Here is a 54538-nt window from a genome sequence, read left to right as displayed (position 1 = left end):
TGAGCTCGCCGACCTCGCCGAGGTCCACGTCGATGCCGTGGATCTTGCCGCTGCCGGTGAAGACCAGGCCCGCGCCGGTCAGCTCACAGGAGCCGCCCATCTCCGTGAAGATCCGGCGCAGCTCGTCGCCGGGCTGCGTGGTGCGGCGCGGCCAGTCCGGGATGGTGACCGTACCGCCGGTGATCAGGGCGGCCGCCAGGAACGGCTGCGCGTTCGACAGGTCCGGCTCCACGACCACGTCACGGCCCAGCAGCGCGCTCGGCGCGACCCGCCACACGTTCGGCTCGCCACCCGCCTCGGGGGTGTCGACCTGGGCGCCCGCCGCGCGCAGCATCTCCACCGTCATCCGGATGTGCGGCATCGACGGCAGCGTGGTGCCGGTGTGCCGCACCTCGACGCCCTGGTTGAAGCGGGGGCCCGACAGCAGCAGCGCCGAGACGAACTGCGAGGAGTTGGAGGCGTCGATCTCGACGACGCCGCCCTCCAGTGCCCCGCCGCCCTGGACGGTCAGCGGCAGCGCGCCCCGGCCGTCGTCGTCGATCCGGGCGCCGAGGGTGCGCAGGGCGCTGATGACCTGGCCGAGCGGGCGCTCGTAGGAGCGCGGGTCGCCGTCGAAGCGGATGTCGCCGGCGGCCAGGGTGGCGACGGGCGGCAGGAAGCGCATGACGGTGCCCGCGTTGCCGACGTCGACGGTGGCCGGGCCGTGCAGCGCGGCCGGGATGACCCGCCAGGCCTCGCCGCCGGCGCCGTCGCCGGAGCTGGAGGAGGCGGTCTCCTCGATGCCGACGCCGAGCGCGCGCAGGGCGTCCGACATCAGCTGCGAGTCGCGCGAGCGCAGCGGGCGGCGCACCCAGCCCGGCTCGGCGGCGAGCGCGGCGAGGACGAGGGCGCGGTTGGTGACCGACTTCGACCCGGGCACGGTGACGGTGGCGTGGACGGTGCCGTCGGCGAGCGGAGCGGGCCAGAGGGCGGGGAGCGCGGGGGTCTCGGTCATGGCCCCCACTTTAGTGGCTCGCCCCGGGCCCAGATCTTGATCGCACGCTGGTCTCGGAGGTTGGACGCGGAGGCCGGACGCGGAGGCCGGACCCGGCGGTCGGACGAGGAGGCCGGCTCAGAGGCCGAGGAGCCAGCGCCCGCCGCCGATCAGCGAGCACAGCGCGACGGCGTGGAAGAGGAGCAGCCAGGCCACCGGGTGGACGTGCGTGAGCCGCCCCAGCTGGTCCGCGTCGGAATCGGGCGCCCCGCCGTGACGGCGCTTGGCCCCCAGCTCGAAGACCGGCCGGACCCCGCCCAGCAGCAGGAACCACACCACCAGGTACGCGAAGACCGCCTGGACCTCGGCCGGGGCGAGCCAGGAGACCAGGACGAACGCGGCGCCGGACAGCACCACCGTCAGGGCGCCGTACGCGTTCCGGATCATCACCAGCATCGCGAGCAGCAGCGCGGTGGCCGCCCACAGCAGCAGCGTGATCCGGTGGGCCGACAGCAGCGCGGCCCCGCCCAGCCCGAGCAGGGAGGGCGCCGTGTACCCGGCCGCGGCGGTCAGGATCATCCCGAGCCCGGTCGGCTTGCCGCGGCTGACGGTGACCCCGCTGGTGTCGGAGTGCAGCCGTATCCCGTCCAGGCGCCGCCCGGTCAGCAGCGCCAGCAGCCCGTGGCCTCCCTCGTGGGCGATGGTCACGGCGTTGCGGGACAGCCGCCACAGCGGGCGCGGTCCCACGGCGGCCAGGGCGACCACGCCCGTCACGATCACCAGCCACAGTGCCGGCGGGGTCTGTATGCCCGTGAGCCGGTCCCACAGGCCGGCGGTCGTGGTGCTGTCCGTGGAGCTGTTCATGGAGTGGCGGACTCCTTGCGGTGGTGGGCGGGTGGGATGGCAGTCTGGCAGCCATGTGCGGACGGTATGCAGCGAGTCGTCGGCCGGAGGACCTGGTGGAGGCCTTCGGCATCGAGAAGTGGGAGCCCGAGGAGACCCTGGCACCCGACTGGAACGTGGCGCCGACGAAGGAGGTCCACGTCGTCCTCGACCGTCCCGTGAAAGACGCTCCGGACCCGCGTCCGGTTCGTCAGCTGCGCACGGTGAGGTGGGGGCTCGTCCCCTCCTGGGCCCAGAACGCCGACGGCGCCGCCCGGATGATCAACGCCCGCTCCGAGACGGTGGCCGAGAAGCCCTCCTTCCGCCGCCCCTTCGCGCAGCGCCGCTGCATCGTCCCCGCCGACGGCTACTACGAGTGGGTCACCGCCCACGACGAGCGGCAGCTGGAGGTCGAGGGCAAGAAGAAGCGGGCCCGCAAGCAGCCCTACTTCGTGCTCCCCGCCGACGGCTCCGTCTTCGCCATGGCCGGGATATACGAGTTCTGGCGCGATCCGACGCTCCCCGGCGACCACCCGCAGGCCTGGTGGGCGACCTGCTCGGTGATCACCGCCGAGGCCGAGACCGGGCCGCTGGGCGTGGCCCCCGCCGAGGGGCCGGCCTCGCTCGCCGAGATCCACCCCCGGATGCCGCTGATGCTGACCCCGGACCGCTGGGACGCCTGGCTGGACCCGGCCCGGACCGACACCGACGAACTCCAGGCGCTGCTCGCGCCGCCGCCGGGCGGGCTGATGCGCGCGTACCCGGTGTCCACCGCCGTCAGCAACGTCCGCAACAACGGGCCGGAGCTGCTCCACGAGCTGGCCGCGCCGGAGGAGGCCACGCTCTTCTAGCCCGTCTCATCGGGACCGCGCCTCGCCCGGCCGGGCCCGGGGCCCGGGCAGGATGGGCGGCATGACCACGCGTACGCGCACCGAGAGCGTCGACACCCCGGCGGGCGAGGCCCGCATCACCTGGCATCCCGTACCCGCCCGTACGGCCGCCCGCCTCGTGCTGGCCGTCAGCCACGGCGCCGGCGGCGGGATCGAGGCCCGCGACCTCGTGGCCCTGGCCGCCGCCCTGCCCGCCCACGGGGTCACCGTGGCGCTCGTCGAGCAGCCGTGGCGGGTCGCCGGGAAGAAGGTGGCCGCCGCGCCCAAGGTGCTGGACGAGGGCTGGCGGGGCCTGTGGCCCGCGCTGGCGAAGCCCGGACCGCCGGTGGTGGCGGGCGGCCGCAGCGCCGGCGCCCGGGTGGCCTGCCGGACCGCCGCCGAGCTGGGGGCGGCCGCGGTGCTGGCCCTGGCGTTCCCGCTGCACCCGCCGGGCCGGCCCGAGAAGTCCCGGGCCGGGGAGCTCACCGGCGCCGGGCGGCCCACCCTGGTGGTCCAGGGCGGCCGGGACCCCTTCGGGCGGCCGGAGGAGTTCCCGCCGCCGACCGCGCACGCACCGTACGAACTGGTGGAGGTCCCGCACGCCGATCACGGTTTCGCCGTGCCGAAGAAGGCGGACCTGACCCAGGACGAGGCCCTCACGGTGATCACCGGGGCCGTCGCCGCCTGGCTCGCCGGGCTGCCCCTCTGACGGACGCGGCCGTCGCAGCGGGGCCAGGGGTCCGCGGACCGGGACGGCCCCGCGGTGATCCGCGTCACACCCCGGGCGCACACCTGACAGAGGCCGTGGAACCGGCCCCCGCCGGGGAATGCGCGGCCCGACCCTTCTGTTGTGCGGAATGTCAGAAAGCACGGGATCAGTCGGAGGAGAGGGACCGCATGACCCAGGTCATCAGCCAGCACCGTCCGCAGGCGGCAGGCCTGGACTGGACGGTCCTGCCCGCGCCCAAGCGCCGCCCGCTTCAGGCGGCGGAGGGCCGGGATGGTCGACTATTCTCCGATTCGAGCGGGTCCGCTTTCGGAGCCGTCACGCAGTCGGAGGAGGTGGGTCCTGTCGCTGGGACCGACGAAGGCCACGCGGAGGAGACGACCGCGGAGCGCAACGCGCGCTTCGAGAGGGACGCCCTCGGCTACCTCGACCAGATGTACTCGGCCGCGCTGCGCATGACGCGCAATCCGGCCGACGCCGAGGACCTGGTCCAGGAGACGTATGCGAAGGCATACGCGTCCTTCCACCAGTTCCGCGAGGGCACCAACCTCAAGGCATGGCTCTACCGCATTCTGACCAACACGTTCATCAACTCCTACCGCAAGAAGCAGCGTGAACCGCAGCGCAGCGCGGCGGAGGAGATCGAGGACTGGCAGCTGGCGCGCGCCGAGTCGCACATGTCGACGGGCCTTCGTTCCGCCGAATCGCAGGCGCTCGACCACCTGCCCGATTCGGATGTGAAGGAAGCGCTCCAGGCCATTCCGGAGGAGTTCCGCATCGCGGTCTATCTCGCCGACGTAGAGGGCTTTGCGTACAAGGAGATCGCGGACATCATGGGTACACCCATCGGTACGGTCATGTCCCGACTGCACCGTGGCCGCCGTCAACTCCGCGGAATGCTGGAGGACTATGCCCGTGAGCGCGGGCTGGTCCCCGCCGGCGCGGGAGAGTCGAACGACCTGAAAGGCTCGGGCTCATGAGCTGCGGAGAGCCGCACGAGACGGATTGCTCTGAGGTCCTGGACCACTTGTACGAGTTCCTGGACCACGAGATGCCGGACAGTGATTGCACGAAGTTCGAGACGCACTTCGGCGAATGCAATCCCTGCCTGGAGAAGTACGGCCTCGAACAGGCCGTCAAGAAGCTGGTGAAGCGCTGCTGCGGTTCGGACGACGTGCCGACCGACCTGCGCTCGAAGGTCATGGGACGGATCGAGCTGATCCGTTCCGGCCAGGCGATCCCCGATCACGACGTGACCGCGGATCCCGCCACCGGCTGATCGAACAACCACCCCTGGAAGCCGATTCGTTCACTCGAAGGTGCTAATCCGGGGGTGCCCGTACGGCGCAATACGAAAATGTGGCCCCCTGTGCGAGGGGGCCCACTTATTCTCCCCAAACGGTGTGCACGGCACAGGGGAGGAGAGCGCCATGCGGGTACTTCCGCCGGCGGCGTGTCCCCGACTCCTGTGGGCCGTCATCCTCGGCGCCGTGCTCGCGGCATGCGCCTGCACCGCTCCGGCCTTCACCGGCTCCGGCACCCCCTGGCCGGCTGTCGCGCTGCTCGCCTTCCTCTACCTCGGCTGTGAACTGGTCAGGATCTGCCCGCTGCCGGGCAACCGGATCCGGGTCCCCGAGGGCAACGGCTCGTTCTTCCCCGTGCTGCTCGCCGCCGTCTTCCTGCTGCCCCCGGCCGCCGCCGCGCTCGTCGCGCTGCCCGGCGCCTTCGCCCAGCCGGTGGTCCGGCGGCCGGCCGGGGTCCGGCGCGTGTGGCACGCGGCGCAGCAGGCCGTCGCCGCCTGGGCCGCGGGGCGGACGTTCGGGCTGCTGGGCGGCGCTCCTTCGGACGGCCGGCTGGCCGACTTCCCGTACGCGCTGCTGCCCGCGGCCGCCGCGGCCGCCGCCTTCTGCCTCGTACTGGCCGCCCTCGACGGGGGCGTGCTGGCCGCCGCCGAACGCCGGCCCGTGCGCACGGCCTGGCGCGGGCTGCTCACCCGCTCCCTCGTCCCGCACTGCGTGCACGGCCTCGCCGGGCTGATGATGGCCGTCCTGTGGCGCAGCCCGTACGGGCTCCCGGCCGCGCTGCTCGTCCTGCTGCCGATGTACATCTCCTGCTGGGTCTTCGCCCAGTACCACCGCGAACGGGCCGCCCACCAGGCCACGATCCGGGCGCTCGTCCAGGCCGTCGAGCTCAAGGACCGCTACACGCGCGGCCACGGCGAGCGCGTCGGCCAGGCCTCCGCGATGATCGCCCGCGAGCTGGGCATGGACGGGGACCGGCTCGAAGTCGTCCGCATCGCCGGGATCCTGCACGACGTCGGCAAGCTCGGCGTCCCGACCCGGCTGCTGCGCAAGGACGGCCCGCTGACCCCCGAGGAGCGGCGGGTCATCGAGCTGCATCCCGAGTACGGGCACGAGATGGTGCGCGGCATCGGGTTCCTGGGCGAGGCCCGGTCCGCGATCCTGCACCACCACGAGCGGGTCGACGGCTCCGGATACCCGTACGGGCTGACCGGTGAGCAGATCCCGGTGCCGGCCCGGGTGGTGGCGGTGGCCGACGCCTTCGACGCGATGACCTCGACCCGCTCGTACAGCCGGGCCCGGCCGGTGCCGGTGGCCCTGGCCGAGCTGGAACGGTGCGCCGGGGCCCACTTCGACCCGGTGATGGTGCACGCGCTGGTCGAGGCGATCGGCCGGGACGGCTGGCACCCGGTGGTCACGGCGGACGAGGACGACCTCCAGGTGATCCCGGCCGGTTCCGCCCCCGGCCGCGCGGCGGCGGCGCCCGACGCCGCGGCCCCGGACCCCGGCGGGTCCGCGCTGTCCGGGCTCCCGGCCCAGGGCGCCCGGACGCGCGTACGGACCGTGGACCCGCGCACCGGGCGGGAACCGGACGGCGGGGGCGGGGCGTGAGAGGGCGGGGCGCGAGGGGCACGGCGCTCGGGAGCGCGGTCGTCTGGGGGGTGCGCGGGGCCGCCGTGGTGCTCACCCTGGCCGGGCTCGGGCACACCCTGTGGAACGGCGTCGTCGAGCCCGGCACCGCCCTGGCCTTCGGCGCCCTCATCGCCTGCGGCGAGCTCGCCCGCCGCGACAGCCGGGGCGCCCGGGACCCGCGCGGCCCCCGTGGCGCCCACGACCGCCGGGACACCTGGGGCGCCCGGGATGCCTGGGCCCCTGCAGCGGCCGCAGCCGCACCGGACGCGGCCGATGGCCGCCGGCCCGCGCCGCTGGCCTTCGCCGGCGCCCTCGCGTACGCCCTGCTCGGCCCGGACGCCGCCGAGCCCACCCACCACGGGGTGCTCCAGATCGTCACCGTCGTCGCCGCCGCGGCGCTGGCCGGGCTCGTCCCGCACATCGCCCGCGGCCGTGCTCCCGGCGCCGACCACCTGGCCCGCCGGGTCCTCACCGTCGCCTTCGCCGCGGTCTGCTTCCAGCCGCTCTACAATTCCGGCCGGCTGGAGCACGGGATCGGGCAGGGCCCGTACCTCGTCCTCTTCCTGCTCCTCCTGCTCGGCCTCACCGCCCTGTGCGACGCCGTGCTCGCCGCCGCCCAGGCCCGCGCCCGCACGGGCTGGCCGTACGGGCCCCTGCTGCGCGACGAGCTGCGCGCCCAGCTCGGCATCGGCTCGGCGATCTGCGCCACCGGGGTCGTCATGGCCCTCGGCGTGGCCGTCGCCGGCCTGTGGGCCCTGCCCGTCTTCTGCGTGCCCCTGCTGCTGACCCAGCTGTCCTTCCACCGGATCACCGCGATCCGCACCACCTACCGCCAGACGATCACCTCCCTGGCCCGGGCCACCGAGATCGCCGGGTACACCCGCCCGGGGCACTCCCGCCGGGTGGCCGCCCTGAGCTGCGCCGTCGGCCGGGAGCTGGGCCTGTCGGAGCGGGAGCTCACGGTGCTGGAGTACGCCGCCCTCATGCACGACATCGGCCAGCTCTCCCTCGTCGACCCCGTCCGGGCCGGGGCCACCGCCGGGCTGCCCGCCGCCGAGGCCCGCCGGATCGCCGCGCTCGGCGGGGACGTGGCCCGCCAGACCGGGGTGCCCGCCGAGGTGGCCGTCATCGTGGAGCGGCAGGCCGACCCGTACCGGGAGCAGCCGGCCCTGGCGCGCATCGTGCGGGCGGTCAACGCGTACGACGACCTGCTCGGGGGTACCCGTCACCCGGGCGGCCCCCTCGCCGCCCTGGAGCAGCTGCGGCTGGGTACCGGGCGCGACTACCAGCCCGAGGTCGTGGAGTGTCTCGCAAGGGTTCTGGCCAGGGACGGACGTGACAGAGTTGTTCCCGTCCCACCTGGGTAACCCATGGGTAATGAGCGGCCGTCCGAGTGGGCATGGTTGGATGCCAGTAGGAGTGTCCGTGAGGGTGTCCGCAAGGCTGCACCGTTGGACCGGCAGGCGGGAATCGTGAGGATCTTCGGGAAGGTACGGCATCGGCCCTCCGCCTCGTGGCGGCAGGCCACCGACCGCGCGTTCACGCTGATCGGCGACGGGCGGTACGAGGACGCGGGTGCGCTGCTGACCAGAGCCGCGGACCTGGAGCCCTGGCTGTCCGAGTCCTGGTTCAACCTCGCCCTGCTGCACAAGTTCCGGCACGACTGGGAGCAGGCGCGGGCCGCCGGACTGCGCGCCGTGGCCCTGCTGGACCGCGAGACCGGCGCCCCGGACTGGTGGAACGTCGGGATCGCCGCGACCGCGCTGCAGGACTGGCCGCTGGCCCGCCGGGCCTGGCAGGCGTACGGGCTGAAGGTGCCCGGGGACCCGCACGGCTCGGGCACCCACCCCGCGAAGGGCAGCGGCGAACCGGTCGGCATGGAGCTCGGCAGCGCCGCCGTCCGGTTGTCCCCCGAGGGGGAGGCCGAGGTGGTCTGGGGCCGCCGGCTGGACCCGGCCCGCATGGAGGTCCTGTCGATCCCGCTGCCCTCCTCGGGGCGGCGCTGGGGCGAGGTCGTCCTGCACGACGGGGTCCCGCACGGCGAGCGGGTCACCGCGGCCGGCCCCTCGTACCCGGTCTTCGACGAGATCGAGCTCTGGGCGCCCTCGCCGGTGCCGACCTGGGTGGTGCTGCTGGAGGCGGCCACCGAGGAGGACCGTGACGCGCTGGAGCAGCTGGCCTCGGACGCGGGCTTCGCCGCCGAGGACTGGTCGTCGTCGGTGCGATTGCTGTGCCGGACCTGCTCGGAGAGCGTGATGCCGAGCGGCGAGGGCGACGGGGAGCAGCTGGACCCGCACGACCACAGCGAACCGGGGCACCCCGGACCGCTGGGCCACCGTACGAACGGCTCCGGCCCGCTGTGGGTGCCGGAGCGCGAGTGCGGGATCGCGGCGCCGGCCGGCCTGGTGCGCGGACTGCTCGACGGCTGGGTCGCGGACAGCCCGGACACCCGTGAATGGCGGGATCTCGAAGAGGTCTGCTGACCCGGCACCGTAGGCTGTACCGGCACATTGTGAACGGGTGGACTTACGGAAGGCGTACGGCGGACATGGCGCAGCAGGAGAACGAGGTCGTCGAGATCGTCAACGACGGGTACGTCGTGGACACCGAGGACTGTGAGGCGCGCGAGCTCGCCCACCGCGAGCGCGGCACCGCCCGCCCGATCACGGTGGTCGGCAACCCCGTCCTGCACCGTGAGTGCAAGGACGTCACCGAGTTCGGCGACGAACTGGCGCAGCTGATCGACGACATGTTCGCCAGCCAGAAGGCCGCCGAGGGCGTGGGCCTGGCCGCGAACCAGATCGGCGTGGACGCCAAGGTCTTCGTCTACGACTGCCCGGACGACGACGGCGCGCGCCACACCGGTGTCGTGGTCAACCCGAAGCTGGTGGAGCTGCCGGCCGGTTCCCGCGTGCTCGACGACTCCAACGAGGGCTGCCTGTCGGTGCCGACCGCGTACGCCTCGCTGGCCCGCCCGGACTACGCCGAGGTGACCGGCCAGGACGCGCAGGGCAACCCGATCAAGGTGCGCGGCACGGGCTACTTCGCGCGCTGCCTCCAGCACGAGACGGACCACCTGTACGGGTACCTGTACATCGACCGCCTCTCGAAGCGGGACCGCAAGGACGCCCTCCGCCAGATGGAAGAGGGCACCCCGCGCTACGAGACCGTCCCGAACGCGTAGTCGCAGGCAACGGGAAGGGCCCCGCACCGGAGATCCGGTGCGGGGCCCTTCCCGTTGCCGTTGGCCTTCCGGCTCAGAAGTCCTCGTCCAGGTCGACCGTGCCCTCGACGGCGACCTGGTAGGCCGACGGGCGGCGCTCGAAGAAGTTCGTCAGCTCCTGGACGCCCTGCAGCTCCATGAAGGAGAACGGGTTCTGCGAGCCGTACACCGGCGGGAAGCCGAGGCGGACCAGGCGCTGGTCCGCGACGCACTCCAGGTACTCGCGCATCGACTCGGTGTTCATGCCCGGCAGGCCGTCACCGCACAGGTCGCGGCCGAACTGGAGCTCCGCCTCCACGGCCTCCTTCAGCATGTCGGTGACCTGCTGCTGGAGGGCGTCGTCGAAGAGCTCCGGCTCCTCCTTGCGGACCGTGTCCACGACCTCGAACGCGAAGTTCATGTGCATGGTCTCGTCGCGGAACACCCAGTTGGTGCCGGTGGCGAGGCCGTGCAGCAGGCCGCGCGAGCGGAACCAGTACACGTACGCGAAGGCGCCGTAGAAGAACAGGCCCTCGATGCAGGCCGCGAAGCAGATCAGGTTCAGCAGGAAGCGACGGCGGTCGGCCTGCGTCTCCAGCCGGTCGATCTTCTCGACCGAGTCCATCCACTTGAAGCAGAACTGCGCCTTCTCGCGGATCGACGGGATCTCCTCGACGGCGTCGAAGGCGGCCGCGCGGTCGTCCGGGTCGGGCAGGTAGGTGTCGAGCAGCGTCAGGTAGAACTGGACGTGCACGGCCTCCTCGAACAGCTGGCGCGACAGGTACAGGCGCGCCTCCGGGGAGTTGATGTGCTTGTAGAGCGTCAGCACCAGGTTGTTCGAGACGATCGAGTCGCCCGTCGCGAAGAACGCGACCAGGCGGCCGATCATGTGCTGCTCGGCAGGCGTCAGCTTCGCCAGGTCGGCGACGTCCGAGTGGAGGTCGACCTCCTCGACGGTCCAGGTGTTCTTGATCGCGTCCCGGTAGCGCTCGTAGAAGTCCGGGTAGCGCATGGGGCGGAGCGTGAGCTCGAAGCCCGGGTCCAGGAGGTTCTTGTCGGTGGAGCTCATTACTGGCAGGCCTCGCAGGACTCGGGGTTCTCAAGGGAGCAGGCCAGCGCCTCGGCGTCGGCGACCGCCTGGGGCAGCGCGACGGGGGCGGCCGCCTGCGCGGCGCGGGCGATCTTCGTCGCCGGGCGTGACCGCAGGTAGTACGTGGTCTTCAGGCCCTGCTTCCAGGCGTACGCGTACATCGACGACAGCTTGCCGATGGTGGGCGTCTCCAGGAACAGGTTCAGCGACTGCGCCTGGTCGAGGAACGGCGTACGGGCCGCCGCCATGTCGATCAGACCGCGCTGCGGGATCTCCCACGCCGTGCGGTACAGCTCGCGCACCTCGGCCGGGATCCAGCCGAAGCCCTGGACGGAGCCGCTGGACTCGCGCAGTGCCTCACGGGTCTGTGCGTCCCACACGCCGAGCTTCTTCAGCTCCTCCACCAGGTAGGCGTTGACCTGGAGGAACTCACCGCTCAGGGTCTCGCGCTTGAAGAGGTTGGAGACCTGCGGCTCGATGCACTCGTACACGCCGGCGATCGAGGCGATCGTCGCCGTCGGGGCGATGGCGAGGAGCAGGGAGTTGCGCATGCCGGACTTCGCGATCCGGGCGCGCAGGGCGTCCCAGCGCTCGGGCCAGTTCAGCTCCACGTCGAAGTGGTCGGGGTGCAGGACGCCGCGGGCGGTGCGGGTCTGCTCCCAGGCCGGGAGGGGGCCGCTGCGCTCGGCGAGGTCGCAGGAGGCCTCGTACGCGGCGAGCATGATGCGCTCGGAGAGCTTGGTGGACAGGGCCTTCGCCTCGGGGGAGTCGAAGGGCATCTTCATCTTGAAGAAGACGTCCTGGAGGCCCATCGCGCCCAGGCCCACCGGCCGCCAGCGGGAGTTGGAGCGGCCCGCCTGCTCGGTCGGGTAGAAGTTGATGTCCACGACGCGGTCGAGGAAGGTGACCGCCGTGCGGACGGTCTCGTCCAGGCGCTCCCAGTCGATCTCGCGACCGTTCGCCGTGTCGATGACGAACGCGCCCATGTTGACCGAGCCGAGGTTGCAGACGGCGGTCTCGCCGTCGTTGGTGACCTCGATGATCTCGGTGCAGAGGTTGGAGGAGTGGACGACCGTGCCCGGCTCGGCGGTCTGGTTCGCCGTGCGGTTGGAGGCGTCCTTGAACGTCATCCAGCCCTGGCCGGTCTGCGCGAGGGTGCGCATCATCCGGCCGTACAGGTCGCGGGCGGGCATGGTCTTGCGGGCGAGGCCCGCCGCCTCGGCCTTGCGGTAGGCGGCGTCGAAGTCGTCGCCCCACAGGTCGACCAGCTCGGGCACGTCGGCCGGGGAGAACAGCGACCAGTCGGCGTCCGCGTTGACGCGGCGCATGAACTCGTCCGGCACCCAGTGCGCCAGGTTCAGGTTGTGCGTACGGCGCTGGTCCTCGCCGGTGTTGTCGCGGAGCTCCAGGAACTCCTCGATGTCCGCGTGCCAGGTCTCCAGGTACACGGCTGCGGCGCCCTTGCGGCGGCCGCCCTGGTTCACGGCGGCGACGGAGGCGTCGAGGGTCTTCAGGAACGGCACGATGCCGTTGGAGTGGCCGTTCGTGCCGCGGATCAGGGAACCGCGGGCGCGGATGCGCGAGTACGAGAGGCCGATGCCGCCGGCGTGCTTCGACAGGCGCGCGACCTGGTGGTAGCGGTCGTAGATCGAGTCGAGCTCGTCCAGCGGGGAGTCCAGCAGGTAGCAGGAGGACATCTGCGGGTGCCGCGTGCCGGAGTTGAAGAGCGTGGGGGAGGACGGCAGGTAGTCGAGGCGGCTCATCAGCCGGTAGAGCGAGGCCACTTCCTCGACGGCCTGGACCGTGTCGTTCTCGGCGAGGCCGCAGGCCACGCGCAGCATGAAGTGCTGCGGGGTCTCGATGACCTGGCGGGTGATCGGGTGGCGCAGCAGGTAGCGGCTGTGCAGGGTGCGCAGGCCGAAGAAGCCGAAGCGGTCGTCGGCGCCCTCGGCGAGCGTGTGCTCGACCAGCGCGTCCAGACGGCTCGCGTGCAGCGCCACGAACTCGGCGGTGCGGTCCGCGATCAGGCCCTCGCGGTGACCGACCGCGACGGAGGCGGAGAAGGAGGTGGCCCCCTGGCCGGCGGCTTCCTCGGCGACGGCCAGCGTCAGCAGCCGGGCGGCGAGCCGGGAGTACGCCGGGTCCTCGGAGATCAGACCGGCGGCGGCCTCCGTGGCCAGCCCGCGCAGCTCGGCCTCGTCGGCGGCGGCGCTGCGCCCGCGGAGCGCGGCGGCGGCGACCCGGCCCGGGTCGGTGTCGGGGAGGTCGGCCGTCAGCTCGGTGAGGGTACGCAGCAGTGCGGCCCCAGGTCCCCCGGTCTCGATTCCGGTGTCGGACGGGTCGGACTCGGCGCGCGGTGCGGAAGGCGCGATGGTCACGGGGGGAGCTCTCCCTCGCTCGGCTCCGGGACACCTGCGGTGCGGGTTCGAGCGGGCGCGCGCGGGCATGACGAGGCAGCACCGCGCGGCGTCCACCGGCCCAACCGCGAGGCCCGGACGTATCGACACCCGGTTCGGTCGAGCCGGGCGCACTGTCGGCAGGTCATCGGACTTGCGGTGACACCAATGGGTGTACTTCATACCGTTGCGGGACAGTTCCGGATTCGCACCGGATTCCCCTGCGACGACAGCGAGGATGAGCATACATGTGGGGGCCGCGTCATGCGCGACCCCCTAGATGTTGTGTCGGCGTGGCTACAGTTCGAGACCGTACGTGAGCAGAGGGAGTCCGGGTACGGGCTCCCAGTCGCGCTCGGGCGTGCGCACGAATCCGAGCCGTTCGTAGATCCGGTGGGCGCCGGTCATCTCGTCCGTGGTGGACAGCACGAGGCGCCGTACGCCCTCGATGGCCCGGGCGCGGTCGACGCAGGCCCGCACCAACGCCTCCCCGGCGCCCCGCCCGCGGCCCTCCCGGGCGACGGCCAGCATCCGGAACTCGGCCTCGCCCGCTCCGGCGATGTCGCACAGCGGGCTCCCGGGCGCGGCGAAGGCCACACCGCCGAGGAGCCGGCCCTCAACCGTCGCGGCGACGAGTATCACCCCGTCGGCCGCCCGCCCGGCCACGTCGCGCAGCCGTACGAGGTACGGATCGTCCTCGCCGAAGGTGAGCAGCCCGTCCCCGAGATAGGCCTGCGCGGTGATCTCCCCGAGCGTCCCGTACTCCGCCGCCAGCGCTTCCCTGATCACGATGTCCATGCGGTCGAGTGTGCCGGACGGGTGTCGGTGCCCGGCGCTATCGTCGGGGACAGCACCGTCGAGAAAGGCGAGCGAGGCATGACCGTGAGGGACTGGGTGCGCTGAGAACGCGCGAGGGCCCCGCCTGGTCGGCGGGGCCCTCGGGTGAGTCAGGGACTCAGCAGCAGCGGAAGCCCTCGCGGGGATCCGCCTCGCGCGAGTCCGTACGGGCGCGTTCGAAGGCGCGGCGGGTCATGACCTGCGCGTCCGGGTCGTGCGTACGGGCGTGGGCCACGTAGCGGTCGTATGCCGCCTCGCCCGAGAACTCCCGTACGAAGAACCGCGCCTTCGCCAGCGCCGCGCGGACCCCGCTCACGCCACCGGCTCCTTCACCCGGCCGCCGCCCGAGTCCAGGCCGGCGTCGGCGAGCTCCGCCCGCTCCTCGGGCGTCGCGATGAGCCCGGCCGGAGCGATGATCTTCGACTCGGTCCACGGGACCTCGGACAGCCTGACCGCCTCCGGGTTCGCGACGGCCTTGAGGCAGGTCCGCGCAGCGTCCAGCAGCACGATGACGATCAGGACCGCGAAGAGCGCCGACAGCACGCCGTCGACCGTCGCGTTCGTGACGATCGTGTGCATCTCGCCCATGTTCTTGGCGGGCGGCAGGACCTTCCCGGCGTCGATCCCGCTCTGGTACTTGTCGCGCTGCGCGAAGAAGCCGACCTTCACGTCGTCGGAGAACACCTTCTGCCAGCTCGCGGTCAGCGTGACGGCCACGTCCCAGGCCAGCGGGACCCCGGTCACCCAGGCCCACTTGAGCCGCCCGGACTTGACCAGCAGCGTGGTGCAGACGGCCAGGGCCACCGCGGCGAGCAGCTGGTTCGCGATCCCGAACAGCGGGAACAGCTGGTTGATACCGCCCAGCGGGTCCTTGATGCCGACCCACAGGAAGTAGCCCCAGCCGCCCACGACGACCGCGCTCGCCAGCCACACGCCCGGCTTCCAGCTGACGTCCTTGAAGGACTTGTGCACGTTGCCCAGGGTGTCCTGGAGCATGAACCGGCCGACCCGGGTGCCCGCGTCGAGGGTGGTCAGGATGAACAGCGCCTCGAACATGATCGCGAAGTGGTACCAGAACGCCTTCATCCCGGCGCCGCCGACCACGGACGAGAAGATCTCCGACATTCCGAGTGCGAACGTCGGCGCACCGCCCGTACGGGACAGCAGGCTGGCCTCCTCCACGTCCTTCGCGGCCTGCGCGAGGAACTCGGGCGAGATCGCGAAGCCGAAGTTCGTCACGGCCTGCGAGGCGGTCTCGACCGTGGTGCCGATGACGCCGGCGGGGGAGTTGACCGCGAAGAACAGGCCGGGCTCGATGATGCAGGCCGCGATGATCGCCATGACGGCGACGAAGGACTCGGTCAGCATCGCGCCGTAGCCGATGACCCGGACCTGGGTCTCCTTCTGGATCATCTTCGGTGTGGTGCCCGAGGAGACCAGCGCGTGGAAGCCGGACAGGGCCCCGCAGGCGATGGTGATGAAGACGAACGGGAACATCGATCCGGCGAACACCGGGCCGTCCCCGCGGGCGGCGAAATCGGTGACCGCGGGCATCTTCAGCGTCGGCATCGCCACGACCACGCCCACGGCGAGCAGCGCGATGGTGCCCACCTTCATGAAGGTGGAGAGGTAGTCGCGGGGCGCGAGGAGCATCCACACCGGCAGCACCGAGGCGATGAACCCGTACGCCACCATCCAGAGGACCAGCGTCTCCTTCTCCAGCGTGAAGGTGCTCGCCAGCGAGGAGTCGGCGACCCAGCCGCCCGCGACGATGGCGAGCAGCAGCAGCGCGACGCCGATGACGGAGATCTCGGTGACCCGGCCCGGGCGCAGCACGCGCAGGTAGAAGCCCATGAAGAGGGCGATCGGGATGGTCATGCCGATGGAGAAGACGCCCCAGGGGGAGTGTGCCAGCGCGTTGACGATGACCAGGGCGAGCACGGCCAGCAGGATGATCATGATGGCGAACACGGCGACCAGCGCGGCGGCTCCGCCGACGGGGCCGATCTCGTCCCGGGCCATCTGGCCGAGCGAGCGCCCGTCGCGGCGGGTGGAGAAGAAGAGGGTGACCATGTCCTGGACGGCGCCCGCGAAGATGACGCCGGCGACGATCCAGATGGTGCCCGGCAGATAGCCCATCTGCGCGGCGAGCACGGGGCCGACCAGCGGGCCGGCGCCGGCGACGGCGGCGAAGTGGTGGCCGAACAGCACGCGGCGGTCGGTCGGGTGGAAGTCGACACCGTTGTCAAGGCGTTCGGCGGGGGTGGCCCGCGTCTTGTCGGTCTTCAGGACCCGGTCGGCGATGAAGCGCGCGTAGAAGCGGTAGCCGATGGCGTACGAGCCCAGCGCGGCGGCGAGCAGCCAGGCGGCCGAGATCTCCTCGCCGCGGGAGAGGGCGAGGATGCCCCAGCCGAGGGCCCCGACGAGGGCGACGAGCACCCAGGCGGCGACGGACTTCGGGTTCATGCCTCCCGAGGTCCCTGGTGCGGAGGGCGAGTCCGCCGCCGTGCCCGGACTCGCCGCGTTCCGTTCTGTACCTGTTGCTTCCGGTTCCGGCATGATCCTCGTCCCCTCGTTGATCATCTGCGTAAGCGCAGGGAATCTACGGGGGCCCGCCCGGTGAACGTAAGCCCCCGTCCGTATAGCGGAACGAGAGTCAACTACGAATCAGACGGCGGGGCGCTGGAGTCGCGCCACGAACTTGTAACGATCGCCGCGGTACACCGAGCGCACCCACTCCACGGGTTCGCCGTCGGCGTCGAGCGAGTGGCGGGAGAGCATCAGCATCGGCAGGCCGACGTCGGTGCCCAGCAGGCCCGCCTCGCGCGGGGTGGCCAGGGAGGTCTCGATCGTCTCCTCGGCCTCCGCGAGCCGTACGTCGTACACCTCGGCCAGGGCCGTGTAGAGGGAGGTGTACTTGGCCAGCGACCGGCGCAGCGCCGGGAAGCGCTTGGCCGAGAGGTGGGTGGTCTCGATGGCCATCGGCTCACCGCTCGCGAGGCGCAGCCGCTCGATGCGCAGCACCCGGCCGCCCGTGGCGATCTTGAGGAGTCCGGCCAGGGTGTCGTCGGCCGTCACGTAGCCGATGTCGAGGAGTTGGGAGGTGGGCTCCAGGCCCTGGGCCCGCATGTCCTCCGTGTACGAGGACAGTTGGAGCGGCTGGGAGACCTTCGGTTTCGCGACGAAAGTGCCTTTGCCCTGGATGCGCTCCAGCCGGCCCTCGACGACGAGCTCCTGGAGAGCCTGGCGCACGGTGGTCCGGGAGGTGTCGAATTCGGCCGCGAGCGTGCGCTCCGGCGGCACCGGCGTGCCCGGGGGCAGCGTCTCGGTCATGTCGAGCAAGTGCCGCTTGAGTCGGTAGTACTTGGGCACCCGCGCCGTGCGAGTGGCCGCCCCGCCTTCCGGCTCGGTGGTCGCCCCTTCGGTGGACATCGCCGCCCGCCTTCCCGACTCCAGTTTCGCTGCCGTCACCGGCTCCTCCGATATGTGCGGTCACATCGTGACACGGGTGGGAGGACAGGCCTCCTCCCTCCCCCAGGTGTCGGTCCGGTAACGGACCGATCACCCGCTCATTAGACCCTTGACACCCCTAAAGGTCTAGGCCAAGCTCCGGTTACTGGTCTAAACCAATATGGATCAGATCCCGGCCCCACGGGCAGTACTTGGTACGTCACCGCGGCGGGCGAGGGAAGTGCAGAGCATCCCTGAGGAGGGTGGCGTGAAGCGCAAGCTCATCGCGGCGGTCGGAGTCGCGGGCATGGTGATCGGCCTCGCGGCGTGCGGTGGCAACGACGGCGACGACAAGGGCAAGACCGACGCCGGCGGCGCCAAGGAGATCACCGTCTGGGTGATGGACGGCTCCGCCCCGAAGGCTTGGATCGACGCCGTCAACGCCGAGTTCTCGGCCAAGCACCCGGGTGTCACGGTAAAGGTCGAAGAGCAGCAGTGGAAGGGCATCCAGGAGAAGGTCACCACCGCCCTCTCCGAGAACACCCCGCCGGACGTCCTCGAGCTCGGCAACACCCAGACCGCCGGCTACGCGGTCACCGGCGGCCTCGCCGACCTCACCAAGGACAAGGCCAAGCTCGGCTCCGACGCCTGGCAGAAGAGCATGCTCGCCTCGGCCGAGTACGACGGCAAGCTCTACTCCGCCCCCTGGTACGCGGCCAACCGCGTCGTCGTGTACGACAAGAAGGCCTTCGCCAAGGCCGGCGTCACCCCGCCGACCACCCGCGACGAGTGGATCGCCGGCCTCGACAAGCTGAAGGCCGCCGACCCCGCCTCGCAGCCCATCTACCTCCCCGGCCAGAGCTGGTACGTCCTCGCCGGCTTCATCTGGGACGAGGGCGGCGAACTCGCCGTCAAGGACGGCGACAAGTGGAAGGGCGGCCTCGGCACCCCCCAGGCCGCGTCCGCGATGGAGTTCTACAAGAAGCTCCAGGCGTACTCCACCGCCCCCAAGGACAAGGACGAGGCCACCCCGCAGCAGTCCACCGACGTCGTTCCCAAGGGCGGCGTCGCCTCCTGGATCGGTCTCGGCTGGGAGGCCGGCGGTGCGGAGAAGGCCCTGAAGGAAGCGGGCAAGGAAGCCGACTTCGGCTACTTCCCGATCCCGGGCAAGACCGCCGACAAGCCCGGCACCGTCTTCCTCGGCGGCTCGAACCTCGCCGTCGCCGAGCGCTCCAAGAACAAGGAGCTCGCCAAGGAGTGGCTGGCGCTGGCCGCCGGCAAGGACCAGATGACGAAGTACGCCGCCGAGACCAAGGGCGCGCTGCTCCCGAACCAGGCCGCCGCGAACTTCACCCCCGCCGCGGGTTCCTTCGCCGAGGCCATGGGCAAGGGCGGCGTCAACGGCCGCATCACCCCGGTCACCCCGGGCTGGGCGAACGTCGAGACCGAGCCCAACCCGCTCAAGGAGTTCATGACCAAGGTCCTGAAGGGTGAGGACGCCGCCAAGGCGGGTGCGGACGCGGACAAGGAAATCGCGAGCCGCATCAACAAGTAGCACGTAGCACCGGGGGTGCGGCCGGCGCCCACGCGCCCGCCGCACCCCCGGTCGCGCATTGACCGACCTGTGCGACGCCCGACCGCAGCCGAGGTAACCAAGACATGACCGTGCACTCCCAGGGAGCGGTGACCGCTCCACAGGACGCACCACCGAAGTCCGCCGGTGGCCAGCAGACGCCGCCCGCCACCAAGGGGGCCGGTCCGTCGGCTCCGCGCCGGGGCAGAAAGCCGCTTCCCGCGGGCTGGCTGCCGTACCTCCTGATCGGGCCCGCGGTCCTCAGCCTGGCCACGCTGCTGCTGTACCCGCTGGCCAAGAACGTGATCCTGTCGTTCCAGAAGGTCGACAAGATCGAGTTCATCCAGCGGAAGGCACCCTTCAACGGGGTCGAGAACTACACCCAGCTGCTGGGCGACGCGCACTTCTGGACCGTCGTCGTGCGCACCTTCGCCTTCACCGCGGCCAACGTGGCGCTGATCATGCTGATCGGCAGCCTCGTCGGGATCCTGCTGAACCGCCTCGGCACATGGATGCGCCTGGTCCTGTCGATGGCGCTGGTGATGGCCTGGGCCATGCCGATCGTCGCGTCCGTCACCGTCTTCCAGTGGCTGTTCGACGAGCAGTTCGGCGTCATGAACTGGGTCATGCGCACGCTCGGCTTCTCCGGCTACGAGCAGCACAACTGGTTCGAGTCCGGCTTCTCCACCCTGGTGATCGTCACGGTCCTGGTGGTCTGGGGCTCCGTCCCCTTCGTCGCCCTCAACATGTACGCCGGCCTGACCACCGTCAGCGGCGAGCTGTACGAGGCCGCGCGGATGGACGGCGCGAACGGCTGGCAGACGTTCTGGCAGGTCGTCTTCCCGAACCTCAAGCCGTTCTTCACCGTCACCACGTTCCTCGAAGTGATCTGGGTCTTCAAGGCCTTCACCCAGGTGTACGCGATGAACCGCGGCGGCCCCGACCGCGCCTCCGAGACCCTGCCCGTCTTCGCCTTCGTCGAGGGCCAGAGCCAGGGCCACTACGCGCTCGCGGCAGCGATCTCCGTCCTGACGATCGTGATGCTCGTGATCGTCATGTCCTTCTACTTCCGCCTGATCCTGAAGCAGGAGGAGGAGCAGTGAGCACCACCACCGCCCCGAAGCCCGCGCAGCAGCTGCGCAAGCGCCGCCCGCTGCGCCCCGCAACGGTGGCGAAGAACCTGGGCGCGCTCGTCGTGGCCGTGGTCTTCGTCTTCCCGGTCTACTGGATGTTCTCCTCGGCCCTCAAGCCGTCCGGGCAGATCCTTTCCAAGGATCCCGTCTTCGTCTTCACCCCGACGCTGGACAACTTCACCAAGGCCACCGGCGTCGAGCTGTTCTGGACGTACGTGACGAACAGCCTGCTCGTCACCGTCGGCGCCGTCGCCCTGGCCCTGGTCGTGGCCCTCGCCGCGAGCTTCGCCATCGCCCGTATGAAGTTCAAGGGCCGCAAGGGCCTCGTACTCGGCGTGATGATGGCGCAGATGGCCCCCTGGGAGGTCATGGTCATCGCGATGTACATGATCGCCCGCGACGCCGACATGCTGAACAGCCTCCCGCTGCTGACCGCGATCTACTTCGTGATGGTCCTGCCCTTCACCATCTGGACCCTGCGCGGCTTCATCGCCGCCGTCCCGGTGACGCTGGAGGAGGCCGCCCAGATCGACGGCTGCACCCGCGGCCAGGCCTTCCGCAAGGTGATCTTCCCGCTGCTCGCCCCCGGTCTGATGTCCACCTCGCTCTTCGGCTTCATCACCGCCTGGAACGAGTTCGCGATGGTCCTGATCCTCAACAAGGACAAGACCGCCCAGACCCTGCCCCTGTGGCTGACCCAGTTCCAGACCGCCTTCGGCAACGACTGGGGCGCCACCATGGCCGCGTCCTCGCTGTTCGCGGTCCCGGTCCTGGTGATCTTCGTCTTCCTCCAGCGCAAGGCCGTCGGCGGCATGACCGCCGGCGCGGTGAAGGGATAACGCCACCATGACCGTCCTTGCGCACGGCGCCGACACCCTGACCCGCGACGCCCTCGCGGTCCTCCAGCCCGGCTTCGAAGGCACCACCGCCCCCGCGTGGCTGCTCCGCCAGGTGGGCGAAGGGCTGACCGCCGTCGGCCTGTTCGGCCGCAACATCACCTCGCCCGGGCAGCTCGCCGCGCTCACGGCGCAGCTGCGCGCCGAACGCGACGACGTCCTCGTCGCCATCGACGAGGAGGGCGGCGACGTGACCCGCCTGGAGGTTCGGGGCGGTTCGTCCTTCCCCGGCAACCTGGCCCTCGGCGCCGTCGACGACACCGGCCTCACCCGGGACGTCGCCCGCGAGCTGGGCCGCCGCCTCGCCGAGTGCGGGGTCAACCTCAACTGGGCGCCGTCCGCCGACGTCAACTCCAACCCGGACAACCCGGTCATCGGCGTCCGGTCCTTCGGCGCCGACACCCACCTCGCCGCCCGGCACACCGCCGCGTACGTCGAGGGCCTCCAGGCCGCCGGCGTCGCCGCGTGCACCAAGCACTTCCCGGGGCACGGCGACACCAACGTCGACTCGCACCACGCGCTGCCGCGCATCGACGTGGACCTGGACACGCTGGTGGTCCGCGAACTGGTCCCGTTCAAGGCGGCCATCGCGGCCGGCACCAAGGCCGTGATGAGCGCCCACATCCTGGTGCCCGCCCTGGACCCGACCCGCCCGGCCACGCTCAGCCCGCAGATCCTGACCGGCCTGCTGCGCAAGGAGCTCGGCTACGAGGGCCTGATCGTCACCGACGGCATGGAGATGAACGCCATCGCCGGTACGTACGGCATCGAGCGCGGCTCGGTCCTCGCCATCGCGGCCGGAGCCGACGCGATCTGCGTCGGCGGCGGGCTCGCCGACGAGGCCACCGTGCTCCGGCTGCGCGACGCCCTGGTCGCGGCCGTACGGGAGGGCGCGCTCCCGGCGGAGCGGCTCGCCGACGCGGCCGCCCGGGTACGGGCGCTGGCCTCATGGACCCGGCAGGCCCGGGCCGCCGCCGCGCCGGGCGCGCCGCAGGAGGGGAGCGCGCCCGGCATTGGCCTGGCGGCGGCCCGCCGCGCGGTGACCGTGACGGGCGCCGCGGCGCCGGTGGCGAACCCCCCGTACGTCGCCACGCTCGCACCCGTCGCGAACATCGCGGTGGGTGACGAGACCCCGTGGGGCGTGGCCGCGGAACTGGCCGCGCTGCTCCCGGGAACCGCGTCGGGGGTGTTCCCCGAGGGGGCCACGGCCGCCGACGTGCTCGCGGCGGCGGGGGAGCGCACCATCGTGCTGGTGGTCCGCGACGCGCACCGGCACCCGTGGATGGCCGCGGCTCTGGAGGCGCTGGTCGAGGCCCGCCCGGAGACCGTCGTGGTCGAGATGGGCGTACCGCGGGCCGAGCCCCGCGGGGCGCTGTACATCGCGACGCACGGTGCCTCGCGGGTCTGCGGCAGGGCGGCGGCGGAGCTGATCGCCGGGGCCTGACCAGCCCCGGAGCTCCCGGTCCGCCCCATCCCGTGCCCCAGGACACCCCGTCCCGGGGCACGGGCACACCCGGGCCCGTACGGGCTCCGTGCGGTTCGCGGGGTCTGTGGGGGCCCCGGCAGCCGTACGGACGCGCAAGGGCCGGGCCCCCTCGGGGGAGCCCGGCCCTTCGTACGCGTGGGAAGGTGCCGCCTAAAGCCCCTGCCACGCGGGCTTGTTGGCGTACGTGTGCCGGAAGTAGTCCGCGAGCTTCAGCTTCGACGCCGCCGCCTCGTCCACGACGACCGTCGCGTGCCGGTGCAGCTGCAGCGCGGAGGCGGGGACCAGCGCCGACAGCGGGCCCTCGACGGTCTGCGCGACGGCCTCCGCCTTGCCCTCGCCGGTCGCGAGCAGCACCAGGTGGCGGGCGTCGAGGATGGTGCCGATGCCCTGGGTGATGACGTGGTGCGGGACCTGGTCTATGTCGTCGTCGAAGAACCGGGCGTTGTCGACCCGCGTCTGCTCCGTCAGCGTCTTGATCCGGGTGCGCGACGCCAGCGAGGAGCACGGCTCGTTGAAGCCGATGTGCCCGTCCGTGCCGATGCCGAGCAGCTGGAGGTCCACCCCGCCCGCCCCGGCCAGCGCGCGGTCGTACGCCTCGCACGCGGCCACGATGTCCTCGGCGGAGCCGTCCGGCCCCATGAACGAGGCCTCCGACAGGCCCAGCGGCTCCACGACCTCGCGCAGCACGACCGCGCGGTAGGACTCCGGGTGCCCGGCCGGCAGGCCGACGTACTCGTCGAGCTGGCAGATCCGCGCCTTGGAGGCGTCGACCGCACCGGCCTTGACCTTCGCGGCCAGGGCCTCGTAGATCGGCAGCGGCGTGGAGCCGGTCGCCACGCCGAGCAGGGCGTCGGGCTTGCGCCGGACCAGGGCGGCCATGGCCTCCGCGATGAGCTCGCCGCCTGCCTTGGCGTCCGGGACGATGACAACTTCCACGCGGGGCCTGCCGATCTGGAGTGTGACGGTGTGGTATAGACCAATCTAGCAGAGGCGGGCCGCCTCCGGCCGGTCCGCGCACACTCCCGTTCGCTTCCGTCCACTCCCATCGTCGGCCTCCCCGCCGCGACGTGCAGCCCGGTCGGCCCGGGTCCGGATTCCCCCGGACCCCGGCCGCGATCACGCAGACCCGCTACGGGGCGCGCCTCACAGCAGCGACAGCTGGAGGCCGCCCGTCGCGTCCAGGTGCTGGCCCGTCACCCAGCGGGCGTCCGCCGAGGCCAGGAACGCCACCACGTCGGCGACCTCCTCCGCCGTGCCCACCCGCCCGAAGACGGAGCGGGAGGCCGCGTGCGCCCGCGCCGCGGGGTCCGCCAGCCAGCCGGCGCTGAGGTCGGTGTCCGTGATGCCGGGGCCCACCGAGTTCACCGTGATCCCGCGCGGGGCCAGTTCGGCGGCGAGCGAGCGGGTCAGCGCGTTCACCGCGCCCTTGGCCGTGATCGTGGCCAGGATCGCCGGCAGGGCGATCTCCGGGGTGCCGGTCACGTTCACGATCCGGCCCCCGTCCCGGAGCCGCGCCAGCCCGTGCTTGATCACGAAGAACGGTGCCTTCGCGTTGAGCGCGTGGACCCGGTCGTAGGTCTCCTCGTCGGTGTCCGCGAGGCCGGCGAAGGCGGCGGCGCCCGCGTTGTTCACCAGGATGTCGACCGCGTCGGTGTGCAGCGGGTGGTCCGCGTACGCGGACCACAGCGCCTGCGCGTCGCCCGGCACCCCGAGTTCGGCCCCGATCGCGAACGCCCGCCCGCCCGCCGTCTCGATGGCCGCGACCGTCTCCCGCGCCGCCGCCGCGTTGCGTCCGTAGTGGACGGCGACCAGCGCCCCGTCCCGGGCCAGCCGCTGCGCCACCGCCCGACCGATCCCCCGGCTGCCGCCCGTGACCAGTGCCGTCTTCCCCTTGAGCACGCCCATGACGCGCCCCCCTTCAGGATTCGCTAATGATCGCTACAGAAAGGGACCGTACCAGATTCCGTAACGGCCGCTATAGAATCTGCGCATGGTGACCGGACAACGCGGCAGGCCGCGCTCCTTCGACCGCGACGCCGCCCTCGACAAGGCCATGCTGGCCTTCTGGGAGCGCGGCTACGAAGCGACCTCGATCTCCGACCTGACCGCCTCGCTCGGCATCGGCGCGCCCAGCCTGTACGCCGCCTTCGGCGACAAGCGCAAGCTCTTCGACGAGGTCGTGGCGGTCTACGGCGGCCGGTACACCGACTTCGCGCGCGCGGCCCTGGCCGAGGAGCCCACCGCCCGGGCCGGCCTGCACCGCGTCCTGCGCGAGGCCGCCGAGATCTACACCGACCCGGCCCACCCGCCGGGCTGCCTGGTGATCAGCGCCGCCGTCAACACCACCTCGCAGGAAGTGGCCCAGGCCCTGCGCGAGCGCCGCGAGGCCAACCTGGAGGCGTTCGAGCGCAGGATCCGGGCCGACGTCGCCACCGGCGCACTGCCCGCCGGTACGGACGCGCAGGCACTGGCCCGCTACGCGCTGGCGGTGCTCATCGGGATGTCCCAGCAGTCGCGCGACGGCGCGAGCCGGGAAGAACTGGAAGCGGTGGCGGAACTGGCGATGGAGGCCTGGCCGCGGTAGCGCCGACCCGCGGGAACGGGCGGTCGCGGCAAGCGCGCCCCGCGCAGCGCACTCCGAGCATCGGATTCCGCGCATCTGATTCCGCGTATCTGATTCCTCTGGGCCACGGTGCCGGGTCGGGACCCTCAACCCGTCCGGCACCGTAGCCCGGAGTACTTACGGCCGGCGGGTGTGCGGTTCCCGGCGGCCGGTGGGAGGTGCCTGCGCGGTCAGGGCAGAGCGCGCGGCTTACCTCGATCCGTCCTCCTGTGCGGGGAGGGCGGAAGCATAAGGCAATTGTGGACTAGACCAATCTGTTCTGTCCATCCAATGGCGGGCTCCAGGATCCCGTCACTTCATCCAACAGTACGCGGCCCAAGTGCCTCCTGGATACTCCTGAGTAGTCGCCGTGGGGAAAGTCATGGCCCATACCCGGGGTACGCTCGGCCCGTGCCCTCCATGAACGACCTCGTACGCCAGCACACCGCTCTCAGTGAAACCGACCTGGAGTGGCTCCACCTGCTGGTCTCGGAGTGGCAGCTGCTCTCCGACCTCTCCTTCGCCGACCTCGTCCTGTGGGTCCCCACCCTCGACGGCACCCGGTACGTCTCGGTCGCACAGATGCGCCCCAACACCGGCCCCACCTCGTACCAGGACGACATGGTCGGCCACCTGGTCCCGCGCGGCCGGCGCCCGCTGCTCGACGCCGCGCTCGACGAGGGCCGGATCGTGCGCGAGGGAGACCCGGAGTGGCGCGAGGAGGTACCCGTCCGCGTCGAGTCCATCCCGGTGCGCCGCGAGGGCCGGGTACTCGGAGTGATCGCCCGGAACACCAACCTGCTCACTGTGCGTACACCGAGCCGGCTGGAGCTCACCTACCTCCAGTCCGCCTCCGACCTCGCCCAGATGATCGCGGCCGGCTCCTTCCCGTTCCCCGGCCAGCAGGTCGACATGGACGCCTCCCCGCGCGCCGGGGACGGCCTGATGCGGCTCGACGCCGACGGCGTCGTCACGTACGCCTCCCCGAACGCGCTGTCCGCGTACCACCGGCTCGGCCTCGCCGCCGACCTCGTCGGCCAGCACCTGGGCACCACCACCTCCGAACTCGCCCCCACCCGCGGCCCCGTGGACGAGGCGATCGTCAAGCTCGCCAGCGGCTGGGCCCCCCGCGAGACCGAGGTCGAGGGCAACGGCGGGGTCATCCAGCTGCGCGCCATCCCGCTCAAGCCCAAGGGCGTCCGGATCGGCTCCCTCGTCCTGTGCCGGGACGTGACGGAACTGCGCCGTCGCGAACGCGAATTGATCACCAAGGACGCGACCATCCGGGAGATCCACCACCGGGTGAAGAACAACCTCCAGACCGTGGCCGCCCTCCTGCGGCTGCAGGCCCGCCGGATGGATTCCGAGGGCGGCCGCGAGGCCCTGAACGAGGCCGTGCGGCGGGTCGGTTCGATCGCGATCGTGCACGAGACGCTCTCTCAGAACCTGGACGAGCGCGTCGAGTTCGACGAGATCGCCGACCGCGTGATCGCGATGGTCGCGGAGATCTCGCCGGGCAAGGTGGAGTGCCGGCGCACCGGCCGGTTCGGGATCCTGGACGCGGAGGTCGCCACGCCGCTGTCGATGGTGCTGACCGAGATCCTCCAGAACGCCCTGGAGCACGCCTTCACCCAGGGGGAGGGCGGCCGGGTCGAGGTGTCCGCGACCCGCACCGGCTCCGGCCGCGCGGACGGCCGGCTGCTGATCACCGTGCTCGACGACGGCTCGGGTCTGCCCGAGGGCTTCGATCCGCAGCGCGCGGGGAACCTCGGACTCCAGATCGTCCGGACCCTGGTCGAGGGGGAGCTCGGCGGCACGTTCGACATGCTCCGGGCCGAACCGCGCGGTACCAAGGTCGTCCTCGACATCCCGGCCAGCCCGCAGAAGTAACGATCGTTCGGTCACTCAGTGTGACGGAACCTGCGGGGCGCATCCCGGACAGCACTGAGCCCCGGACCGAAAACTTCTCGGTCCGGGGCTCAAGAGCACGTTGCTGAGCGCTGGTGTGGTGTTGCTACGCGCTGCGGCTCGAGGCTCGAAAGTCGATGTCAGGCGGTGGCGTTGCGCGCCCGATTGCGAGCGGCGCGGCGCTTCATCGCGCGGCGCTCGTCCTCGCTGAGACCGCCCCAGACGCCGGAGTCCTGACCGGACTCGAGCGCCCACTGCAGGCACTGCTCCATGACGGGGCAGCGGCGGCAGACGGCCTTGGCTTCCTCGATCTGCAGCAGCGCAGGACCGGTGTTGCCGATGGGGAAGAAGAGTTCCGGGTCTTCCTCGCGGCAAACGGCGTTGTGACGCCAGTCCATGGCTGCTCCATCTCCTTGTATTGCGGGCAGGTTGCTTGTGAATGTGAACGCTTTCACGAATCCCCCCGTGAGGGAAGGGCGACCGCCCAGTTTCCTGGAAGGTCAGTCAGGGACTCGTGGAGGGGTTCTGGCGGTCTGTGTGGGTGCCGGGTGCTGCGGGCTGTCCCGATCGCCATGAAGAGATTCGCAAACCTCGGACGGGGATACAACCCCTTCCGGAAAGTTTTTTTTGATTCGTCGGTGTCTACTAGGTCACAGCCCTACATCGTGAGGGTGGACCGGCGTGTAAACGTTCGAGTGAAAGGACTTTAGGCCCTTCCACTCACACAATCACACGCAGTGCACGGCGTACGCCTGTGAACCGAACGCTGGTGCGCAGACCGAGGTGGTCTCCGTCCATCTGGAACGGAAGTGGAACCTTCGAATGCAAGGTGAAGTCCGTCAGATCGTGCAGAGACACCGCATGCTTGCCGCGCGGACCGCGCTCAGGAGTCGAGGTCAGGAGCTGTGTCGCGTAGCGGGCGACGGTCGGAGTTGACAAACGGTTGAGTGCCAATACGTCAAGCGCAGTATCGAACGACGCCTCCGGGGACGCGTAAATCGGACGATTCCCCAGATACGTCCACGGCGAGGTGTTGCAGACTATCGACAGCACCAGGTCCGTGACGGGATCCGCGCCGGGACGCTCCAGCGTCACCGCGCCGTGGCGCCGGTTCGGCTCGTCCCAGAACTGGCGCATCAGCTGTCGTACATACAGGGCGTGCGTCGAACGCTTGCCGCGTTCCCGCTGCTGCTCGACCCGGCCCACCACCCCCGCGTCGAAGCCGAAGCCCGCGCAGAACGTGAACCAGCGCGCCGGAACCGACTCGTCCTCCGTGCCCGGCGTGCCGGCCGCCAGCCCCAGGCCCACCGTCCGCTCGCGCTGCTCCCGCAGCGCGTCGAGCAGGGCGCCGGTCGCCTCGACCGCGTCGTTGGGCAGCCCGAGCGCGCGGGCGAACACATTGGTCGAGCCGCCCGGGACCACGGCCAGCCGCGGCAGCCGCTCCGGATCGGGCCCGTTGTGCAGCAGTCCGTTGACCACCTCGTTGACCGTGCCGTCGCCGCCGAGCGCCACGACGAGGTCGATGCCGTGCTCGGCCGCCCTGCGGCCCAGGTCCCGGGCGTGCCCGCGGTACTCGGTGGTCACCGCCTCCAGCTTCATCTCGCTGGCCAGGGCGTGGGTGAGGACGTCGCGCGTGCGCGCACTGGTGGTCGTTGCTGCTGGGTTGGCCACGAGAAGTGCACGCATGACCGCCAGCCTACCGACCCGTACGGATGCCGCCCATACTGCCCGTCACCTACGGGTCCGCGGGGGCGCGGCTACCCTGCTGGGGTGAGTACGAAGCCCACCCCCGCCCCGGCCCAGCCGTCCGCCCCGCTGCCCGGACGGCTCACCGCCGCCGCCGCGCTGACCGCCCTGGAGGGCCTGGCGCTGGCCGGCCTCGGCGCGTACATGCTCTTCGTGGGCATCGCCGGCGACCCCGACTCCCCGCAGCAGGCCGAGACCGGCGGGGTCACCCTGCTGGTGCTCGCCGCGCTGCCGCTGATCGCGGCCCGCGGACTGCGGCTGGGCCGCCGCTGGAGCCGGGGGCCCGCGCTGATCACCCAGCTGATGGCACTGCCGGTGGCCTGGACCCTGTATTCCACGGGCGGCGCGATGGTCGCCGCCGCCGTGGCGCTGGCCGTGGCCGCGGTGGCCGTCGTGGCCCTGCTGGTGAACCCGACGGCGACCGAGGCGCTGGGAATCGGGCCCGGCGAGCAGACCCGATAGCCCGTACTCCGTACTCCGAACCCCTCTACTCCTCGACGAGGAGCTTCTCGCGCAGCTGGGCCAGGGTGCGGGCCAGCAGGCGGGAGACGTGCATCTGGGAGATGCCGACCTCCTGCGCGATCTGCGACTGGGTCATGTTGCCGAAGAACCGCAGCAGCAGGATCCGCTTCTCCCGCGGGGGCAGTCCCTCCAGGAGCGGCTTGAGCGACTCGCGGTACTCGACGCCCTCCAGCGCCTCGTCCTCCGCGCCCAGGGTGTCCGCCACCGCCGGCGACTCGTCGTCGGTGTCCGGGACGTCCAGCGAGAGCGTGCTGTAGGCATTGGCCGATTCCAGCCCCTCCAGCACCTCCTCCTCGGAGATCCCGAGCCGTTCCGCGAGCTCGTGGACGGTGGGGGAGCGGCCGTGCTGCTGGGACAGCTCCGCCGTGGCCGTGGTCAGCGACAGCCGCAGCTCCTGGAGGCGCCGCGGCACGCGCACGGCCCAGCCCTTGTCGCGGAAGTGCCGCTTGATCTCGCCGACCACGGTGGGCGTCGCGTACGTGGAGAATTCGACCCCGCGGTCCGGGTCGAACCGGTCCACCGACTTGATCAGGCCGATGGTGGCGACCTGGGTCAGGTCGTCCAGCGGCTCACCACGGTTGCGGAACCGCCGGGCGAGGTGCTCGACCAGCGGCAGGTGCATCCGCACGAGCCGGTTGCGCAGCTCCGCCTTCTCCACCGAGCCGTCGGGCAGCGCCCGCAGCTCGATGAACAGGGCCCGCGCGCCGCTGCGGTCGCGCGGATCGGGCAGCACGGGAGGCACCGGCAGCAGCGGCGGCTCCGCCTCCGCCCGCGCCCCTACCGGTTCCGGTTCCGTGTCCGGGGCCGTGGCAGCGGCCCCGGGTGGCTGTGAGACGTGTGGTTCTTCGTGCTGGTTCTTGCTCATAGGGCCCGCCCGTCGCTCCGCCGAGTCCAAAAAGCCGTCTTCCGCATCCGCGTCAGCCGGGTGCGGCCGGGCGTGCTGCTGCTCCGGGATGCCGCCGTCGACCTCATGCCGTACCCGGGGCCGATCCCCGCCCCGCACCGGGATCTCCCCGCCGCTCACGCCGGGCCTGGACCCGCGCCGCGCTGTTTGTAGAGGCTGATGCTCACCGTCCGGTCCTCCTCGACCGTGGACTCGACCTTGCCGGCCAGCGCCGACAGGACGGTCCAGGCGAACGTGTCGCGCTCGGGCGCACGCCCGTCCGTGGTCGGTGCGGAGACCGTCACCTCCAGCGAGTCGTCGACCAACCGGAACACGCAGCTGAGGACGGAGCCCGGCACGGCCTGTTGAAGCAGGATCGCGCAGGCCTCGTCCACCGCGATGCGGAGGTCCTCGATCTCGTCGAGGGTGAAGTCCAAACGTGCCGCGAGGCCGGCCGTGGCCGTTCGCAGCACAGACAGGTAGGCACCCGCAGCGGGCAGCCGGACTTCCACGAAGTCCTGGGTCCCGGGCTCGCCTGCGATCTGGGACACCCTCACCTCCAAGGTGGTACGAGCTCTGTTCGCCGGTGACGCTATCGCGATCCGGGCGATCGTGTCGCGGCACCCCTCATGGGGCCTGTTCCAGGCACCCCCGCCTACGGCCAGTGACTGATGGTATGCCCTTGGGTACGCACAGTGGCTAGGGGTCTGCGGGCCCAAATCAGGGGAACCGGCGGAGGGTTGACCTACCCCGGCTCAGACGATCGAACCGTCGACATAACACCACCGCCAGGTCTCGCCCGGTTCGAAGCTCCGCATGACCGGATGGCCGGTGCTCTGGTGGTGCGCGGTGGCGTGCCGGTGCGGGGAGGAATCGCAGCATGCCACGTACCCGCACTCCAGGCACATCCGCAACTGGACCGGGTGGCTGCCGAGCACCAGACATTCGGAGCATGTCAGGGCAGTCGGGACGGGCTCGGGGCGCGGCAGTTCGGGAACGTGGGTGCACTCGCTCATGATTGCCAGCGTACTGACGTGCGGGCGCCGCAGGACGACATGCCGATCAGCCACGACGAGCGAGGGTGGATCTTCGATGGAGGTATTGCCGCTGGTGGCGCTGGTGGCGGGCAGCGCGATCGTTGCCGGGGCCGCCCGTTGGACGCGATTGCCCGCGCCCCTGCTGCTGGTCGCCGCCGGATTGCTGGCCTCGTACATCCCGGGCGTGCCCTCGTACGCCCTGGACCCGCACATCGTGCTGCCGCTGCTGCTCCCGCCGCTGCTGTACACGGCCGCCGTGGACAGCTCGTACCTGGACCTGCGGGCGAACATCCGGCCCGTGGCGCTGCTGTCGGTCGGGTACGTGCTCTTCGCGACGGTCGCCGTCGGGTACGCGGCGTACCTGGTGGTGCCGGGGCTGTCGCTGCCGGTGGCGCTGGTGCTGGGCGCGGTGATCGCCCCGCCCGACGCGGTGGCGGCGACGGCGATCGCCCGCAAGCTGGGGCTGCCGAACCGGATCACGACCATCTTGCAGGGCGAGTCGCTGGTGAACGACGCCACCGCGATCACCGCGTACAAGGTGGCACTGGCCGCGGCGGTCGGGGTGAGCGCCGGCTGGGCGGGCGGGATCGCGGAGTTCCTGCTGGCCTCGGTGGGCGGTGTCGGCGTGGGCCTGGTGCTGATGGTGCCGATCCACCACCTGCGCAAGCGGCTGCGCGAGCCGCTGCTGCAGAACACGCTGTCGCTGATGATCCCGTTCGTGGCGTACGCGGCGGCCGAGCGGGTGCACGCCTCGGGCGTGCTCGCGGTGGTCGTGGTCGCGCTGTACCTGGGGCACCGGAACTGGCAGGTCGACTTCGCGACCCGGCTCCAGGAGGAGGCGGTGTGGAAGATGATCGCCTTCATCCTGGAGTCGGTGGTCTTCGCGCTGATCGGCCTCCAGCTGCCGGTGGTCCTGAAGGGGGTCGCGGAGTACGAGGGCTGGGACGCGGCCTGGTACGCGCTGGCCGTGTTCCTGGCGGTGGTGGTGGCCCGCTTCGTGTGGGTGTTCCCGGCCACCTTCGTACCGCGGCTCTCGGAGCGGATCCGGACGCGGGAACCGGACACCAACTGGAAGGCGCCGGTGATCGTCGGCTGGGCCGGGATGCGGGGGGTGGTCTCGCTGGCGATCGCGTTCTCGGTGCCGATCAGCGTGCCGCACCGGAACCTGATCCTCTTCCTGACCTTCACGACGGTGATCGGCACGCTGGTGGTGCAGGGGCTGACGCTGCCGCCGCTGATCCGGCTGCTGCGGCTGCCGCAGCGGGACGTGCAGGCGGAGACCCTGGCGGAGGCCCAGGCCCAGAGCGAGGCCTCGCGCTCGGCGGAGGACCGGCTGGCGGAGCTGCTGGCCGAGCCGGAGAACGCGCTGCCGCCGCCACTGGCGGAGCGGCTGCGCACGGTGATGGAGAGGCGCCGCAACGCGGTCTGGGAGCGGCTGGGCGAGGTCAATCCGGTCACCGGCGAATCGGCGGACGACGTCTACCGGCGTCTGGCGGGGGAGATGATCGCGGCCGAACGCAAGGTCTTCGTGACCCTGCGCGACCGCCGCCGCATCGACGACGAGATGCTCCGGAACCTGCTCCGCCGACTGGACCTGGAGGAAGCGGCGGCCTACCGCGAGGACGCGGCCTGATCCCCCGCGCGGGGGAGCGGGAGGGGCCCGGCGGCGGACGCGCGGGGCCGCAGGGCCCGCGAGGCTCGGGGCATGACACTGATGAACGCACTGGCCGCCTGCTGCCTCGTGGCGGCGGGGGTGGTGACGGCGGCGGCAGTGGCCCTGCCCGCGCGGCGAGGGGTGCTGCTCCGGGCGGCCTGCGGTCTGTCGGCGGCCGCGGGATGCACGCTGCTGATGGACGTGATCGCGCTGCTGTTCGGGCAGGGGGTGGACAGCGTGCCCGCGGCGGTGGTGCACGCGCTGGGCCTGGCGGGGGCGGTGGCGCTCGCCGGCGCCGCGAGCCGGGGGCGGGCCCCGGCGGCCCCGGGACCACCGGGGCGGTGGATCGCGTACGTCGGGGTGCTGAGTTTCCTGCCGTACGTCGCCATGAAGCTGAACTGGGCGCTGGGCGGCTCGTTCGCGGGGATCGACGGGACGGACGTGCTGGAGGCCTCCGAGCGGAACGGGGCGTCGCGGCTGTGGCTCACCCTGGAGCGGTGGGGGCTGGACGGCACGGTCCTGATGGCCCTGCTCGGGCTCCTGCTGCTGTTCTGCCTGATCCGGCCGTGGGGGCTGCGCCTGCCGCGATGGCTGCCGCTGACCCCGGCGCTGATCGGCGTGGGCACGCTGGTGCCGTACGGCCTGCTGGGGCTCGGCTACCTGGTGCCGGTCCAGCTGGGCGTGCTGCGGGTCCGCCAGGGGGACTTCCACTCCGCCGGCGACGTCCTGTGGGTGGCGTGGATCGGCTACACGGCCTTCGCGGGCTACGGACTGGCCCTCCTGGCGGCCACCCGCTGGTACTGGCGCCGCACGCGCGCCGGACGGGCTACGGACGGCCCGTGACGACGGCGGCCAGGGTGGTGCCCGCGGGGAACGCGCCCGACTCCGTGAGGGTGGCCAGGGCCCAGAGCAGCTTGGCCACGTAGATCCGCTCGACCGGGAACCCGTGCCGCTCCTCGAAGTCGGCGGCGAACGCGTCGAGCAGCGCGGGGACGCGGGCGTAGCCGCCGTGGTGGAAGCCCTCCGCCAGGCTCCAGTCCCCGGCCGGGCCGCCGAAGGCGGCCTCCTGGAGGGAACGTATCTCCGCCCCCAGGAACCCACCGGCCAGGACGGGAACGCCCAACGCCCGCTGCCCCGGGGCCAGCCCCGCCGCCAGGCCGGCCAGGGTGCCGCCCGTACCGCAGGCCACCGCGACCACGTCGCTGACGCCCCGCAGCTCGCGCCCGAGCTCCGCGCACCCCTCCAGCGCGAGCGCGTTGCTGCCGCCCTCGGGGACGACGTACGAGGAGTCCGCCCCGGCCCCCGCCAGCAGCCGGGCCAGCACCGGGGGCTCCGCCTTGCGGCGGTACTCCGCACGCGTGACGAAGTGCAGCCGCATCCCGTCCGCCGCGCACCGGGCCAGGGAGTCGTTGAGGGGCCGGCCGGCGAGCTCGTCACCGCGGACGATCCCGACGGTCCCCATCCCCAGCAGCCGCCCGGCCGCCGCAGTGGCCCGCAGGTGGTTCGAGTACGCCCCGCCGAAGGTCACGACCCCGGGGAAGCCCCCGTCGACGGCGGCCCGCAGATTCGGCGCGAGCTTGCGCCACTTGTTCCCGGGCAGCTCGGGATGGACCAGATCGTCCCGCTTCAGCAGCAGCCGCACCCCGTACCGCCCGAACCTCTCGTCCCGTACCTCCACCAACGGGGAGGCCGGCCGGGGCTGCAGGAGGACGCCGGGGTCAGGGGAGCGGTTCACCAGCCCATTGTCCGTCCCGCACCGTCGGACGGGAGGCGGAGGTGGATGTACGGGACGGTCTCGCCCGGGAGGACGTAGCGCTCGGATTCCTCGAAGCCGTGGGCGCGGGCGAAGCGCAGGCCGTCCTCGTTGGAGGCCAGGACGATCGTCTCGATCGTCTCGGGGGCGGGAACGAGTGCGCGCGCCTCGGCGAGGCCATGGGCGTAGAGCGCGGCGCCGAAGCCCTGCCCGCGGTGGGCGGGCAGGATCCGGGCGATCACGGTGGCCACCGACGGGGCGTCGGCCGTGGGCCGGCGTACGGTCGTGCAGCCGACGGGCACGTCGCCGAGGTACGCGACGTCCAGGAGGTGGCGCCCGGCCCGCTCGCGCACCTCGTCGGGGGTGAGGGCGTCCGGGGGGATGATCACGTTGTGGACGTGGCGCCAGTCCTGGAGGGAGGCTTCGCCCGCCACCCGTTCGATGCGGAGATCATCGGTCATCGGGTCAGGGAAGCCCGTGGATCTTCCCGGCGTCAACCTTCTTATTTGAGGCGTTCTCCCACGCGGGCACGGAACGCGTCCATCGGGAAGCCCTTCGGGTCGATCTTGCCGGGCTGCCATTCCAGGTGGCCGATCACCGAGCGCTCCGTCCAGCCGTGGACCCGGCACACGGCGGCCGCCGCGCGGGCCATGGCGTCCAGTTGGACCTCCGGCCAGGGGTCGTGGCCGTCGCCCAGGTTCTCGCACTCGAAGCCGTAGAAGTGCCGGTTCCCGTCGGTGTCCGCGTGGCGGTCCGGCGGGAGCCTCTTCTCCGCGATCACCGCCGCCAGTACGTCCGAGTCGCCCGCCCCGGCGTGGTTGGCGCGGCCGTAGCCGACCAGGTGGACCCGGCCGTCCTTCGTGATGACGCCGTGGCAGAGCGGGCCCGGGAGGGCCTCGTCGCCGTCGCGGCAGAGCTCGACGGTGAACTTCGTGCCGTGCGTGACGGTGTGGTGGATCATCACCCCGTTCACCGGGCCCCACGGGCCCTTGTGGTTGCGGTTGTGGGTGCGCCAGGCACCCACCTCGACGACGGTCAGACCCTCGTTCCGCAGTGCGCCGATGAACCGGTCCGCGGACATGGGTGCGGACATGGCCGCCTCCTCTCCGGGTGCGCGGTGGTCACCTTGTGTGTCCACCTCGTTGCTCTCCGGTGTAGTGGAGGAGGCCCCTCCGGGCTAGTGCCTTCGTACGGCGAGCGAGCCGATCCGGACACTCGTCCCGGCCGGCCCACCCGCCACGGGGGTTACGCGGAGGCCAGCCACAGGTCCGGGCCGAACACCTCGTAGTGGATGTCCGAGGCGGGCACGCCCTTGGCGAGCAGCTGCGCGCGCACGGCCCGCATGAAGGGGAGCGGCCCGCACAGGTACGCCGTCGTGCCCGGGGCCACCGGTACGTCCGCCAGGTCGAGGCGGCCCTCGCCGTCGCCCGGCTCGGCGGCGGCCTCGTACCAGAAGCGGGCCGAGGCGTCGGCGAGCTTGTGCGTCAGGGCCCGGTGGTCGGCCCGCAGCGCGTGGTCGGCGGGGGAGCGGTCGGCGTGCAGGACGGTCACGGGAGCGGCGTGTCCGGTGTCGGCGAGGTGCTCCAGCATCGACAGCATCGGGGTGCAGCCGATCCCGGCCGAGGCGAGCAGGACCGGCGCGGCCGGATCCCGCAGGACGAGGTCGCCGTACGGGGCCGAGACCCGCAGGGTGTCGCCGGTCGCGATCCGGGCGTGGAGGTGGTTCGACACCTCGCCGTCGGGACCCGCGGCCGCCGCGCCGTGGACCCGCTTGACCGTGATCGAGCGGACCGGGGAGCCGGGCGCGCTGGAGAGGCTGTACTGGCGTATCTGCCGCGCCCCGTCGGACAGTTCCACCTGGACCGAGACGTACTGGCCGGGCTTGAAGGAGGGGGCCGCGGCGCCGTCCGCCGGGACCAGGTGGAAGGTGGTGCAGTCGGTGGTCTCCTCGACGCGGGCGGCGACCGTCCAGGTGCGCCAGACGTCACCGGCGAGGACCTGCTGCTCGGCGTAGAGCCGCTCCTCGATGGCGATCAGGGCGTTGGCCATCAGCCAGTAGACCTCGTCCCAGGCCTCGGCCACCTCGGGGGTGACGGCCTTTCCGAGGATCTCGGCGATCGCCTGGAAGAGGTGGTGGTGGACGACCGGGTACTGCTCGCGGGTGACGCCGAGGGAGGCGTGCTTGTGCGCGATGCGCCGCAGCATCACGTCGGGGCGGGTGTCCGGGTGGGCGACGAGGTGGGTGGCGAAGGCCGCCACGGAGCCGGCGAGGGCCTGCTTCTGGAGGCCGGCGTTCTGGTTGCCGCGGTTGAACAGGTCGCGGAGCAGCTCGGGGTGGGCCGCGAACAGCTTCGTGTAGAAGAGGTCCGCGATGTCGCCGATGGCCGCGCCGACGGCGGGCAGGGTGGCGCGTACGGTCTCGGTCGACTTCTCGGACAGCATGGGGGGCTCCTCTTCGCGTCGGGTACGTCTGCGTCAACTAATAGGTATTTAGGATGCTTATTTTTGGGTGTGGGGACACCCGTTCGGACCGTTGATGTCAGGTGGCGGGAACCGGCCAACCGCCCCCGGGTCCAAGGGCTCAGGGCTTCGGGGCCTCAAGAGTTCAGGGGCTCGCCGTCCGCCCCGGCGGCCCGCCCGCGATGCCCAGCAGCAGCGGGCCGGTCGGCGCCGCGACGAGATCGGCCACCGTCAGCGGGTCCAGTGCGGCGAAGAAGGCCTCCTGGGCCCGGCGCAGCGCGCCCCGCAGGACGCAGGCCCCGCGCAGCGGGCAGGGGGTGGTGCCGTCGCAGTCCACGACGTCCCCCGCGCCCTCCAGTTCGCGGACCACCCCGCCCACCGAGGCCGCCCGGCCGGCGGCGGTCAGCGTGAGTCCGCCGCCGCGGCCGCGGCGCGCCTCGACCAGGCCGAGGTGCTGGAGCCGGGCGACCACCTTCGCCGTGTGCGTGTACGGGACCTCCATGGTCGCCGCCACGTCGCGCGTGGTCGGGAGGTCCGCGTCCGCGACGGCGAGGCGCATCAGGACGCGCAGCGCCAGGTCGGTGAATCGGGTCAGCCGCATGGCCCCACCCTAGAAAACTCGCATCTGTCATGCAAATTAAAGGGGCCCTTCGCACGCCCCGGACTCCGGGGTGGCTGGAACCAGTGGGACGAAAGGGGTCTCGCGTGAAGGAGGTGAACTCCAAAGAGTGCCCACGCCCGGACGGAGTAGTCCCACCCTTTTGTGTAATGGTCCCACCACGTTCCGTACTGGGAGGCTGCATCCCGCAGATCCATGGAGTGATCGAAAGGGATACACATGTCGGTCCAGGCAGGTTCCGAATCCGAGGTCCAGGCACCGCAGAGGAGCCTTGCGACCTCGGCCGCGCGGAACTTGGCAACCACGACCAAGTCCGCGCCGCAGATGCAGGAGATCACCGACCGGTGGCTCCTGAAGATGCTCCCGTGGGTGTCCGTACAGGGCGGCACCTACCGGGTGAACCGGCGGCTGAGCTACTCGGTCGGCGACGGACGCGTGGAGTTCATCAAGACCGGGACCCAGGTCCAGGTCATCCCGGCCGAACTCGGCGAACTCCCGCTGCTGCGCACCTACGAGGACCAGGACGTGCTCACCGAGCTCGCCCAGCGGTGCCGGCAGATCGACTTCGAGGCCGGCCAGGAGCTGACCTCCTTCGGCAGCGCCTCCGACAACGTGTTCCTGCTGGCGCACGGCCGCGTCGAGCAGATCGGCCCCGGCCCGTACGGGGACGACGCCGTCCTGCGGACCGTCGCCGACGGCGCCTACTTCGGCGAGGACTCCCTCGTCGACGAGGAGGCGATCTGGGAGTACACCGCCCGCGCCGTCACCTCCGGCACCGCGCTCGTCCTCTCCCGCCAGGACTTCCAGCTGCTCGCCGACCGGGTCGACTCGCTGCGCGCGCACGTGGAGGCCCAGCGCTCCCTGCCCGCCCAGCGCGCCAACCAGTACGGCGAGGCCGCGATCGACCTCTCCGCCGGCCACCACGGCGAGGCCGTCCTCCCCGGCACCTTCGTGGACTACGAGGCCAGGCCGCGCGAGTACGAGCTCTCCATTGCACAAACGGTCCTGCGGGTGCACACGCGCGTCGCCGACCTCTACAACCAGCCGATGAACCAGACCGAGCAGCAGTTGCGGCTCACGGTCGAGGCGCTGCGCGAGCGCCAGGAGCACGAGATGCTCAACAACCCGGAGTTCGGCCTGCTCCACAACGCCGACTACGACCAGCGCATCCAGCCGCACGACGGCGGGCCGAGCCCCGACGACCTGGACCAGCTCCTCAGCATGCGGCGCGGCTCCGACATGTTCCTCGCGCACCCCAAGGCCATCGCCGCCTTCGGCCGCGAGTGCAACAAGCGCGGCCTGGTCCCCGAGACGATCGACGTCGGCGGCACCCGGATGACGACCTGGCGGGGCGTCCCGATCTTCCCGTGCAACAAGATCCCGATCAGCGACGCCCGGACGACGTCCATCCTCTGCATGCGCACCGGCGAGGACGAGTCCGGTGTCATCGGCCTCCACCAGCCCGGCATCCCGGACGAGATCGAGCCGAGCATGTCGGTGCGTTTCATGGGCATCAGCGAGCAGGCGATCATCTCGTACCTGGTCACCGCGTACTTCTCCGCCGCGGTGCTGGTGCCGGACGCGCTCGGCGTCCTGGAGAACGTCGAGATCGCCCGCTGGCGCTGAGCGGCGGGCCGAGCGGGACGACCGGGGATCGGGGAGACGCCATGGGCACCACTGAGGCGATCACGACCGGCGAGGGGCACGAGGCCGCGGCCCTGCTGGAGCGGACGAGAGAAACGGTCAACCCGGAACTGCGCCGCACGGTCGAGAGCCTGCCGGGCTCGATGCGGCGCGTGGCGATGTACCACTTCGGCTGGGAGCGGGCGGACGGCGCCCCTGCCGCGGGCAACGCGGGCAAGGCCATCCGGCCCGCCCTCGTGCTCGCCGCGGACCGCGCCCTGCGGGGCGGCCGGGACGAGAAGGAGGCCGAGGGCGCCGTACGGGCGGCGGTGGCCGTGGAGCTGGCGCACAACTTCACGCTGCTGCACGACGACGTCATCGACAAGGACACGAAGCGCCGCGGCCGGCCCACCGCCTGGACCGTGTTCGGGATACCGGACGCGATCATCACCGGCGACGCCATGATGGCGCTCGCGCTGCGGCTGCTGGCGGAGGACCCGCACCCCGCTTCGGCGGCGGCCTCGGCGCGGCTCGCGACCTGCGTCATCGAGCTGTGCGCGGGCCAGCAGGCGGACTGCGCGTTCGAGCAGCGCCCGTACGTCTCGCTCGACGAGTGCCTGACCATGGCGACGGCCAAGACGGGGGCCCTGCTGGGCTGTGCCTGCGCGCTCGGCGCGCTCTACGCGGGCGCCGGGCCGGACGAGGTCGACGCGATGGACGCGTTCGGACGGGAGGCCGGGCTGGCCTTCCAGCTGATCGACGACCTGATCGGCATCTGGGGGGACCCGGGGCACACCGGCAAACCCGCCGGGGCCGATCTGATCGCCCGCAAGAAGTCCCTCCCGGTCGTGGCCGCCCTCACCTCGGGGACCGCGGCGGGCGAGGAGCTGGCGGCCCTGTACGCGGGGCCCATGACCGCGGACGACGTACGCAGGGCCGCCGAGGCGGTGGACCGGGCCGGCGGACGCGACTGGGCGCAGGCCCATGCCGCGGACCGGATGGGCCGGGCGGTGCAGCTGCTGTCCCGGGCCGTGCCGGACCTCGGGGCGGCGGGCGGGCTGCTGGCGCTGGCGGAGTTCGTGACGCGGCGGACGCGGTGAGCCCGTAGCCGGGGGCGGGCGGTCGGTCGTGAGCAAGCCGCGTACGCAAGCCGCATGCGCAAGCCCCGTTCCGGCACCGCATGGTGCCGGAACGGGGCTTTCCGCTGTTCCGGGCCAACTCTAGGATCGCTCGCGGTAGTTGAAACGCGAGCGAAGGGTGTGCCCAGTGGCGCTGGAGATACGTCAGGCGGATCAGTCGGACCGGGACGCGGTGGCCGGCCTCCTCGACCAGGCCTTCCGCACCGACCCGGTCAGCAGCTGGGTCTTCCCGGACCCGGAACACAGGGCCGCGGTGCACGGCAGGTTCCTGGGCGTCTTCGTGGACGTGGCGCTGGCGGAGGGCCGGATCGACTACGCGGTGGACGGCTCGGCGGCCGCCCTGTGGCTGCGGGTCCCGGCGGGTGATCCGGACGGAGAAGCCGCCGAGGACGACGTGCCGGCGAGGATGCGGGCGGCCGCCGACCCCGACAACGAGCGGTGCGAGCTGGTCGGCCGGCTGACGGGCGAGGTCCACCCGACGGCCGAGGAGCACGAGTACCTGCTGATGATCGCGGTCGCCCCGGACCGCCAGGGCGAGGGGCTCGGGACGGAGCTGATGCGGCCGGTGCTGGAGCGCTGCGACCGCGAGGGCGTGCCGGCGTACCTGGAGGCGAGCAGCGAGCGCAGCAAGGGGCTGTACGAGCGGCTCGGCTGGCGGTTCACGGGCGAGGCGGTGCGGCTGCCGGAGGGGCCGCCGATGTGGCCGATGTGGCGCAAACCGCAGGGGACGGCGTAGTCGCTCTCGCGGCGTCGAGCGCTGGAGCCGCCGAACGCGCGGAACCGGCCTACCGTGGGGGTATGGCCGGTGAACAGCACCAACAGCAGGACCGGCGCCACGCGGCGCCGCATCCGCACCCGCACGGCACGATCGCCCCGCAGGCCGGGCACGAGCAGCACACGTGCCCGGCCTGCAGACGCCCCGTCGACACCATCGTGCGCAGGCGCAAGGCGCTGGGGATCTTCATCCCGGAGTGGGTGCCGGGTCCCTGTAGGAACCCGGACTGCCCCGAGGGTGCGATCGAGGTGGGGAAGCCGACCGGGCTCTAGCCACCTCCGACGGATCAGCCCTTCGTGCCCAGGCCCGACGCGGCCAGCCCGTTGATCCACAGCTGGTTCACGCGCGAGCGCTCCGCGGAGTTCGGGTAGGGGTTCTGGCAGGAGGTGCCCGGGCCGCCGCCCGACATCAGCTCGGAGCAGGGGCCCGAGTAGTGGTCCGGCAGACCCAGCACGTGTCCGGTCTCGTGCGCGGTCACCCGGGTGGAGTTGTACTGCTGGTTCTGCCGGTAGTCGAGGAAGATGTAGCCCCGGCCGTGGCCGTCCGTGCTCGCGTACGAACCGCGCGAGTCGTTGCCCTCGTAGTACGAGAAGTTCCCGCCGGAGGAGACCTCCTGGAGCTTCACGTTCGAGACCGAGCTGTTCCATATCTGGGTGGAGCTGGCTATCTGGCTGCGGAAGCTGGGCGCGTTGCGCGTGTTGTACGTGACGGTCACCGCGAGGACGCCCGGGTTCGCGGCGCGCTGCTCGGCGACCGAGCGCTGCACGGCCTCGAAGAAGGCGCGGTTCGCGTCCTGGTTCTCCTGCGAGCGCTCGTACGCCGAGTAGGTGGCGGCGTTGCCGACGGGAGCGGGGGCGGCGCTGGCGGTGGGGACGGCGCCGAGGGCGGCCGCGAAGCCGAGGCCGATGGTGGCGGCCAGAACGGCCTTTCGGGACGTACGGGAGTGGCGCATGTGGGGGGGCTCCTACTCATCCGGTGCGGGGGGTGGGTCGTTCGGTACCGGAGTCTGCGGGAGCGGGAGTGGCCGGCGGATGATGTCAGACACCGATAGCGCGGCCCTATCGGCAAGATTTCGGAAGGTCAACTTCCATGAGAATGGCGGGATTCGATGGGGTATCAGTGGCTGGTGCGGTCCACTGGGACCGGCCTACTCTCGGGTCATGGAGCTCGAGGTGAGGCACCTGCGCGCACTGTGCGCCATTGCCGACGCCGGCAGTCTGCACAAAGCCGCGCGGCAGCTCGGCGTGAGCCAGCCCTCCCTGACGACCCAGCTGCGGCGCATCGAACGCGCCCTGGACGGCGAGCTGTTCCTGCGTGAGCGCACCGGCTGCCGGCCCACCCCGTTCGGCCGCACCGTCCTCGGCCGGGCCCGCCCGCTGCTGGCCGAGATGGCCGCGCTCGTCGCCGAGGCGAGGGCGCTGGCGCGCGGGCCGCGGCTGAGCATCGGCTCCACGGCCAGCCGCGCGATACCGGGGTGGCTGCGCCGGATTCACCGCCGGATGCCGGACACCGAGACCTCGCTGATGGTGGACGTCTCCGCCAACGCCCTGCTGCGGATGGTGGCTTCGGGGCAGCTGGACGTGGCGTTCGTCCACGAGGTGGAGGGCTGCCCGCTGCGGGTGCCGGCCGGGCTGGAGCTGCGGACCCTGATGGAGCGCGAGCCGCAGTTCGTGTCGATGTCCCGGGACCATCCGGCGGCGCGCCTGCCGGTGGTCGAGTTACAGGACCTGGCGGCGGACCGGTGGACGGTCGACCCCTCCGTGGACGGCGAATGGGACGGCCTGCGGCGGGTGTTCGCCGGGGCCGGGCTGGACCCCCCGGGGCTGCACGCCGACTACCACACCGCGACCTCGCTGATCGTCTCCGGCGAGGCGGTCGCCCCCTGCCAGCCGACGTCGGGGCCGCGCGACGACATGGCGATCCGCCCGCTCTCCGGCGACCCCCTGGCGGTCCGGCTGCTGCTGGCCACCCGCCCGGGCGCCCACGCCGAGGTCTTCGAGGACCTCCGCGCCGCCTACCGCGAAGCCGCGCTGCGCACGCCCCCCTACCGCGCCTGGCTCCACCACCACGAAAGTCCCCTCCTGGCGGCTTAGCCGCGATACAACGCGACACCAGCCCCGCCGTCCGTCCGAGGCGCGGGGTCGCTGACGGCTGCCCCCGATCGGCACCGGATCCCGGACCTGCGACAGGGCGCACGCTTGACTTCGGCGTACCGCGATATATCGTGTTCATCAGAAGACGCGATATGTTGCGTGCCGTGTCCGTACGCCGAGGAGGATCAGCACCATGGCAGAGCAGAAGACGTGGTCGGTCGCCGAACCGCAGAAGCTCACCTTCGAGGAGCCGGTGACCGAGCTCCGCGTCCGTGTCGTGGGCGGGACGGTCAACGTCGTCGCCGACGAGGGCCCGGCCCGGCTGGAGGTGGCCGCGGTCGACGGGCCGCCGCTGTACGTCGTGCAGGAGGGCGGCACCCTCACCGTCTCCTACGAGGACCTCCCCTGGAACGGCTCCCAGGGCTTCAAGGAGTGGCTGGAGGCCAAGCCCTGGAAGTCCTGGACCCGCACGGGTCTCGGCCGCAAGGCCTGGGAGCGCAGCGCCACCGTCACCCTCACCGTCCCCGCCGCCACCCGCGTGCAGCTCGCGGTCGTCGGCGCCGCAGCGGTCGTCTCCGGCATCGCCGCCGGTACCGACGTCCACGGGGTCTCCGGCGACGTCACGCTGGTCGGCCTGTCCGGCAAGGTCGGCGCGAACACCGTCTCCGGCAGCGTCGAGGCCCAGTCCGTCACCGGCGAGCTCGGCTTCCACTCCGTCTCCGGCGGCCTGACCGTCGTCGACGGCGCGGGCGGCAGCGTACGGGCCGACTCGGTCAGCGGCGACATGCTCATCGACCTCGCCCTCGACCCGGCCGCCCCGCGCCCCGTGGACATCTCCCTGAACTCCGTCTCCGGGCAGGTCGCCATCCGCCTCCCGCACCCCGCGGACGCGCGGGTGGAGGCGAACACGGCCACCGGTGGCGTATCCAACGCCTTCGAGGACCTGCTCGTCTCCGGCCACTTCGCCGCCAAGCGCATCGCCGGCACGCTCGGCGCAGGCACCGGAACCCTGCGGGCCACCACCGTCTCGGGTTCCATCGCCCTGCTGCGCCGCCCGGCCGCCGACGCCCCGTCCGACGAGGGCTCAGCCGCCCCCCTCGTGCTCGACAAGAAGGTGCTCTGACATGCCGCCCGTCTTCGCCCACGGCCGCCTCCGCCTCTACCTGCTCAAGCTGCTGGACGAGGCCCCGCGGCACGGCTACGAGGTGATCCGCCTGCTGGAGGAGAGGTTCCAGGGCCTGTACGCGCCCTCCGCGGGCACCGTGTACCCCCGGCTGGCCAAGCTGGAGGCCGAGGGTCTGGTCACGTACGCCACCGAAGGCGGGCGCAAGGTGTACTCCATCACCGACGCGGGCCGGGCCGAACTGGCCGACCGCGGCGGTGAACTCGCGGACCTGGAGCTGGAGATCCGCGACTCGGTCTCCGAACTGGCCGCCGAGATCCGCGACGACGTACGGGGCGCGGCGGGCGCGCTGCGCCGCGAGATGCGGGCCGCGGCCTCCGCGTCGGCGGCCCCGGTCGAGGACGCGTCCTGGGCGGCGGCCAAGGAGGAGCTGCGCAAGGCCAAGCAGGAGTGGAAGGAGCAGGCGCGCCGGGCGAAGGACGAGAGCCGCCGGGCCCGCGAGGAGGCCCAGCAGGCCCGCCGCCAGGCCAAGGAGGCGCAGGAGCGGGCGCGCGAGGAGGTCATGCGGATCGCGGTCCAGTTCCAGGAGCAGTTCGCGAAGTCCGGCGGGGTGCTGGGCAATCTGGCCGGCAGCTGGCTCGGCGGCACCGGCAAGGACACCACCGCGACCACGGATGCCGCCTCCGCCTCCGCCAGTACGGCCGCCGGCCCGCGCTGGGCCGAGGACCTCGCCCCCACCGGCGACCCGGCCCGTGACCTGGACCGGCTGCTCGACCGCTTCCGCGACGACGTCCGCGACGCGGCCCGCGACCACGGCGTCACCCCGGCCAAGCTGGCCGAGGCCCGCGCCCACCTCGCGGCGGCCGCGGACCGCCTCGCCGAGACGCTCCGGCCGAAGCGGTAGGCCCGCGGGGCCGGGCGCAGCGCCCGCCGGCAGCGCCCGCCGGCCGCGCCCGCCCGCCCCACCCGCCCGGCGCGACAGGTCGCGCGTCAGCCCGCCGTCAGCCCCGCCTCGGCCCCCGCGTACGTGACGCCGTGGTCCGCCAGGACCTCGGCGGCCGTGCCCGGGCGCGAGAGCAGGGCCAGCAGCAGGTGCACGGTGGCGATGTGGCGGTCGTGGCGGCCCAGCGCGATGCGCAGGGACTGCTCCAGGGTCTTCTTCGCGCCCTGCGCCAAGGGAACGTGCCGGCTCACCGGCTCCGGGCGGCCCAGCGCCGAGCGGAGCGAGGAGCCCAGGGTCCGCCGCCGCGGGGCCGCGGCGGCCAGTACGCCCTCGCCGTGGGCCTCCTCGACCCGGGAGAGGATCGCGGTCAGGTCGATGCCGAGGCCCGCGAGGGCCTCCTCGTCCGCCCGGGACATGCCGCCCCGGCGGCGGGCCGTGGCGAGGTCCGCCGCCATCGCGGCGCGGTCCACGCCCAGCGGGTCCAGCGCGCCCCGTTCCAGCAGGGCCAGGAGCAGGTGTTCCTCGGTGACCGTGGCGGCCCCCGCCTGCCGGGCCCCGGCCACGGCGTCCACCACGGTGTCCCTGGCGTCCTGCGTGAAGCGTTCGAACATCAGACCCTCCCGTGCTTCTTGTGTACGGCCTGCCGGCTGACGCCCAGCTCGGCCGCGATCTCCTGCCAGGACCACCCCTGGGCGCGGGCGCTGCGCACCTGCACGGCCTCCAGCTGCTCCAGCAGCCTGCGGAGGGCGGCCACGGCACGCAGGCCCACCCGCGGATCGCGGTCACCGGCCCGTTCGGCGAGATCGGTCGCTTCTGTCATGCCTGTCAATGTAGGTTGACAGGCATGATGGCGTCAACTGACATTGACAATCCGGCCGGCGCCTACACGGTCAGGACGATCTTTCCGAACAGATCGCCCGCCTCCAGCTTCTCGAAGCCCTCCCGCGCCCGGTCCAGCGGCAGCACCTCGTCGATCACCGGCCGCACCCCCGTCGCCGCGCAGAAGGCCAGCAGGTCCTCCAGCTCGTCCTTCGATCCCATCGTCGAGCCGACCACCTTGAGCTCCAGGAAGAAGATCCGCGTCAGCTCGGCGTGCGCCGGCCGGTCCCCGCTCGTGGCACCCGAGATGACCAGGGTGCCGCCGGGGCGCAGCGACTTGACCGAGTGCGACCAGGTGGCCGCGCCGACCGTCTCGATCACCGCGTCCACCCGCTGCGGCAGCCGCGCGCCCGGCTCGTACGCCTCCACCGCGCCCAGCTCCACCGCCCGCTTGCGCTTGGCCTCGTCCCGGCTGGTGGCGAAGACGCGCAGGCCCGCCGCCTTGCCGAGGACGATGGCGGCGGTCGCGACCCCGCCGCCCGCGCCCTGCACCAGTACCGAGTCGCCGGGGCGCACGCCCGCGTTGGTGAACAGCATCCGGTACGCCGTCAGCCATGCCGTCGGCAGGCACGCGGCCTCCTCGAACGACAGCTCGGCGGGCTTGCGCAGGACGTTCCAGGCCGGGACGGTCACCTGCTCGGCGAAGGTGCCCTGGTACCGCTCGGTCAGGATCGAGCGCGGCTCGTCGGGGCCGACCCCGTGGCCGCTCTGGCCGATCACGGAGTGCAGGACGACCTCGTTGCCGTCCTGGTCGATGCCGGCGGCGTCGCAGCCGAGGATCATCGGGAGTTTGTCCTCGCCGAGGCCGACCCCGCGCAGCGACCACAGGTCGTGGTGGTTGAGGGAGGCGGCCTTGACGTTCACGGTCACCCAGCCGGGGCGGGCCTCGGGGGCCGGGCGCTCGCCCAGCACGAGGCCGCTCAGCGGCTGGTCACGGTCGATTCGGGCGGCGTAGGCAGCGAACATGCCGCGACGCTACCGTCCGGTAGCGCGTCGGGCCATACCTGTCGGGGCCGTGCCGGTGAGGCCTTCGTCGCACGGCGGCCCGTACGGATCGGTGGCCGCCGGCGGGAACCGGGCGGGGGTGTTCCCGCGTCCGTACTGGACTGTCCGAAAGTCGAACGGAATCTTTCGTTGCGTCCTCAACTAAGCGTGCGACGTGCGGTCTTGTGCGTCCGAAAGAGGGAAGCGGAACGTAAGGATCGAGCCTGGGGTGGCGGTAATATTCACGCCATGCCGCCCGGCTCGTCATGAGCCTGCCACCTTGTGGCCGGATTCTCATTGGCGAAGCGTCAGCTTCGCGGAGGAGCTGAGGCGGCGCATCCCCTCCCGGCTCGGGGGCGGGGAGGGTGTGCCACAACGGAAGAGGGGCCCGGCCGGATGGACATCCGGCCGGGCCCCTCTTCCGCTGCTGCTGCCGGGTCAGGCCAGGCGGGCCACGCCGTCGGCCTTGGCCGCCGCCGCGACCGCGGCCGCGACGGCCTCGGCGACGCGCGGGTCGAACGGCGACGGGATCACGTAGTCGGCGGCGAGCTCGTCACCCACGACACCGGCGATGGCGTCGGCGGCGGCGATCTTCATGCCCTCGGTGATCCGGCTGGCGCGGACCTTCAGGGCGCCCGCGAAGATGCCCGGGAACGCCAGCACGTTGTTGATCTGGTTCGGGAAGTCCGAACGGCCCGTGGCCACGACCGCCGCGTACTTGTGCGCGACGTCCGGGTGGACCTCCGGGTTCGGGTTGGCCATGGCGAAGACGAAGGCGTCCTTCGCCATCGAGGCCACCGCCTCCTCGGGCACGGTGCCGCCCGAGACGCCGATGAACACGTCCGCGCCGTTCAGAGCCGTTTCCAGGGAGCCGGTCTGGCCGGTCCTGTTCGTCAGGCCCGCGATCTCCGCCTTGACGTCCGTCAGGTCGGAGCGGTCCGCGGAGACGACGCCCTTGCGGTCGGTGACGCACACGTCGCCGATGCCCGCGTCCACGAGGATCTTGGCGATGGCGATGCCCGCCGCGCCCGCACCCGAGATCACGGCGCGCAGGTCGCCGAGCGTGCGCCCGGTCAGCTTCGCGGCGTTCCGCAGGGCGGCCAGGGTCACGATCGCCGTGCCGTGCTGGTCGTCGTGGAAGATCGGGATGTCCAGGGCTTCCTGGAGCCGGCGCTCGATCTCGAAGCAGCGGGGGGCGGAGATGTCCTCCAGGTTCACCCCGCCGAAGGACGGAGCCAGACGGATGACCGTCTCGACGATCTCGTCCGCGTCCTTGGTCGCGAGCGCGATCGGCACCGCGTCCACACCGCCGAACTGCTTGAACAGGATGGCCTTGCCCTCCATCACGGGGAGGGAGGCCTCGGGACCGATGTCACCGAGTCCGAGCACGGCCGTACCGTCGGTGACGACGGCGACCACGTTCGACTTCCAGGTGTACTCGTTCACCAGTTCGGGCTGCTCCGCGATGGCGCTGCAGACCTTCGCCACGCCGGGCGTGTACGCGAGGGACAGGTCGTCCTTGTTCTGGACCGGCACCGTGGCCTGGATGGCCATCTTGCCGCCCCGGTGCAGTGCGAACACCGCGTCCGGGTTGTTGTCCGTCGCGCTGTCGCTGCGAGGATTGACGATCTCCGCTGCCACTTTCTTGGCCCCTTAAGTCTTTGAATCGTTGAGGGTGACCACACCTGGTTAAGGGGTGGGCGGGCACCGCGTCCGTACTCCGCATCGACGGTTGGCCCGTCTCCGCGAAGGGGAGGTTCGTACGCGCGGGCGCGCCGCACGCGCGCCCTGAGCCCCGGATGAGGGGTGTAAGGATCCGTTGTACCCGAAGAACGCTCACCCAGACGAGTCGATTCCTGCTCGACTGTAGACCTCTTGTCCTGTTTTCGGCGAAAGGTCCAAACGACTCTGTCCAATGGACGAGACGGACCGCAAATACTCCGTCAAAAAGGCCAGGTGGCAGCGGTTCCTGCGGCCCAGAACCCCCCATTCCGCAGTCCTGTTGGGTACCCCGGCCCACCCGTTATCCGATTTTGACCTGACGAACTGCCTGAATGCGTCAGTCCGAATGGCAAGATGCCGTAATCACACGAGGTCGCGACACTCGAAGGTGCGTGCCCGACCGTTCTCGGATGCTCCACCAGCCAGCCGGAGGAACCAGCTCATGACCGCAAGCACCACCCGTCGTACGACCGCCGCCCGGTCCCGGATCGCCGCGGTCGGCGCGATCGCGGTCGCCGGAGCCCTGATCCTCACCGGCTGTGGCGACCAGACGGACAAGGGCGCCTCGTCGACCCCCTCCGGCGGTACGTCGAAGGACAGCTCCGCCCCGCTCTTCTCGGCCCTGCCGAAGAAGATCCAGGACGCCGGTGTCATCAAGATCGGTACGGACTCCGCCTACGCCCCGATGGAGTTCGTCGAGGGCGGCAAGATCGTCGGTGTCGACCCCGACATCGCCGAGGCGCTCGCCAAGCAGCTCGGTGTGAAGATGCAGTTCACCGCGGGCACCTTCGACGGCCTGATCACCTCGATCTACACCGGCCGCGAAGACGCGATCATGTCGTCGATCACCGACAACAAGCAGCGCCAGGAGGGCCTCGACGACAAGGGCCAGAAGATCGGCAAGGGGATCGACTTCGTCGACTACTTCTCCTCCGGCCTCTCGCTCCTCGTCAAGAAGGGCAACCCCGAGGGCATCAAGTCCCTGGACGACCTCTGCGGCAAGACGGTGGCCGTCCAGCGCGGCACCACCTACGAGGACGCCTTCAAGGCCCAGGCCGAGAAGTGCGGCGACAAGAAGCTCACCATCCAGGCCTTCGACACCGACGCCGAGGCGCAGACCCGCGTCAAGGCCGGCGGCGCCGTCGCCGACCTGAACGACTACCCGGTCGCCGCCTACACGGTGAAGACCTCCGGTGGCGGCAACGACTTCGAGATCGCCGGCCAGCAGAGCGGCGTCGGCCTCTTCGGCATCGGCGTGAGCAAGGAGAACACCCAGCTCCGCGACGCCCTCAAGCAGGCACTCGACGCCGCGATCAAGGACGGCTCCTACGCCAAGGCGCTGGAGAAGTGGAACGTGCAGGACAGTGCCGTCAAGTCCGCGACGGTCAACGCAGGTCAGTAAGTCCCGCGCTCCACGCTCCACTGAAGGGCAGTCATTGTGACTGACAAGATCGAAAAGGGTCCGGCCGAGAACCCGCCGGCCGGACCCGGCGCCTCGGGCCTCCCGTACGAGGCCATCAAGGCAATTCCGGTACGGCACTACGGCCGCTGGGTCAGCGGCGTCGTCGTCGTCGCGCTGCTCGTCTGGCTCGTCTACGCGTTCGCCAACGGCAACGTCATCTGGGCAACGGTCGGCGACAAGCTGTTCGACCCGGCTGTTCTGAGCGGTCTCGGCAACACCGTGATCATCAGCGTGTCGGCCATGGCGCTGGGCCTCGTGCTCGGCATCCTGTTCGCGGTGATGCGGCTTTCCAAGAACCCGGTGACGGGCGCCGTCTCCTGGCTCTACATCTGGTTCTTCCGCGGTACCCCGGTGTACGTCCAGCTGCTGGTGTGGTTCAACCTGTCGCTGATCTTCCAGTACATCAACCTCGGTCCGATCTACAAGAACGAGACCGTCGACATCATGACCCCGTTCATGGTCGCCCTCCTGGGCCTCGGCCTGAACGAGGGCGCGTACATGGCGGAGATCGTCCGGGCCGGCATCCAGTCGGTCGACGAGGGCCAGACCGAGGCCGCCCACGCGCTCGGCATGCCGCAGACGAAGACCATGCGCCGGATCGTGCTCCCGCAGGCGATGCGCGTGATCATCCCGCCGACGGGCAACGAGTTCATCAACATGCTGAAGACCTCCTCCCTGGTCTCGGCGGTGCAGTACACGGAACTCCTGCGGGCTTCGTCGAACATCGGCAACACGGCCGGTGCCATCATGGAGATGCTGTTCGTGGCCTCCTTCTGGTACCTGGCCCTGACCAGTGTGTTCAGCGTCGGCCAGTACTACCTGGAGCGCCGCTTCGCCCGTGGTTCCACGCGGAACCTGCCGCCGACGCCGTTCCAGCGTCTGAAGGCCAACCTGAACATGTTCCGCCGTACGGAGGTCGCGCGATGACCGCTCAGCCGATGGTCAAGGCCGAGGGCGTCCACAAGTCGTACGGTGCCGCCCACATCCTGCGGGGCATCGACCTCGAGGTCGCGCCGCGCGAGGTCTTCTGCCTGGTCGGCCCGTCCGGCTCCGGCAAGTCGACCTTCCTGCGGTGCATCAACCACCTGGAGCGCATCAACTCCGGCCGCCTCTCCGTGGACGGCCAGCTGGTGGGCTACAAGCAGAAGGGCGACAAGCTCTACGAGCTGAAGGACAGCGAGGTCGCGGCCCAGCGCCGCGAGATCGGCATGGTCTTCCAGCGCTTCAACCTCTTCCCGCACATGACGGCCATAGAGAACGTCATGGAAGCCCCCGTCATGGTCAAGGGCGAGTCCAAGGCGGTGGCGCGCGAGCGCGCCGTGCGCCTGCTCGACCGCGTGGGCCTGGGCGACAAGGGCGGGAACTACCCCTCGCAGCTCTCCGGCGGCCAGCAGCAGCGCGTGGCGATCGCCCGCGCGCTGGCCATGGAGCCGAAGCTGATGCTCTTCGACGAGCCCACCTCGGCGCTCGACCCGGAGCTCGTCGGCGACGTCCTCGACGTCATGCGGGACCTGGCCGAGTCGGGCATGACCATGATCGTGGTGACCCACGAGATGGGCTTCGCCCGCGAGGTCGGCGACAACCTCGTCTTCATGGACGGCGGCGTCGTGGTCGAATCCGGCCACCCGCGCGAGGTGCTCGGCAACCCCCAGCACGACCGCACGAAGGCGTTCCTGTCCAAGGTGCTGTAAGCACGGCGAACGGACGAGAGGGGCGGTACGGGATTCCCGTACCGCCCCTCTCGCGCGTCGCGGAAAGTTCTCACTTTCCTACAAGGGCACTACTTCAGGCCCAGGACCAGTGCGTCCGAGGGCGAGCGCCACACCGTCCGGGCCTCCGCGAAGCCCGCCCCGCGCAGGGTCCGCACGTGCCAGGCGGCGTCGGGGGTGTCCCCGTCGGCGTGCTCGCCGTAGATCTCGTACCGGCGCTTCGTCGGCTCGGCGAGCACCGGGTCGGCGGCCGCGAGGGCCCACCAGTCGGCCCAGTCCAGCGCGCCGGACGCGCGCGCCCGGTCCATCGCGGCGTGCCGGTGGGCGCGCTCGGCGGCGTTGATGCGCGGGGTCGCCGCGTCGGGCATGTGGTCGGCGTTCATGAAGACCCCGCCCTCGCGCAGCAGCGGGGCGAGCTGCCCGTACACCACGGCGAGCTGCGGGGAGTGCAGCCAGTGCAGGGCGGTGGCCGTCAGGACGGCGTCGTACGTGTCGTACGGGAGCGCCGAGGTCCAGTCGGGGTCCTTGAGGTCCGCGGTGACGAACGTGACACGGCTGTCGCCGTCGAAGTGGCCCCGTGCGATGGTCAACAGCGCCGGGTCGAGATCGACGCCCGTACTGGTGGACTGCGGGAACCGCCGGAAGACGCGGTCCGTAATACTTCCCGTACCGCACGCCAGATCCAGCACCCGGGGGGTGGGTCCCACCAGTGCCTCGACCATGTCCAGCATCACCCGGAACCGCTCCTCGCGGTCGGGCATGTACCACTCCTGCTGCCGGTCCCAGCTCTCCTGCCAGGCCTGCCAGTCGGTCGTGGTCTCCGCCATCGCTCACCCTCCAGTCGTAATACCCTCGAATAAGTCTCGGCCGTTACTTCGAGACCCTAATCCGCAGCCGTAAGGACTACAAGTGGAACTGGCCCATTACTCGGACTATGCCGTGCGCCTGGTCAACACCGAGGAGCCGGCCCGCAACAAGGACTCGCTGACCTCGGTGGACGCCGTCCGGGGCCTCTTCGGCGCCAGCGCGCAGATGGCCCGGCGCGTCACCGACACCGACGTCACCCGCTTCCGCAACGTCCGCGGCCGGCTGCGCGCCGTCTTCGAGGCCGCCGACGGCGGCGACCACGTGCTCGCGGTCGACCTGCTGAACTCCCTGCTCATGGAGTTCCCCGTCAGCCCGCAGGTCTCCGGCCACGAGTACCTCGACGACGAGGGCCGCCCCAACTGGCACATCCACCTCGCCGACCACCCCTCGAACGCCTCCGCCGGCTACGCCGCGATCGCGTCCTTCGGCCTGGCCTTCCACCTCACCGAGCACGGCCCCGACCGCCTCGGCCTGTGCCAGGCCGCGCCCTGCCGCAACGCCTACCTCGACACCTCCACCAACCGCTCCCGGCGCTACTGCTCCGACCGCTGCGCCACCCGCGCCAACGTGGCCGCCTACCGGGCCCGCAAACGTCTCGAAGCCGAGGCGTCCGGCCAGAGCGGCCGCAGCGCCGACGCGGCCCAGGACAGCCGCGCCCTCAGCGAACTCTGATCCGCCGCGCGCGGCCGGAAGCGCAGCACCGCCGTCGCCAGCACCAGCTCCTCGGGCACCGTCCCGTAGTCGGTGCTGTCGCCGGTCTCGTTGTACGGGTTGTCCCCGAGCACCCACCAGCCGCCCGGCCGCCGCTCCACCGCCCGCTTGACCACCAACAGGTCCTGCTGGAACGGGTGGCGCAGCACCACCACGTCACCCGGGCGCACGACGGCCCCGTACCGGACCACCAGCCGGTCCCCGTGCAGCAGCGTCGGCACCATCGAGGGTCCCGCCACCTCCAGTACCTCGAACGCCATCCGCGAGTGCCTTCTCTCCACCATGCGCGACCTCCTCGCCCGCTCTCGCCTCACTGCGCATGCTGCCGCAGCCTCCCGTACATTCGCTCACCGGTCCGGACGCCACCCTGGACTTTTGTCCTAAGCCCCTGGGGCCGCTCGCGAAATCCCCTGTCCCACGGAGTAATCTCCCCTCTTGAGAAGACGATCACGAGGAGGACAAACTCCATGCTTTCCCGCCTCTTCGCCCCCAAGGCGAAGGTCTCCGCCCACTGCGATCTTCCGTGCGGCGTGTACGACCCTGCCCAGGCCCGCATCGAGGCCGAGTCCGTCAAGGCCGTCCAGGAGAAGTACCAGGCCAACGAGGACGCCGACTTCCGCGCGCGCGCCATCACCATCAAGGAGCAGCGCGCCGAGCTCGCCAAGCACCACGTCTCGGTGCTGTGGAGCGACTACTTCAAGCCCCCGCACTTCGAGAAGTACCCGCAGCTGCACACCCTGGTCAACGACACCCTGAAGGCCCTCTCGGCCGCCAAGGCGTCGAACGACCCGGCGACCGGCCAGAAGGCGCTCGAGCTCATCGCCGAGATCGACCGCATCTTCTGGGAGACCAAGGCCGCCTGATCCCGGCGCGTCCC

The 54538-nt window shown here is 71.6% G+C and carries 56 protein-coding genes and 1 riboswitch (1 of these 57 cut by a window edge); of the genes, 29 read left to right on the top strand and 27 right to left on the bottom strand.

Annotation, left to right across the window (positions count from 1 at the left end):
• Positions 1-994, bottom strand: partial view of a 3-phosphoshikimate 1-carboxyvinyltransferase gene (gene aroA / locus ADK52_RS23545; RefSeq protein WP_053691825.1) — the 5' portion only. It extends 344 nt beyond the left edge of the window; the window shows 994 of its 1338 coding nt (coding positions 1-994); it begins with the start codon at positions 992-994; its stop codon lies off the left edge, out of view.
• Between the two features lie 117 nt (positions 995-1111).
• Positions 1112-1837, bottom strand: a complete 726-nt coding sequence (locus ADK52_RS23540; RefSeq protein ID WP_182508556.1) for a M50 family metallopeptidase — start codon at positions 1835-1837, stop codon at positions 1112-1114.
• Positions 1838-1890: 53 nt separating this feature from the next.
• Between ADK52_RS23540 and ADK52_RS23535 the strand changes: the two genes are divergently transcribed.
• The 8 genes from ADK52_RS23535 to def all read left to right on the top strand — a co-directional run bounded on the left by ADK52_RS23535 (position 1891) and on the right by def (position 9568).
• Positions 1891-2706, top strand: coding sequence for an SOS response-associated peptidase (locus ADK52_RS23535; RefSeq protein WP_053691824.1), 816 nt, complete (start codon positions 1891-1893; stop codon positions 2704-2706).
• Positions 2707-2767: 61 nt separating this feature from the next.
• Positions 2768-3433 (top strand): alpha/beta family hydrolase, encoded by a 666-nt coding sequence (locus ADK52_RS23530; RefSeq protein WP_053691823.1) that lies wholly within the window; start codon positions 2768-2770, stop codon positions 3431-3433.
• Positions 3434-3786: 353 nt separating this feature from the next.
• Positions 3787-4431, top strand: a complete 645-nt coding sequence (locus ADK52_RS23525) for a sigma-70 family RNA polymerase sigma factor (protein WP_030153556.1) — start codon at positions 3787-3789, stop codon at positions 4429-4431.
• On the top strand, positions 4428-4730 hold the full coding sequence (gene rsrA, locus ADK52_RS23520) for a mycothiol system anti-sigma-R factor (protein ID WP_053691822.1): 303 nt from the start codon (positions 4428-4430) through the stop codon (positions 4728-4730). The genes ADK52_RS23525 and rsrA overlap by 4 nt, the downstream gene beginning before the upstream one ends.
• 151 nt (positions 4731-4881) lie before the next feature.
• Positions 4882-6363, top strand: a complete 1482-nt coding sequence (locus ADK52_RS23515) for an HD-GYP domain-containing protein (RefSeq protein WP_053691821.1) — start codon at positions 4882-4884, stop codon at positions 6361-6363.
• The gene (locus tag ADK52_RS23510) at positions 6360-7751 is read left to right on the top strand and encodes an HD domain-containing protein (RefSeq protein ID WP_053691820.1); all 1392 of its coding nucleotides are present in this window, start codon (positions 6360-6362) and stop codon (positions 7749-7751) included. The genes ADK52_RS23515 and ADK52_RS23510 overlap by 4 nt, the downstream gene beginning before the upstream one ends.
• Before the next feature lie 105 nt (positions 7752-7856).
• Positions 7857-8867 carry a tetratricopeptide repeat protein gene (locus ADK52_RS23505; protein WP_053691846.1) on the top strand — a complete coding sequence of 337 codons (1011 nt, stop codon included), beginning with the start codon at positions 7857-7859 and terminating at the stop codon, positions 8865-8867.
• Positions 8868-8932: 65 nt separating this feature from the next.
• Positions 8933-9568: a peptide deformylase gene (gene def / locus ADK52_RS23500; protein WP_053691819.1), complete on the top strand. Its 636-nt coding sequence runs from the start codon at positions 8933-8935 to the stop codon at positions 9566-9568.
• 73 nt (positions 9569-9641) lie between these two features.
• Here def and ADK52_RS23495 read toward each other — a convergent pair whose 3' ends face one another.
• The 6 genes from ADK52_RS23495 to ADK52_RS23470 all read right to left on the bottom strand — a co-directional run bounded on the left by ADK52_RS23495 (position 9642) and on the right by ADK52_RS23470 (position 17341).
• Positions 9642-10655: a ribonucleotide-diphosphate reductase subunit beta gene (locus ADK52_RS23495; protein ID WP_053691818.1), complete on the bottom strand. Its 1014-nt coding sequence runs from the start codon at positions 10653-10655 to the stop codon at positions 9642-9644.
• The gene (locus ADK52_RS23490; protein WP_053691817.1) at positions 10655-13054 is read right to left on the bottom strand and encodes a ribonucleoside-diphosphate reductase subunit alpha; all 2400 of its coding nucleotides are present in this window, start codon (positions 13052-13054) and stop codon (positions 10655-10657) included. Before ADK52_RS23490 ends, ADK52_RS23495 begins: the two co-directional genes overlap by 1 nt.
• A gap of 161 nt (positions 13055-13215) precedes the next feature.
• Positions 13216-13293, bottom strand: a riboswitch (cobalamin riboswitch).
• Between the two features lie 76 nt (positions 13294-13369).
• Positions 13370-13870, bottom strand: coding sequence for a GNAT family N-acetyltransferase (locus ADK52_RS23485; protein WP_053691816.1), 501 nt, complete (start codon positions 13868-13870; stop codon positions 13370-13372).
• Between the two features lie 157 nt (positions 13871-14027).
• Entirely contained in the window at positions 14028-14225 is a 198-nt protein-coding gene (locus ADK52_RS23480; protein WP_053691815.1) for a YbdD/YjiX family protein, read from the bottom strand.
• The gene (locus ADK52_RS23475; RefSeq protein WP_053691814.1) at positions 14222-16375 is read right to left on the bottom strand and encodes a carbon starvation CstA family protein; all 2154 of its coding nucleotides are present in this window, start codon (positions 16373-16375) and stop codon (positions 14222-14224) included. Before ADK52_RS23475 ends, ADK52_RS23480 begins: the two co-directional genes overlap by 4 nt.
• Before the next feature lie 201 nt (positions 16376-16576).
• Complete coding sequence (locus ADK52_RS23470; RefSeq protein WP_030153577.1) at positions 16577-17341, bottom strand: GntR family transcriptional regulator; 765 nt, start codon at positions 17339-17341, stop codon at positions 16577-16579.
• 286 nt (positions 17342-17627) lie between these two features.
• On the opposite strand from ADK52_RS23470, the gene ADK52_RS23465 reads away from it, so the two are divergent.
• From ADK52_RS23465 to ADK52_RS23450, 4 genes are all read left to right on the top strand, one after another.
• Complete coding sequence (locus ADK52_RS23465; protein ID WP_053691813.1) at positions 17628-18914, top strand: extracellular solute-binding protein; 1287 nt, start codon at positions 17628-17630, stop codon at positions 18912-18914.
• 104 nt (positions 18915-19018) lie between these two features.
• Positions 19019-20035 (top strand): carbohydrate ABC transporter permease, encoded by a 1017-nt coding sequence (locus tag ADK52_RS23460; RefSeq protein WP_053691812.1) that lies wholly within the window; start codon positions 19019-19021, stop codon positions 20033-20035.
• Between the two features lie 50 nt (positions 20036-20085).
• Positions 20086-20904: a carbohydrate ABC transporter permease gene (locus ADK52_RS23455; protein ID WP_053691845.1), complete on the top strand. Its 819-nt coding sequence runs from the start codon at positions 20086-20088 to the stop codon at positions 20902-20904.
• A 7-nt stretch (positions 20905-20911) separates the two neighbouring features.
• Positions 20912-22405 (top strand): glycoside hydrolase family 3 protein, encoded by a 1494-nt coding sequence (locus ADK52_RS23450; protein ID WP_053691811.1) that lies wholly within the window; start codon positions 20912-20914, stop codon positions 22403-22405.
• 192 nt (positions 22406-22597) lie between these two features.
• On the opposite strand, the gene nagB is transcribed toward ADK52_RS23450, so the two are convergent.
• On the bottom strand, positions 22598-23383 hold the full coding sequence (nagB, locus tag ADK52_RS23445; RefSeq protein ID WP_053691810.1) for a glucosamine-6-phosphate deaminase: 786 nt from the start codon (positions 23381-23383) through the stop codon (positions 22598-22600).
• 207 nt (positions 23384-23590) lie between these two features.
• The gene (locus tag ADK52_RS23440; RefSeq protein ID WP_053691809.1) at positions 23591-24352 is read right to left on the bottom strand and encodes an SDR family oxidoreductase; all 762 of its coding nucleotides are present in this window, start codon (positions 24350-24352) and stop codon (positions 23591-23593) included.
• A gap of 85 nt (positions 24353-24437) precedes the next feature.
• On the opposite strand from ADK52_RS23440, the gene ADK52_RS23435 reads away from it, so the two are divergent.
• Both ADK52_RS23435 and ADK52_RS23430 read left to right on the top strand, forming a co-directional pair.
• Positions 24438-25031, top strand: a complete 594-nt coding sequence (locus ADK52_RS23435; protein ID WP_053691808.1) for a TetR/AcrR family transcriptional regulator — start codon at positions 24438-24440, stop codon at positions 25029-25031.
• 438 nt (positions 25032-25469) lie between these two features.
• Entirely contained in the window at positions 25470-26939 is a 1470-nt protein-coding gene (locus ADK52_RS23430; RefSeq protein WP_053691844.1) for a sensor histidine kinase, read from the top strand.
• A gap of 158 nt (positions 26940-27097) precedes the next feature.
• Here the strand turns inward: ADK52_RS23430 and ADK52_RS23425 are convergent, their stop codons facing one another.
• A complete protein-coding gene (locus tag ADK52_RS23425; RefSeq protein WP_004937597.1) occupies positions 27098-27355 on the bottom strand; it encodes a WhiB family transcriptional regulator in 258 nt (85 codons plus the stop codon).
• Between the two features lie 322 nt (positions 27356-27677).
• On the bottom strand, positions 27678-28643 hold the full coding sequence (locus ADK52_RS23420; protein ID WP_053691807.1) for a diacylglycerol/lipid kinase family protein: 966 nt from the start codon (positions 28641-28643) through the stop codon (positions 27678-27680).
• A gap of 84 nt (positions 28644-28727) precedes the next feature.
• Between ADK52_RS23420 and ADK52_RS23415 the strand changes: the two genes are divergently transcribed.
• Entirely contained in the window at positions 28728-29165 is a 438-nt protein-coding gene (locus ADK52_RS23415) for a hypothetical protein (RefSeq protein WP_053691806.1), read from the top strand.
• Between the two features lie 25 nt (positions 29166-29190).
• Here ADK52_RS23415 and ADK52_RS23410 read toward each other — a convergent pair whose 3' ends face one another.
• The 3 genes from ADK52_RS23410 to ADK52_RS23400 all read right to left on the bottom strand — a co-directional run bounded on the left by ADK52_RS23410 (position 29191) and on the right by ADK52_RS23400 (position 31124).
• Entirely contained in the window at positions 29191-30249 is a 1059-nt protein-coding gene (locus ADK52_RS23410) for an RNA polymerase sigma factor SigF (RefSeq protein ID WP_053691805.1), read from the bottom strand.
• The gene (locus ADK52_RS23405) at positions 30246-30659 is read right to left on the bottom strand and encodes an anti-sigma regulatory factor (RefSeq protein ID WP_030153599.1); all 414 of its coding nucleotides are present in this window, start codon (positions 30657-30659) and stop codon (positions 30246-30248) included. The genes ADK52_RS23410 and ADK52_RS23405 overlap by 4 nt, the downstream gene beginning before the upstream one ends.
• A 204-nt stretch (positions 30660-30863) precedes the next feature.
• The gene (locus tag ADK52_RS23400; RefSeq protein ID WP_053691843.1) at positions 30864-31124 is read right to left on the bottom strand and encodes a UBP-type zinc finger domain-containing protein; all 261 of its coding nucleotides are present in this window, start codon (positions 31122-31124) and stop codon (positions 30864-30866) included.
• A 76-nt stretch (positions 31125-31200) separates the two neighbouring features.
• On the opposite strand from ADK52_RS23400, the gene ADK52_RS23395 reads away from it, so the two are divergent.
• Positions 31201-32778 carry a Na+/H+ antiporter gene (locus ADK52_RS23395; RefSeq protein WP_053691804.1) on the top strand — a complete coding sequence of 526 codons (1578 nt, stop codon included), beginning with the start codon at positions 31201-31203 and terminating at the stop codon, positions 32776-32778.
• A gap of 72 nt (positions 32779-32850) precedes the next feature.
• A complete protein-coding gene (locus ADK52_RS43905) occupies positions 32851-33642 on the top strand; it encodes a hypothetical protein (protein WP_234344181.1) in 792 nt (263 codons plus the stop codon).
• Here ADK52_RS43905 and ADK52_RS23385 read toward each other — a convergent pair.
• From ADK52_RS23385 to ADK52_RS23365, 5 genes are all read right to left on the bottom strand, one after another.
• Positions 33626-34534, bottom strand: a complete 909-nt coding sequence (locus ADK52_RS23385; protein ID WP_063783920.1) for a 1-aminocyclopropane-1-carboxylate deaminase/D-cysteine desulfhydrase — start codon at positions 34532-34534, stop codon at positions 33626-33628. The two genes, ADK52_RS43905 and ADK52_RS23385, sit on opposite strands and share 17 nt — an antisense overlap.
• Positions 34531-35013, bottom strand: coding sequence for a GNAT family N-acetyltransferase (locus tag ADK52_RS23380; protein ID WP_053691802.1), 483 nt, complete (start codon positions 35011-35013; stop codon positions 34531-34533). The genes ADK52_RS23385 and ADK52_RS23380 overlap by 4 nt, the downstream gene beginning before the upstream one ends.
• Before the next feature lie 41 nt (positions 35014-35054).
• Positions 35055-35645 (bottom strand): N-acetylmuramoyl-L-alanine amidase, encoded by a 591-nt coding sequence (locus ADK52_RS23375; RefSeq protein WP_182508555.1) that lies wholly within the window; start codon positions 35643-35645, stop codon positions 35055-35057.
• A 152-nt stretch (positions 35646-35797) separates the two neighbouring features.
• Positions 35798-36994, bottom strand: coding sequence for a globin domain-containing protein (locus ADK52_RS23370; RefSeq protein ID WP_053691801.1), 1197 nt, complete (start codon positions 36992-36994; stop codon positions 35798-35800).
• Positions 36995-37157: 163 nt separating this feature from the next.
• Positions 37158-37613 carry an RrF2 family transcriptional regulator gene (locus ADK52_RS23365; protein WP_053691800.1) on the bottom strand — a complete coding sequence of 152 codons (456 nt, stop codon included), beginning with the start codon at positions 37611-37613 and terminating at the stop codon, positions 37158-37160.
• A gap of 237 nt (positions 37614-37850) precedes the next feature.
• Between ADK52_RS23365 and ADK52_RS23360 the strand changes: the two genes are divergently transcribed.
• The 4 genes from ADK52_RS23360 (at position 37851) to ADK52_RS23345 (ending at position 41440) form a co-directional block, all read left to right on the top strand.
• Positions 37851-39257: a family 2B encapsulin nanocompartment shell protein gene (locus ADK52_RS23360; protein WP_053691799.1), complete on the top strand. Its 1407-nt coding sequence runs from the start codon at positions 37851-37853 to the stop codon at positions 39255-39257.
• 41 nt (positions 39258-39298) lie between these two features.
• Complete coding sequence (locus ADK52_RS23355; protein ID WP_053691798.1) at positions 39299-40354, top strand: family 2 encapsulin nanocompartment cargo protein polyprenyl transferase; 1056 nt, start codon at positions 39299-39301, stop codon at positions 40352-40354.
• A 166-nt stretch (positions 40355-40520) separates the two neighbouring features.
• Entirely contained in the window at positions 40521-41129 is a 609-nt protein-coding gene (locus ADK52_RS23350) for a GNAT family N-acetyltransferase (RefSeq protein WP_053691797.1), read from the top strand.
• Between the two features lie 62 nt (positions 41130-41191).
• Entirely contained in the window at positions 41192-41440 is a 249-nt protein-coding gene (locus ADK52_RS23345; RefSeq protein ID WP_063783919.1) for a hypothetical protein, read from the top strand.
• A gap of 14 nt (positions 41441-41454) precedes the next feature.
• Here the strand turns inward: ADK52_RS23345 and snpA are convergent, their stop codons facing one another.
• On the bottom strand, positions 41455-42120 hold the full coding sequence (gene snpA, locus ADK52_RS23340) for a snapalysin (protein ID WP_053691796.1): 666 nt from the start codon (positions 42118-42120) through the stop codon (positions 41455-41457).
• Between the two features lie 208 nt (positions 42121-42328).
• On the opposite strand from snpA, the gene ADK52_RS23335 reads away from it, so the two are divergent.
• The 3 genes from ADK52_RS23335 to ADK52_RS23325 all read left to right on the top strand — a co-directional run bounded on the left by ADK52_RS23335 (position 42329) and on the right by ADK52_RS23325 (position 45288).
• The gene (locus tag ADK52_RS23335; protein ID WP_053691795.1) at positions 42329-43261 is read left to right on the top strand and encodes a LysR family transcriptional regulator; all 933 of its coding nucleotides are present in this window, start codon (positions 42329-42331) and stop codon (positions 43259-43261) included.
• 193 nt (positions 43262-43454) lie between these two features.
• A complete protein-coding gene (locus ADK52_RS23330) occupies positions 43455-44384 on the top strand; it encodes a DUF4097 family beta strand repeat-containing protein (protein WP_053691794.1) in 930 nt (309 codons plus the stop codon).
• 1 nt (position 44385) lies between these two features.
• Positions 44386-45288, top strand: coding sequence for a PadR family transcriptional regulator (locus tag ADK52_RS23325; protein WP_053691793.1), 903 nt, complete (start codon positions 44386-44388; stop codon positions 45286-45288).
• 86 nt (positions 45289-45374) lie between these two features.
• On the opposite strand, the gene ADK52_RS23320 is transcribed toward ADK52_RS23325, so the two are convergent.
• The 4 genes from ADK52_RS23320 to ADK52_RS23305 all read right to left on the bottom strand — a co-directional run bounded on the left by ADK52_RS23320 (position 45375) and on the right by ADK52_RS23305 (position 48831).
• Complete coding sequence (locus ADK52_RS23320) at positions 45375-45938, bottom strand: Clp protease N-terminal domain-containing protein (RefSeq protein ID WP_053691792.1); 564 nt, start codon at positions 45936-45938, stop codon at positions 45375-45377.
• Positions 45938-46147, bottom strand: a complete 210-nt coding sequence (locus ADK52_RS23315; RefSeq protein ID WP_008741547.1) for a helix-turn-helix domain-containing protein — start codon at positions 46145-46147, stop codon at positions 45938-45940. The genes ADK52_RS23320 and ADK52_RS23315 overlap by 1 nt, the downstream gene beginning before the upstream one ends.
• Before the next feature lie 62 nt (positions 46148-46209).
• The gene (locus ADK52_RS23310; protein ID WP_053691791.1) at positions 46210-47172 is read right to left on the bottom strand and encodes a zinc-binding dehydrogenase; all 963 of its coding nucleotides are present in this window, start codon (positions 47170-47172) and stop codon (positions 46210-46212) included.
• A gap of 456 nt (positions 47173-47628) precedes the next feature.
• Positions 47629-48831: an NAD(P)-dependent malic enzyme gene (locus ADK52_RS23305; protein WP_053691790.1), complete on the bottom strand. Its 1203-nt coding sequence runs from the start codon at positions 48829-48831 to the stop codon at positions 47629-47631.
• 523 nt (positions 48832-49354) lie between these two features.
• Between ADK52_RS23305 and ADK52_RS23300 the strand changes: the two genes are divergently transcribed.
• From ADK52_RS23300 to ADK52_RS23290, 3 genes are read left to right on the top strand one after another with little or no spacing between them, the layout of a single operon-like run.
• Entirely contained in the window at positions 49355-50314 is a 960-nt protein-coding gene (locus ADK52_RS23300) for an ABC transporter substrate-binding protein (protein WP_053691789.1), read from the top strand.
• A 36-nt stretch (positions 50315-50350) separates the two neighbouring features.
• The gene (locus ADK52_RS23295) at positions 50351-51301 is read left to right on the top strand and encodes an amino acid ABC transporter permease (RefSeq protein ID WP_030153623.1); all 951 of its coding nucleotides are present in this window, start codon (positions 50351-50353) and stop codon (positions 51299-51301) included.
• Positions 51298-52065, top strand: a complete 768-nt coding sequence (locus ADK52_RS23290) for an amino acid ABC transporter ATP-binding protein (protein WP_053691788.1) — start codon at positions 51298-51300, stop codon at positions 52063-52065. Before ADK52_RS23295 ends, ADK52_RS23290 begins: the two co-directional genes overlap by 4 nt.
• A gap of 89 nt (positions 52066-52154) precedes the next feature.
• On the opposite strand, the gene ADK52_RS23285 is transcribed toward ADK52_RS23290, so the two are convergent.
• The gene (locus ADK52_RS23285) at positions 52155-52910 is read right to left on the bottom strand and encodes a class I SAM-dependent methyltransferase (protein WP_053691787.1); all 756 of its coding nucleotides are present in this window, start codon (positions 52908-52910) and stop codon (positions 52155-52157) included.
• 82 nt (positions 52911-52992) lie between these two features.
• On the opposite strand from ADK52_RS23285, the gene ADK52_RS23280 reads away from it, so the two are divergent.
• Positions 52993-53622 carry a CGNR zinc finger domain-containing protein gene (locus tag ADK52_RS23280; RefSeq protein WP_053691786.1) on the top strand — a complete coding sequence of 210 codons (630 nt, stop codon included), beginning with the start codon at positions 52993-52995 and terminating at the stop codon, positions 53620-53622.
• Here the strand turns inward: ADK52_RS23280 and sodX are convergent.
• Positions 53526-53945 carry a nickel-type superoxide dismutase maturation protease gene (gene sodX, locus ADK52_RS23275; protein ID WP_078988545.1) on the bottom strand — a complete coding sequence of 140 codons (420 nt, stop codon included), beginning with the start codon at positions 53943-53945 and terminating at the stop codon, positions 53526-53528. The genes ADK52_RS23280 and sodX overlap by 97 nt on opposite strands.
• Before the next feature lie 183 nt (positions 53946-54128).
• Between sodX and sodN the strand changes: the two genes are divergently transcribed.
• Entirely contained in the window at positions 54129-54524 is a 396-nt protein-coding gene (sodN, locus tag ADK52_RS23270) for a superoxide dismutase, Ni (RefSeq protein ID WP_008741558.1), read from the top strand.
• Positions 54525-54538 lie beyond the last annotated feature (14 nt).

This window comes from Streptomyces sp. WM6372 (assembly GCF_001279655.1).
Lineage (GTDB): Bacteria > Actinomycetota > Actinomycetes > Streptomycetales > Streptomycetaceae > Streptomyces.
Note: the sequence above shows the minus strand (reverse complement) of the source record. Positions and strands in the feature narration are given on the sequence as shown.

What these genes read in the sequence shown, in the direction of transcription:
- ADK52_RS23440 (WP_053691809.1), bottom strand. Translation starts at nt 24,352, where the DNA reads ATGGGCGTGCTCAAGGGGAAGACGGCACTGGTCACGGGCGGCAGCCGG.
- ADK52_RS23515 (WP_053691821.1), top strand. Translation starts at nt 4,882, where the DNA reads ATGCGGGTACTTCCGCCGGCGGCGTGTCCCCGACTCCTGTGGGCCGTC.
- rsrA (WP_053691822.1), top strand. Translation starts at nt 4,428, where the DNA reads ATGAGCTGCGGAGAGCCGCACGAGACGGATTGCTCTGAGGTCCTGGAC.
- ADK52_RS23355 (WP_053691798.1), top strand. Translation starts at nt 39,299, where the DNA reads ATGGGCACCACTGAGGCGATCACGACCGGCGAGGGGCACGAGGCCGCG.
- sodN (WP_008741558.1), top strand. Translation starts at nt 54,129, where the DNA reads ATGCTTTCCCGCCTCTTCGCCCCCAAGGCGAAGGTCTCCGCCCACTGC.
- ADK52_RS23345 (WP_063783919.1), top strand. Translation starts at nt 41,192, where the DNA reads ATGGCCGGTGAACAGCACCAACAGCAGGACCGGCGCCACGCGGCGCCG.
- ADK52_RS23285 (WP_053691787.1), bottom strand. Translation starts at nt 52,910, where the DNA reads ATGGCGGAGACCACGACCGACTGGCAGGCCTGGCAGGAGAGCTGGGAC.
- ADK52_RS23470 (WP_030153577.1), bottom strand. Translation starts at nt 17,341, where the DNA reads ATGTCCACCGAAGGGGCGACCACCGAGCCGGAAGGCGGGGCGGCCACT.
- ADK52_RS23460 (WP_053691812.1), top strand. Translation starts at nt 19,019, where the DNA reads ATGACCGTGCACTCCCAGGGAGCGGTGACCGCTCCACAGGACGCACCA.
- ADK52_RS23485 (WP_053691816.1), bottom strand. Translation starts at nt 13,870, where the DNA reads ATGGACATCGTGATCAGGGAAGCGCTGGCGGCGGAGTACGGGACGCTC.
- ADK52_RS23535 (WP_053691824.1), top strand. Translation starts at nt 1,891, where the DNA reads ATGTGCGGACGGTATGCAGCGAGTCGTCGGCCGGAGGACCTGGTGGAG.
- ADK52_RS23315 (WP_008741547.1), bottom strand. Translation starts at nt 46,147, where the DNA reads ATGACAGAAGCGACCGATCTCGCCGAACGGGCCGGTGACCGCGATCCG.
- ADK52_RS23365 (WP_053691800.1), bottom strand. Translation starts at nt 37,613, where the DNA reads ATGCGGCTGACCCGATTCACCGACCTGGCGCTGCGCGTCCTGATGCGC.
- def (WP_053691819.1), top strand. Translation starts at nt 8,933, where the DNA reads ATGGCGCAGCAGGAGAACGAGGTCGTCGAGATCGTCAACGACGGGTAC.
- ADK52_RS23530 (WP_053691823.1), top strand. Translation starts at nt 2,768, where the DNA reads ATGACCACGCGTACGCGCACCGAGAGCGTCGACACCCCGGCGGGCGAG.
- snpA (WP_053691796.1), bottom strand. Translation starts at nt 42,120, where the DNA reads ATGCGCCACTCCCGTACGTCCCGAAAGGCCGTTCTGGCCGCCACCATC.
- ADK52_RS43905 (WP_234344181.1), top strand. Translation starts at nt 32,851, where the DNA reads ATGACACTGATGAACGCACTGGCCGCCTGCTGCCTCGTGGCGGCGGGG.
- ADK52_RS23420 (WP_053691807.1), bottom strand. Translation starts at nt 28,643, where the DNA reads ATGCGTGCACTTCTCGTGGCCAACCCAGCAGCAACGACCACCAGTGCG.
- ADK52_RS23330 (WP_053691794.1), top strand. Translation starts at nt 43,455, where the DNA reads ATGGCAGAGCAGAAGACGTGGTCGGTCGCCGAACCGCAGAAGCTCACC.
- sodX (WP_078988545.1), bottom strand. Translation starts at nt 53,945, where the DNA reads ATGGTGGAGAGAAGGCACTCGCGGATGGCGTTCGAGGTACTGGAGGTG.
- ADK52_RS23495 (WP_053691818.1), bottom strand. Translation starts at nt 10,655, where the DNA reads ATGAGCTCCACCGACAAGAACCTCCTGGACCCGGGCTTCGAGCTCACG.
- ADK52_RS23375 (WP_182508555.1), bottom strand. Translation starts at nt 35,645, where the DNA reads ATGTCCGCACCCATGTCCGCGGACCGGTTCATCGGCGCACTGCGGAAC.
- ADK52_RS23475 (WP_053691814.1), bottom strand. Translation starts at nt 16,375, where the DNA reads ATGAACCCGAAGTCCGTCGCCGCCTGGGTGCTCGTCGCCCTCGTCGGG.
- ADK52_RS23370 (WP_053691801.1), bottom strand. Translation starts at nt 36,994, where the DNA reads ATGCTGTCCGAGAAGTCGACCGAGACCGTACGCGCCACCCTGCCCGCC.
- ADK52_RS23425 (WP_004937597.1), bottom strand. Translation starts at nt 27,355, where the DNA reads ATGGACTGGCGTCACAACGCCGTTTGCCGCGAGGAAGACCCGGAACTC.
- ADK52_RS23400 (WP_053691843.1), bottom strand. Translation starts at nt 31,124, where the DNA reads ATGAGCGAGTGCACCCACGTTCCCGAACTGCCGCGCCCCGAGCCCGTC.
- ADK52_RS23450 (WP_053691811.1), top strand. Translation starts at nt 20,912, where the DNA reads ATGACCGTCCTTGCGCACGGCGCCGACACCCTGACCCGCGACGCCCTC.
- ADK52_RS23360 (WP_053691799.1), top strand. Translation starts at nt 37,851, where the DNA reads ATGTCGGTCCAGGCAGGTTCCGAATCCGAGGTCCAGGCACCGCAGAGG.
- ADK52_RS23380 (WP_053691802.1), bottom strand. Translation starts at nt 35,013, where the DNA reads ATGACCGATGATCTCCGCATCGAACGGGTGGCGGGCGAAGCCTCCCTC.
- ADK52_RS23540 (WP_182508556.1), bottom strand. Translation starts at nt 1,837, where the DNA reads ATGAACAGCTCCACGGACAGCACCACGACCGCCGGCCTGTGGGACCGG.
- ADK52_RS23325 (WP_053691793.1), top strand. Translation starts at nt 44,386, where the DNA reads ATGCCGCCCGTCTTCGCCCACGGCCGCCTCCGCCTCTACCTGCTCAAG.
- ADK52_RS23395 (WP_053691804.1), top strand. Translation starts at nt 31,201, where the DNA reads ATGGAGGTATTGCCGCTGGTGGCGCTGGTGGCGGGCAGCGCGATCGTT.
- ADK52_RS23290 (WP_053691788.1), top strand. Translation starts at nt 51,298, where the DNA reads ATGACCGCTCAGCCGATGGTCAAGGCCGAGGGCGTCCACAAGTCGTAC.
- ADK52_RS23430 (WP_053691844.1), top strand. Translation starts at nt 25,470, where the DNA reads ATGAACGACCTCGTACGCCAGCACACCGCTCTCAGTGAAACCGACCTG.
- ADK52_RS23335 (WP_053691795.1), top strand. Translation starts at nt 42,329, where the DNA reads ATGGAGCTCGAGGTGAGGCACCTGCGCGCACTGTGCGCCATTGCCGAC.
- ADK52_RS23310 (WP_053691791.1), bottom strand. Translation starts at nt 47,172, where the DNA reads ATGTTCGCTGCCTACGCCGCCCGAATCGACCGTGACCAGCCGCTGAGC.
- ADK52_RS23435 (WP_053691808.1), top strand. Translation starts at nt 24,438, where the DNA reads ATGGTGACCGGACAACGCGGCAGGCCGCGCTCCTTCGACCGCGACGCC.
- ADK52_RS23300 (WP_053691789.1), top strand. Translation starts at nt 49,355, where the DNA reads ATGACCGCAAGCACCACCCGTCGTACGACCGCCGCCCGGTCCCGGATC.
- ADK52_RS23320 (WP_053691792.1), bottom strand. Translation starts at nt 45,938, where the DNA reads ATGTTCGAACGCTTCACGCAGGACGCCAGGGACACCGTGGTGGACGCC.